The 49,156-nt window shown below is 68.8% G+C and carries 39 protein-coding genes and 3 pseudogenes; 22 read left to right on the top strand and 20 right to left on the bottom strand.

From position 1 onward, the window contains the following. The 3 genes and pseudogenes from sucA to lpdA form a co-directional block, all read left to right on the top strand. Positions 1-812 (top strand): annotated as a pseudogene (sucA, locus tag Q0309_RS00240) (2-oxoglutarate dehydrogenase E1 component); the annotation flags it as partial. A 200-nt stretch (positions 813-1,012) separates the two neighbouring features. Continuing rightward, entirely contained in the window at positions 1,013-2,323 is a 1,311-nt protein-coding gene (odhB, locus tag Q0309_RS00245) for a 2-oxoglutarate dehydrogenase complex dihydrolipoyllysine-residue succinyltransferase (protein WP_299435961.1), read from the top strand. Positions 2,324-2,470: 147 nt separating this feature from the next. Continuing rightward, positions 2,471-3,883, top strand: a complete 1,413-nt coding sequence (gene lpdA, locus Q0309_RS00250; protein ID WP_299435964.1) for a dihydrolipoyl dehydrogenase — start codon at positions 2,471-2,473, stop codon at positions 3,881-3,883. An 85-nt stretch (positions 3,884-3,968) separates the two neighbouring features. Here lpdA and Q0309_RS00255 read toward each other — a convergent pair whose 3' ends face one another. From Q0309_RS00255 to coxB, 4 genes are all read right to left on the bottom strand, one after another. Continuing rightward, positions 3,969-4,772 carry a cytochrome c oxidase subunit 3 gene (locus tag Q0309_RS00255; protein ID WP_299435967.1) on the bottom strand — a complete coding sequence of 268 codons (804 nt, stop codon included), beginning with the start codon at positions 4,770-4,772 and terminating at the stop codon, positions 3,969-3,971. 42 nt (positions 4,773-4,814) lie between these two features. Next, positions 4,815-5,384, bottom strand: a complete 570-nt coding sequence (locus Q0309_RS00260) for a cytochrome c oxidase assembly protein (RefSeq protein WP_299435970.1) — start codon at positions 5,382-5,384, stop codon at positions 4,815-4,817. Positions 5,385-5,403: 19 nt separating this feature from the next. Continuing rightward, complete coding sequence (gene ctaD / locus Q0309_RS00265; RefSeq protein WP_299436061.1) at positions 5,404-6,969, bottom strand: cytochrome c oxidase subunit I; 1,566 nt, start codon at positions 6,967-6,969, stop codon at positions 5,404-5,406. A gap of 105 nt (positions 6,970-7,074) precedes the next feature. Beyond that, a complete protein-coding gene (gene coxB, locus Q0309_RS00270) occupies positions 7,075-7,983 on the bottom strand; it encodes a cytochrome c oxidase subunit II (RefSeq protein WP_299435973.1) in 909 nt (302 codons plus the stop codon). A 522-nt stretch (positions 7,984-8,505) separates the two neighbouring features. Between coxB and Q0309_RS00275 the strand changes: the two genes are divergently transcribed. The 5 genes from Q0309_RS00275 to ald all read left to right on the top strand — a co-directional run bounded on the left by Q0309_RS00275 (position 8,506) and on the right by ald (position 13,580). Next, positions 8,506-8,937 (top strand): DUF420 domain-containing protein, encoded by a 432-nt coding sequence (locus Q0309_RS00275; protein WP_299435976.1) that lies wholly within the window; start codon positions 8,506-8,508, stop codon positions 8,935-8,937. A gap of 147 nt (positions 8,938-9,084) precedes the next feature. After that, the gene (gene cyoE, locus Q0309_RS00280; RefSeq protein ID WP_299435979.1) at positions 9,085-9,957 is read left to right on the top strand and encodes a heme o synthase; all 873 of its coding nucleotides are present in this window, start codon (positions 9,085-9,087) and stop codon (positions 9,955-9,957) included. A gap of 4 nt (positions 9,958-9,961) precedes the next feature. Then, positions 9,962-11,047 carry a COX15/CtaA family protein gene (locus tag Q0309_RS00285; protein ID WP_299435982.1) on the top strand — a complete coding sequence of 362 codons (1,086 nt, stop codon included), beginning with the start codon at positions 9,962-9,964 and terminating at the stop codon, positions 11,045-11,047. Between the two features lie 107 nt (positions 11,048-11,154). After that, complete coding sequence (locus tag Q0309_RS00290) at positions 11,155-12,345, top strand: MFS transporter (protein ID WP_299435985.1); 1,191 nt, start codon at positions 11,155-11,157, stop codon at positions 12,343-12,345. A 116-nt stretch (positions 12,346-12,461) separates the two neighbouring features. Continuing rightward, complete coding sequence (gene ald / locus Q0309_RS00295) at positions 12,462-13,580, top strand: alanine dehydrogenase (RefSeq protein WP_299435989.1); 1,119 nt, start codon at positions 12,462-12,464, stop codon at positions 13,578-13,580. 18 nt (positions 13,581-13,598) lie between these two features. On the opposite strand, the gene msrB is transcribed toward ald, so the two are convergent. The 7 genes from msrB to hpnC form a co-directional block, all read right to left on the bottom strand. Continuing rightward, on the bottom strand, positions 13,599-14,057 hold the full coding sequence (msrB, locus tag Q0309_RS00300; protein ID WP_366940535.1) for a peptide-methionine (R)-S-oxide reductase MsrB: 459 nt from the start codon (positions 14,055-14,057) through the stop codon (positions 13,599-13,601). 202 nt (positions 14,058-14,259) lie between these two features. After that, positions 14,260-14,958: a nucleoside phosphorylase gene (locus tag Q0309_RS00305; RefSeq protein ID WP_299435992.1), complete on the bottom strand. Its 699-nt coding sequence runs from the start codon at positions 14,956-14,958 to the stop codon at positions 14,260-14,262. A 7-nt stretch (positions 14,959-14,965) separates the two neighbouring features. Continuing rightward, positions 14,966-17,056, bottom strand: coding sequence for a squalene--hopene cyclase (gene shc, locus Q0309_RS00310; RefSeq protein ID WP_299435995.1), 2,091 nt, complete (start codon positions 17,054-17,056; stop codon positions 14,966-14,968). Between the two features lie 383 nt (positions 17,057-17,439). Continuing rightward, positions 17,440-18,714, bottom strand: coding sequence for a hydroxysqualene dehydroxylase HpnE (gene hpnE, locus Q0309_RS00315; protein WP_299435998.1), 1,275 nt, complete (start codon positions 18,712-18,714; stop codon positions 17,440-17,442). 1 nt (position 18,715) lies between these two features. Next, positions 18,716-19,594, bottom strand: coding sequence for a presqualene diphosphate synthase HpnD (hpnD, locus tag Q0309_RS00320; RefSeq protein WP_299436001.1), 879 nt, complete (start codon positions 19,592-19,594; stop codon positions 18,716-18,718). Then, positions 19,591-20,766: a glycosyltransferase gene (locus Q0309_RS00325; RefSeq protein ID WP_299436004.1), complete on the bottom strand. Its 1,176-nt coding sequence runs from the start codon at positions 20,764-20,766 to the stop codon at positions 19,591-19,593. Before Q0309_RS00325 ends, hpnD begins: the two co-directional genes overlap by 4 nt. Before the next feature lie 58 nt (positions 20,767-20,824). Further along, complete coding sequence (hpnC, locus tag Q0309_RS00330) at positions 20,825-21,700, bottom strand: squalene synthase HpnC (RefSeq protein WP_299436007.1); 876 nt, start codon at positions 21,698-21,700, stop codon at positions 20,825-20,827. 317 nt (positions 21,701-22,017) lie between these two features. On the opposite strand from hpnC, the gene Q0309_RS00335 reads away from it, so the two are divergent. The 4 genes and pseudogenes from Q0309_RS00335 to Q0309_RS00345 all read left to right on the top strand — a co-directional run. After that, the gene (locus Q0309_RS00335) at positions 22,018-22,569 is read left to right on the top strand and encodes a hypothetical protein (RefSeq protein ID WP_299436010.1); all 552 of its coding nucleotides are present in this window, start codon (positions 22,018-22,020) and stop codon (positions 22,567-22,569) included. 8 nt (positions 22,570-22,577) lie between these two features. Beyond that, entirely contained in the window at positions 22,578-23,009 is a 432-nt protein-coding gene (locus tag Q0309_RS18545) for a DUF2195 family protein (RefSeq protein WP_366940536.1), read from the top strand. A gap of 261 nt (positions 23,010-23,270) precedes the next feature. Continuing rightward, positions 23,271-23,429: pseudogene (locus Q0309_RS00340) on the top strand (peptide-methionine (R)-S-oxide reductase); the annotation flags it as partial. Further along, positions 23,423-23,524: pseudogene (locus Q0309_RS00345) on the top strand (IS5/IS1182 family transposase); the annotation flags it as partial. The pseudogenes Q0309_RS00340 and Q0309_RS00345, both read left to right, overlap by 7 nt. 34 nt (positions 23,525-23,558) lie before the next feature. Here the strand turns inward: Q0309_RS00345 and Q0309_RS00350 are convergent. The 3 genes from Q0309_RS00350 to lpxD are packed head-to-tail and all read right to left on the bottom strand — an operon-like array spanning position 23,559 to position 26,190. Continuing rightward, positions 23,559-24,776 (bottom strand): beta-ketoacyl synthase, encoded by a 1,218-nt coding sequence (locus tag Q0309_RS00350; RefSeq protein ID WP_299436013.1) that lies wholly within the window; start codon positions 24,774-24,776, stop codon positions 23,559-23,561. 41 nt (positions 24,777-24,817) lie between these two features. Beyond that, positions 24,818-25,069: an acyl carrier protein gene (locus Q0309_RS00355; RefSeq protein WP_299436016.1), complete on the bottom strand. Its 252-nt coding sequence runs from the start codon at positions 25,067-25,069 to the stop codon at positions 24,818-24,820. Continuing rightward, entirely contained in the window at positions 25,066-26,190 is a 1,125-nt protein-coding gene (gene lpxD, locus Q0309_RS00360; RefSeq protein ID WP_299436019.1) for a UDP-3-O-(3-hydroxymyristoyl)glucosamine N-acyltransferase, read from the bottom strand. The genes Q0309_RS00355 and lpxD overlap by 4 nt, the downstream gene beginning before the upstream one ends. A gap of 495 nt (positions 26,191-26,685) precedes the next feature. On the opposite strand from lpxD, the gene Q0309_RS00365 reads away from it, so the two are divergent. Beyond that, positions 26,686-32,001 (top strand): alpha-2-macroglobulin, encoded by a 5,316-nt coding sequence (locus tag Q0309_RS00365; RefSeq protein WP_299436022.1) that lies wholly within the window; start codon positions 26,686-26,688, stop codon positions 31,999-32,001. A gap of 7 nt (positions 32,002-32,008) precedes the next feature. Here the strand turns inward: Q0309_RS00365 and Q0309_RS00370 are convergent, their stop codons facing one another. From Q0309_RS00370 to Q0309_RS00385, 4 genes are all read right to left on the bottom strand, one after another. Further along, positions 32,009-32,686 (bottom strand): heme-binding protein, encoded by a 678-nt coding sequence (locus Q0309_RS00370; RefSeq protein ID WP_299436025.1) that lies wholly within the window; start codon positions 32,684-32,686, stop codon positions 32,009-32,011. A gap of 32 nt (positions 32,687-32,718) precedes the next feature. Next, a complete protein-coding gene (locus tag Q0309_RS00375; RefSeq protein WP_299436028.1) occupies positions 32,719-33,066 on the bottom strand; it encodes a cysteine-rich small domain-containing protein in 348 nt (115 codons plus the stop codon). 142 nt (positions 33,067-33,208) lie between these two features. After that, the gene (locus tag Q0309_RS00380; protein ID WP_299436031.1) at positions 33,209-34,783 is read right to left on the bottom strand and encodes a BCCT family transporter; all 1,575 of its coding nucleotides are present in this window, start codon (positions 34,781-34,783) and stop codon (positions 33,209-33,211) included. A 499-nt stretch (positions 34,784-35,282) separates the two neighbouring features. Then, positions 35,283-36,872 (bottom strand): response regulator, encoded by a 1,590-nt coding sequence (locus Q0309_RS00385; RefSeq protein WP_299436033.1) that lies wholly within the window; start codon positions 36,870-36,872, stop codon positions 35,283-35,285. A gap of 163 nt (positions 36,873-37,035) precedes the next feature. Between Q0309_RS00385 and Q0309_RS00390 the strand changes: the two genes are divergently transcribed. The 3 genes from Q0309_RS00390 to murA all read left to right on the top strand — a co-directional run bounded on the left by Q0309_RS00390 (position 37,036) and on the right by murA (position 39,177). Next, on the top strand, positions 37,036-37,269 hold the full coding sequence (locus tag Q0309_RS00390) for a hypothetical protein (RefSeq protein WP_299436035.1): 234 nt from the start codon (positions 37,036-37,038) through the stop codon (positions 37,267-37,269). Next, the gene (gene dcd / locus Q0309_RS00395) at positions 37,260-37,817 is read left to right on the top strand and encodes a dCTP deaminase (RefSeq protein ID WP_299436038.1); all 558 of its coding nucleotides are present in this window, start codon (positions 37,260-37,262) and stop codon (positions 37,815-37,817) included. Before Q0309_RS00390 ends, dcd begins: the two co-directional genes overlap by 10 nt. A gap of 76 nt (positions 37,818-37,893) precedes the next feature. Further along, positions 37,894-39,177 (top strand): UDP-N-acetylglucosamine 1-carboxyvinyltransferase, encoded by a 1,284-nt coding sequence (gene murA, locus Q0309_RS00400; protein WP_299436067.1) that lies wholly within the window; start codon positions 37,894-37,896, stop codon positions 39,175-39,177. A gap of 36 nt (positions 39,178-39,213) precedes the next feature. On the opposite strand, the gene Q0309_RS00405 is transcribed toward murA, so the two are convergent. Further along, positions 39,214-40,338, bottom strand: coding sequence for a hypothetical protein (locus Q0309_RS00405; RefSeq protein WP_299436041.1), 1,125 nt, complete (start codon positions 40,336-40,338; stop codon positions 39,214-39,216). A 161-nt stretch (positions 40,339-40,499) separates the two neighbouring features. On the opposite strand from Q0309_RS00405, the gene Q0309_RS00410 reads away from it, so the two are divergent. The 4 genes from Q0309_RS00410 to Q0309_RS00425 all read left to right on the top strand — a co-directional run bounded on the left by Q0309_RS00410 (position 40,500) and on the right by Q0309_RS00425 (position 44,823). Next, positions 40,500-40,784: a hypothetical protein gene (locus Q0309_RS00410; protein WP_299436044.1), complete on the top strand. Its 285-nt coding sequence runs from the start codon at positions 40,500-40,502 to the stop codon at positions 40,782-40,784. 431 nt (positions 40,785-41,215) lie between these two features. Then, complete coding sequence (locus Q0309_RS00415) at positions 41,216-42,217, top strand: M23 family metallopeptidase (protein ID WP_299436047.1); 1,002 nt, start codon at positions 41,216-41,218, stop codon at positions 42,215-42,217. 129 nt (positions 42,218-42,346) lie between these two features. Then, entirely contained in the window at positions 42,347-43,264 is a 918-nt protein-coding gene (meaB, locus tag Q0309_RS00420) for a methylmalonyl Co-A mutase-associated GTPase MeaB (protein WP_299436070.1), read from the top strand. A gap of 65 nt (positions 43,265-43,329) precedes the next feature. After that, positions 43,330-44,823 (top strand): glycosyltransferase family 39 protein, encoded by a 1,494-nt coding sequence (locus tag Q0309_RS00425; RefSeq protein ID WP_299436050.1) that lies wholly within the window; start codon positions 43,330-43,332, stop codon positions 44,821-44,823. A gap of 18 nt (positions 44,824-44,841) precedes the next feature. Here the strand turns inward: Q0309_RS00425 and Q0309_RS00430 are convergent, their stop codons facing one another. Next, positions 44,842-45,519: a DUF4396 domain-containing protein gene (locus tag Q0309_RS00430; protein ID WP_299436053.1), complete on the bottom strand. Its 678-nt coding sequence runs from the start codon at positions 45,517-45,519 to the stop codon at positions 44,842-44,844. Between the two features lie 180 nt (positions 45,520-45,699). Between Q0309_RS00430 and Q0309_RS00435 the strand changes: the two genes are divergently transcribed. After that, on the top strand, positions 45,700-46,851 hold the full coding sequence (locus Q0309_RS00435) for an ATP phosphoribosyltransferase regulatory subunit (RefSeq protein WP_299436056.1): 1,152 nt from the start codon (positions 45,700-45,702) through the stop codon (positions 46,849-46,851). Positions 46,852-47,041: 190 nt separating this feature from the next. Continuing rightward, positions 47,042-48,931: a PAS domain S-box protein gene (locus tag Q0309_RS00440; protein WP_299436058.1), complete on the top strand. Its 1,890-nt coding sequence runs from the start codon at positions 47,042-47,044 to the stop codon at positions 48,929-48,931. Positions 48,932-49,156 lie beyond the last annotated feature (225 nt).

Genomic DNA, 49,156 nt, shown 5'->3' on the forward strand with positions numbered 1-49,156 from the left:
GCGACTTCGCCAACGGCGCCCAGGTCATCATCGACCAGTTCATCTGCGCGGCCGAGTACAAGTGGCTGCGCATGTCGGGGCTGGTGATGCTGCTGCCGCACGGCTACGAGGGGCAGGGGCCGGAGCATTCCTCGGCCCGGCTGGAGCGGTACCTTCAGCTTTGCGCCGAGGACAACCTGCAGGTCTGCAACCTGACGACGCCGGCGAACTATTTCCACGCCCTGCGACGCCAGATCCGGCGCAACTTCCGTAAGCCGCTGATCCTCATGTCGCCCAAGTCGCTGCTGCGCCACAAGCTGTGCGTCAGCTCCCTGTGGGAGTTGGGCGACCAGGGCCGGTTCTACCGCGTCCTGCCGGAAGCCGACGAGCTGGTACCCGACGCGGACGTGCGCCGCGTCGTGCTGTGCAGCGGCAAGGTGTACTACGATCTGCTGCAGACGCGGCGTGACGAGGGCATCCGCGACGTGGCGCTGGTGCGGGTCGAGCAGCTGTACCCCTGGCCCAAGGACAGTGTGCAGGCGCAACTCACCCGCTATCCGAACGCCGACGTGATCTGGTGCCAGGAGGAACCGGCCAACATGGGGGCCTGGATGTTCGTCGATCGGCGCCTGCAATACGCGCTGGAGGAAGCCCACCACAAGGCGCGCCAAGCCTATTTCGTCGGCCGCAAGGCGTCCGCCTCCACGGCCGCCGGCGTGGCCAGCGTCCACAAGCACGAACAGGAAACCCTGGTCGAACAGGCCCTGACCTGGCCACGGGATGCCCTGCCGCGCCCGTTCCAGCGGGCAACCGGCCTGGCCGGGGTGAAATGAGGGTGGCGATCGCCGTGCAGTTCGTTTCGCGCCGGCCCCGAGCCCAGGAACCGGCCTCCCCCGACACCGGTTTCTCTCCCGAGGCGGTCCGGCTTCGGGCAAGACGATCCTTTGGTTTTGGCGCCGCGCCGACTACGCTGGCCTGATCGCGCCGGGACTGCCCTGGATCCAGATCATATGAAAGGATGAAAGGACCACCGATGGCCACCGACATCACCGTGCCCGCCCTGGGTGAATCCGTCAGCGAGGCCACCGTCGCCCGCTGGCTGAAGAAGGCGGGCGACGCGGTCGCCGCCGACGAACCGCTGGTCGAACTGGAAACCGACAAGGTGACGGTCGAGGTCAACGCACCCGCCGCCGGCGCGCTGTCGGAGATCGTCGCCGACGAGGGCGCGGAGGTGGCCGTCGGCGCGCTGCTGGGCCGCATTAAGGAAGGCGCGTCGGGAGCCGAAGCGAAACCGGCCAAGGCCGAAGCGCAAAAGGAGTCGGAGGCGGAACCCAAACCGGAACCCGAACCCAAAAAGGACGAACAGCCCGAGGCCAAGCCCGAACCCAAGCCCGAACCCGAATCCGCGCCCGCGCCGACCGAGGGCCGCACGGCCAATCTCGACCATCCGCTGTCGCCCGCCGTGCGCAAGCTGGTCGAGGAGCGCAGCCTCGACCCGAGCAAGATTCCCGCCTCCGGCAAGGACGGCCGCCTGACCAAGGAGGATGTCCTCGCCTTCCTGGAACAGGCCAAGCCCACGGCCAAGGGGCCGGCCGCACCCGCCACCCCAGCAGCGTCCCGGGAACCCTCCCGGTCCGACGACCCGCGCGAGGAACGCGTGCCCATGAGCCGCCTGCGCCGGCGTATCGCCGAGCGCCTGAAGGAGGCCCAGAACACCGCCGCCATGCTGACCACTTTCAACGAGGTGGACATGACCGGCATTCTCGACGTGCGCGCCCGGCACAAGGATGCGTTCGAGAAGAAGCACGGCGTGCGCCTGGGCTTCATGTCGTTCTTCATCAAGGCCGCCGTCGTGGCCCTGCGCGAGTTCCCGGCCGTCAATGCCGAGATCGACGGCACCGATGTCGTCTACAAGAACTACTACGACATCGGCGTCGCGGTCGGCGGTCCTCAGGGGCTGGTCGTGCCCGTGGTGCGGGAGTGCGATACGAAGAGCTTTGCCCAGATCGAGGCCGACATCGCCGCCTATGGCAAGAAGGCGCGCGACGGCGCCCTGAAGATGGAGGAGATGACGGGGGGGACCTTCACCATCTCCAACGGCGGGGTGTACGGTTCGCTGATGTCGACGCCGATCCTCAACCCGCCGCAGTCGGCCATCCTCGGGATGCACAAGACCCAGCAGCGGCCGATGGTCATGCCTGACGGCTCCATCCAGGCGCGGCCGATGATGTATCTGGCGCTCAGCTACGACCACCGCATCATCGACGGCAAGGAAGCGGTGAGCAGTCTGGTGCGGATGAAGGAATGCCTGGAGGATCCGCAGCGGATCCTGCTGGATATGTGACCTGGTCCCGGTGCGGGGCGTCCGAGCGTCGGACGCCCCGTTTCCATTCGGGGACCGGGATCGTGACTGAGAGTATGCGAGACGGTTCCGCGAAATAGACCGGAGCCGCCGGGGGACAAGAAGACCGAAAGGGAAGGACCGAATCCGATGAGCGAGAATCCGTATGATCTGGTGGTGATCGGCGGCGGCCCGGGGGGGTACGTCTGCGCCATCCGCGCCGCCCAGCTTGGCATGAAGGTGGCCTGCGTCGACATGCGCAAGTCCCTGGGCGGCACCTGCCTGAACGTGGGCTGCATCCCGTCAAAGGCACTGCTGCACAGTTCGCATCTGTTCGCCCAGGCCAAGCACGAAGCGGCCGAGCACGGCATCAAGATCAGCGGCACCGTGCGTCCCGACCTGCCGACCATGATGGCCCGCAAGGACGCGGTGGTGAAGGCCAACACGGACGGCATCGCCTATCTGTTCAAGAAGCACCGCATCGACTGGATCAGCGGCATGGGCCGCGTCGACCATCCGGGCGAGGTCGGCGTCGCGCTGCATGATGGCGGCGACATGACGCTGATCACCGACACGATCGTGCTGGCCACGGGCGCGGAGGTGGCGCCGTTGCCGGGGGTTTCCATCGACGGACGCATGATCGTGGACTCCACGGGCGCGCTGGCGCTGCCCAAGGTGCCGAAGCGCCTGACGGTGATCGGGGCCGGCGTCATCGGCCTGGAACTGGGCTCGGTGTGGAGCCGGCTGGGCTCGCAGGTCACGGTGATCGAGTACCTGGATCACGTGCTGCCGTACATGGACGGCGAGGTGCGCAAGCAGGCGCAGCGCATCCTCAAGAAACAGGGCCTGGAGTTCCGCCTGTGCACCAAGGTCACGGCGGCCAAGAAGACCACCAAGGGGGTCACCCTGACGGTCGAGCCGGCGACCGGTGGCGATTCCGACTCCGTGGTGTCGGACGTGGTGCTGGTGGCCATCGGCCGCGTGCCGCACAGCCTGGGCCTGGGGCTCGACAAGAACGGCATCGAACGCACCGAGCGCGGCTTCATCAAGGTCAATGAGCGCTACGAGACCACCGCGAAAGGCGTCTACGCCATCGGCGACGTCATCGGCGGCCAGATGCTGGCCCACAAGGCGGAGGAAGAGGGCGTCGCGGTGGCCGAGATCCTGGCCGGTCAGGCAGGCCACGTGAACTACGACGCCATTCCGTCGGTGGTCTACACGTGGCCGGAGATCGCCGCCGTCGGCAAGACCGAGGAACAACTGAAGACCGCCGGCACCGACTACAAGGTCGGGACCTTCCCGTTCACTGCCAACGGCCGCGCCCGCGCCCAGGGCGACACCGACGGGTTCGTGAAGATCCTGGCCGACGGCCGCACCGACAAGGTGCTGGGCTGCCACATCGTCGGCCCGTCCGCCGGCGACCTGATCCAGGAGGTCGTGGTCGGCATGGAGTTCGGCGCGTCGGCCGAGGATATCTTCCGCTCCAGCCACGCCCACCCGCAGATGGGCGAGGCGATCAAGGAAGCGGCCCTCGCCGTGCACGGCCGGCCGCTGCATATGTAGGGGGCTTCGTCGGGCGGGTTCGCGCCACCGGCGCAACTCGCCACGCGCGGCGGCGGCGTGGAGGCGCCTATCCCAAGCGGTTCCGTCACAGGGCGATGTAGACGTAGAACCAGCCGAACAGGAACAGCCAGACCACGTCCACGAAGTGCCAGTACCACTCGGCGGTTTGCAGGCCCAGGTGCTTTTCTTCCGTGAAGTGGCCGGCCCGCGCGCGCAGCAGGCACACCGTCAGGAACACCACGCCGACGAAGACGTGGAACCCGTGGAAGCCGGTGGCCATGAAGAACACCGAAGGATAGATGCCGTCAGTGAACGCGAACGCGGCGTGGCCGTACTCGATCACCTGCAGCACCAGGAAGATGGCGCCCAACCCCGCCGCGCCGCCGATGCCGAGCATCAGCCGCCGGCGGTCGCCCGTCTCCAGGCCGCCCCGGCCCCACATCAGCACGAACCCAGACGCGACCAGGATGATCGTGTTGATCAGCGGCAGGCCCCAGGGGCTGAAGGTCTTGATGTCGCCGGGCGGCCAGCTTTCGACGATCGGGCTGAACAGAAAGGCGTTGTGGAAATAGGCCCAGAAGAAGGCGGCGAAGAACATCACCTCCGAGGCGATGAACAGGCCCATGCCGACGCGCAGGCCGATCTGGACGCGCCGCGTGTGGTGCGTGCCGGCGCGTGATTCCCGCACTACGTCGCGCCACCAAAGCGCCATGGTCAGCAGCACCACGCCAAGCCCGCTCAGCAGGATCCAGGGCGCACCGCCGTGCATGTACTCGACCCCACCGTAAGCCAGGACCAAAGCACCGACGGCGCCCAACGCCGGCCAGGGGCTGGGATCGACGAGGTGGAACGGATGGGCGCGGGCCTCTCCGGTGTCCATCGAACTCATGCGAAGGTCCTCCCTAGCCCGAGGCCAGTCCTCGCGGCCGCCTCAGCTTTCCATGTCGAAGAACGTATAGGACAGCGTCATGGTGCGGATGTCGCCAGCGTGCTCGTCGTCCAGGATGGCCGGATCGATATAGAACAGAACCGGCATGTCCACCGCCTGCCCCGGCTCCAGGCGTTGTTCGGTGAAACAGAAGCAGTCGACCTTGGTGAAGTAGCGGGCGGCCTTGGTCGGGGTGACGTTGAAACTGGCGGTGCCGACGACGGGCCGGTCGGAGGTGTTGACGGCCCGAAAGCTGGACAGCGCCTCGGCGCCGATGGGCACCGTGACCGCGCGGTCATTGGGCCGAAAGCGCCACGGCAGGGCGGGATCCACGTTGGCGTCGAAGCGCACGGTCATGTCCACGCCCACGCCCCCCGGGAACACTTGTGTCCCGGCCGAGGCGACGCCCGGCGTGCCGCCGTAGCCGGTCACCTGGCAGAACACGCGGTAGAGCGGCACGGCGGCGAAGGCCAAGCCGACCATGCCCACGGCGACGGCGCCGAACATCAGGGCGATGCGGCCGTTGGCGCGGCGCCGGTCCGGGGCGGTGGGGGCGGTCTCGTGCGGAGCCATGGCGGCACCTCCGTTGCGGTCACTCGGCGGCGGTCGCGGCCGGGTTCCTGATCACCGGCGGGCGTTCGAAACTATGCAGCGGTGGCGGCGAACTGACCGTCCATTCCAGCGTCGTCGCGCCCTCGCCCCACGGATTGGCGCCGACCTTGCGCCCGGCGACAAAGGCGTGGATGACGACCACGAAGAAGAACGCCATCGCCACCATGCCGATGTAGGCGCCGATCGAGGACACGTAGTTCCAGCCGGCGAAGGCATCTGGATAGTCGGGCACGCGGCGCGGCATCCCGGCGACGCCCGAGAAGTGCATGGGGAAGAACGTCAGGTTGACCCCGATGAAGGTGAGCCAGAAATGGATCTGGCCCAGGCGCTCGCTGTACTGCCGCCCCGTCATCTTGCCGAACCAGTAGTAGAACCCGGCGAACAGGCCGAACAGCGCCCCCAGCGACAGCACATAGTGGAAGTGCGCCACCACGTAGTAGGTGTCGTGCAAGGCGATATCGACGCCGGCATTGGCCAGCACCACGCCCGTCACCCCGCCGATGGTGAACAGGAACAGGAACCCGATCGCGAACAGCATCGGCACCGTGAACCGGATCGATCCGTCCCACATGGTGGCGATCCAGCTGAACACCTTGATGCCCGTGGGCACGGCGATCAGCATGGTGGCCAGGATGAAATAGGCCCGCGTGTCGACGTCCAGGCCGACCGTGTACATGTGGTGCGCCCACACCACCAGGCCGATGACCCCGATCAGCACCATGGCGTAGGCCATGCCCAGGTAGCCGAAGATCGGCTTGTTGGAGAACGTCGAGATGACGTGGCTGATGATCCCGAACGCCGGCAGGATCATCACGTACACCTCGGGGTGGCCGAAGAACCAGAACAGGTGCTGATAGAGCACCGGGTCGCCGCCGCCGGCCGGATCAAAGAACGTGGTGCCGAAATTGCGGTCGGTCAGCAGCATGGTCAGCGCGCCCGCCAGCACCGGCAGCGTCAGCAGCAGCAGGAACGCGGTCACCAGGATCGACCACGCGAACAACGGCATCTGGTGCAGACCCATGCCCGGCGCGCGCATGTTGAAGATGGTCACCAGGAAGTTGATGGCCCCGAGAATCGACGACACGCCGGCGATGTGCAGGCTAAGGATGGTGAAATCCACCGCCGCGTCGGCATGACCGCCCGAGGTCGACAGCGGCGGATACAACGTCCAGCCCGTGCCCGGCCCCAGCCCGGTGTACTGCCCGAGGATCAGCAGCGCGAACGCCGGCGGCAGCAACCAGAAGCTGATGTTGTTCATGCGTGGAAAGGCCATGTCCGGCGCGCCGATCATCAGCGGCACGAACCAATTGCCGAACCCACCGATCAGCGCCGGCATCACCATGAAAAAGATCATGATGAGGCCGTGCGAGGTGACGAACACGTTGTAGCTCTGGTGGTCATTCTCGAAGACCTGCACGCCCGGCTCGGCCAGCTCCATGCGGATCCACAGCGACATCACACCACCCACCACGCCGCCGATCACGGCGAACACCAGGTACATCGTGCCGATGTCCTTGTGGTTGGTGGAGAACAGCCAGCGCGTCAGGCCGCGCGGCGCGGGGTGATCGGGGTGTGCGCCGTCCCCCTGATGATCGGCGGCGGCGGACGATTCGGGGCTCACGGTCCGGTCCTCCCTGACGTGTGTTCTTGATTATCGCAGCGGATTGGAGGCATCGGGCCGTGTTTCGGCCACGGTGACGGACGGAGCGGCCGGGTCGTCGGGCAGGGTCGGCGCGAACGCCGCGCGCGTCTCCTCGACCCAGCGCTCGAAGTCCTCGGGCGACACCGCCCGCACCTCGATGGGCATGAAGCCATGATTGACGCCGCACAACTCGTAACACTGTCCGTAGTAGACGCCGGGTTCCTTCGTGCGGAACCAGGTCTCGCTGATGCGCCCGGGGACCGTGTCGGTCTTGATGCCCAGGGACGGCACGCCCCAACTGTGGATGACGTCGGTGGAGGTCAGCAGCAGCCGCACCGTGGCCCCCGCCGGCACGACCATGGGCTGGTCGACGGCCAGCAGGCGCGGCTCGTTGGGCGCCAACTCGCCCTCCCACTTCATGAACGAATCGAAGCCGAAGCCGCCATGGTCCGGATACTCATAGGACCAGTACCACTGGTGGCCGATCACCTTGACCGTCATGTCGGCCTCGGTGGTTTGGTCCATGAAATACAGCAGGCGCAGGGACGGCCCGACCACCGTCAGCAGGATGGCGATGGGCACCAGCGTCCAGCCGATCTCAAGCACCGTGTTGTGCCCGCGCTTGGAGGCCTCGGGATGGCGTCGGTGGTGAAAGCGCCACATCACAAACACGATCAGGGCCGTCACCAGAATGACGATCACCACCATCAGCACGTTGAGGTACAGCGTCAGCGCGTCGATGCGCTCCATGGTCGGCGTCGCCGCCGCCTGACTCCAGATCTGCCACGGCGTGGGCTGGGCGGCGAGCGCCTCGGACGGAGCAAGGGCGGCCCACGCGGCAAACAGGGCAACGGCGATGACTGTGCCACCCGGCCCCGCGAGGGCGCACACTGACCGGACAAGGTATCGGGACGTCATGGCGCTCCCCAACGGCCGAAGAACCTCGAGAGGGTGGCCCGATCGACCGGCCGGCCGGACCATTTCGAGGCCATGATGACCAATTCCATAAAATCCGACAACCCCCATCGGCAATTTTTGGTCCGGGGGCGCGGCATTTAAAACGCGTTCACCAAAGTCTTTAACCACTTTTCACCGCGTTTTTCGCGTTTGAAGCGTCGCCTCGGACGTCGCGTGCCATGTGCGGCTGGCGAAATCGTTCTTATATAACAAAGCATTAAAATACCCCTCCCCGTTCGGGTAGGCAGACAATGCTTTTTCCACCTCTTTCGCACAGGGCTTGTCTCGCGTCTCACGTCGAGTATCCTGCTCGGAAACCCGGTGCGTGGCGGCTCGTGTGTCCTTCGGCGCGCCAGACGAAGAGGGAGACACCATGAAACCGCTCACCAACCGGACCCTGGCCTGGCTGCTGGCCGCCGTCGGCCTGCTGCTCTACCTGTCGATGGTGGGCAAGATCATCGTGGCGGGGTTCTGAGCCCCGCCATGGACACCGCCGCCGTCCTGCCGCACGTCAACGCGTCGCTGAACGCCCTGTCCACGATCCTGCTGGTGGTCGGGTACGGGTTCATCCGCGCCGGCCGCTGGAAAGCGCACCGCGCCGTCATGATCGGCGCCCTGGCGGTTTCGGCCGCGTTCCTGGTCAGTTACCTGATCTACCACGCCACGGCGCCGATGCTGACCTTTCCCGGGCAGGGTCTGATCCGGCCCGTCTATTACACGATCCTGTTCGTGCATGTCGTGCTGGCGGCCGGGATCCTGCCGCTGGTGCTGCTCACCGTGTGGCGGGCCTTGCGCGGCCGCTTCGACCGCCACAAAGCCGTCGCCCGCTGGACCCTGCCCCTGTGGCTGTGCGTGACCGTGAGCGGGGTGGTGGTCTACCTGATGCTGTATCAGCTCTACGGGTCGGCTGCCTGACCAGCCGAAACGCGTCCCGACTCGGTTTCTCGGCAACACACCCAATCCCGCCAGAATTTCAGGGTTAAATAGCCTACTCTTTTGGGTGAGTATAGGGAGCCGGCCGCCGGCCGATCCTGGCCGTGCCACGCCCGAGGAGGCCCGACCATGACCCTGGCCCACTACATGGAGCTGTGCAAGTTCCGCATCGGCACCATCATCGCGCTGACCGCCATCATCGGCTATATGGCCGTCGCCGAGACCGTGGACCCGGTGACCGTCGTTCTGCTGGCGTTGGCCATGGTGCTGGGCTCGGCCAGTTCGTCGGTGTTCAACCATCTGTACGACCGCGATATCGACCGCCTGATGAAGCGCACGGCCCGCCGGCCGCTGGTCTCGGCCGGAGCGGCTGACCAGCGCCGGGCGCTGTTGTTCGCGGTGGCGCTGATGGTGGCCGGGGTCGGGCTGGCGGCGCTGGCGCTCAACTGGGTGGTGGCCGCGCACCTTTTCCTGGGCGGGTTCACTTACGCCGTCGTCTACACCGTCTGGCTGAAGCGCCGCACCTGGTGGAACATCGTGGTTGGCGGCGCGGCCGGCTCGTTCGCCGTGTTGGCGGGTGCCGCGGCGGTGGACCCCACCCTGTGGCTGCTGCCGCTGCTGATGGCCGTCACCCTGTTCCTGTGGACGCCGTCCCACTTCTGGGCGCTGGCCCTGCTGCTCCGCGACGACTACCGCGCCGCGGGCGTGCCCATGCTGCCGGCGGTGGCCGGGCCGCGCCGCAGCGCCGAGGCCATCGTCATCAACACGGTGCTGCTGGTCGCCTCGGCCGCCCTGCCCTGGCTGCTGGGCCAATTGGGCCTGCTGTACGGCTTGGTCAGCCTGGGCGCCGGCGCATTGTTCCTGTCCGAGACCGTGCGCCTGATGCGCGCCCCGGAAGACCGGACCCAGGCGCGACGGGTCTTTTTCGGCTCCATGGTGTATCTGATGGGGGTCTTCCTGGCCGTGCTGCTGGACCGCCACCTGCCGATGCTGTGGACCTGAGGCGATGACCGCCGCCACCACGCTGGCCCAATCCGACTCGGCCCGTGCACAAAACAAGGCCCGGCCGCGCGCGGTGGCGGCGTGGCTGCTGGCCTGTGCTGGGCTGGTGGCCGGGACGGTGCTGCTGGGCGGCCTGACGCGCCTGACCGGCTCCGGCCTGTCGATCGTCGAGTGGAAGCCGGTCACGGGCGTCCTGCCGCCGCTGTCCCAGGCCGACTGGCAGGCCCTGTTCCTGAAATACCAGCAGACCCCGGAATTCCGTCTCGTCAACAGCGCCATGACGCTCGACGGCTTCAAGGGCATTTTCTGGCTGGAGTACCTGCACCGCCTGCTGGGGCGCCTGATCGGTGTGGCCTTCCTGCTGCCGCTGGTGTGGTTCGCGGTGCGCGGCGCGATCCCCCAGGGGTACGGATGGCGTCTGGCCGCCCTGTTCGTGCTGGGCGGGCTGCAGGGCCTGCTCGGTTGGCTCATGGTGCAGAGCGGCCTCGTGGACCGCCCGCAGGTCAGTCACCTGCGGCTGGCCGCGCACCTGGGCCTGGCCGTGGTCATCCTGGCCGCGCTGGTGTGGGTGGCGCTCGATCTTCTGCGCGGTCCCGGAACGCCGGCCCTGGCCGGGCACCCGCGCGTCGCGGTGACGCGCCGGCTCGGCTGGGGCGCGCTGGCGCTGACCGGCCTGACGATCCTGGCCGGCGCGCTGGTGGCCGGGCTTGATGCCGGCCTGAGTTTCAACACCTTCCCGCGCATGGCGGGCCAGTGGGTGCCCGATGGGCTGCTGCACCTGGACCCGTGGTGGCGCAACCTGCTGGATAACGTGATCACGGTGCAGTGGCAGCACCGGCTGCTGGGCGGCGCAACCCTGGCGGCGGTGCTGGTGGTGTCGTGGCATGGCCTGCGCACACCCCTGGACGGCGCCGACCGCTGGCCCTTCCGCCTGCTGCCGGTGGCGGTCCTCGCCCAGGTCGGCCTGGGCGTCGCCACCTTGCTTCTCGCCGTGCCGATGCCGCTGGCGGTCGCGCACCAGGCCGGAGCGGTGGCGGTCGTCGGACTGCTGGTGTGGGCCGTCCACGTGACGAGCGCCCCGGCGCGGTGACGGTTCTTGCAACAGCGGTCGCGGGCACAACCGACACTTGCGGTTGCACAGCCCGGCGGCGATCACATATCGAGGGACCGTGCAAACGTTGGGGCCGGAGGTTTTTGGTGAAGGATTTGGAGGGCGATGGCTCCGCTGCCCAGGCGCGGCGTCTGGGAGCAGCCGGGTTCATCGCGACGGGGGTCGCCTTCGGCCCGGCGCGCATGGGGTTCGGACTGTTCCTTCCCATCTTTCGCCATGACTTCGACCTGTCCACGGCCCAGGCCGGCCTGATCGCCAGCGGCGGGTTCCTGGCCTTTCTCGCGGCGCTACCGCTAACGGCCTGGCTCGCGGTTCGGGTCGGCCAGCGCGTACCGGTGACTGCCGGCGCGTTGACCGCCGCCGTGGGCTTCGCGATCGTCGCGATGACCTCTCACGCGGCCCTTCTCGCGGTGGGAGTGGCACTGGCGGGCACCAGCGCCGGCTTCTGCTGGGCGCCCTTCAACGATGCCGCCGAACGATTAGTGCCGCCAGCCCTGCAAGCGAGAACCCTGTCGGCCGTGGCCACGGGCACGACCCTCGGGGTGGGGGCGGCCGGCGGTCTCGCCCTGGCGGTGACCACCGGCCTTCTGCCGTGGCGCCTGGCGTGGGGAGTGTTCCTCCTGGCCGCCCTGGTGGCGGCGTCCGCCGCGCTCATCGGCCTTCCAAGAGGTCGGCGCGGGACCGCCCATCCCGTGGGACACGCATCGGCGCTCGTGCATCCGGCAAGGATCCGGCTTTACGCGACGTCGCTGATTTTCGGCGCGACAAACGCAGTGTTCCTGTCGTTCGCCGCCGATCGAGTCGTGGCTGCCGACGGCCTGCCCGGCCTCGCAGCCGGCGCCGCGTCGCCAGTGATCTTCGTCTGCTATGGCATTTTCGGGCTCCTGGGGCTTACCACGGCCTGGGCCGAGGCGCGCGTCGGCCTGTCGCCGCTCATCGCCCTGATCTTCACCGCCTTCGCGACCTCGCTGGCGCTGATCGCCCTGGTGCCCGGATCATTGCCCGGCGTCGTCGCCGCAGCCGGGTTGCATGGGGCGGCGGTCATGACGATCAGTTCCGTCCTCTCGTTCTGGACGTTGCGGCTTTTTCCGGGCCGGGGGTCCATCGGGTTCACGGCCGCGCTCATCGCGGTGGCGGCCGGCAGCGTTGTCGGCCCGGCCCTGTCGGGATGGCTCATCACGGCCATCGGGCCACGGGGCGCATTCCTGATCTGCGCGGCGCCCGCCTTCATGGTCGCCCTGTTCTTCCTCGTGCGGCCGGTGCGCGCCAGGGCCTGAGACGGCCGAACCATCGCCGGATATTCGGCGTTTCCAGGAATGCCCCTTGCGAACGCGGGGGTCTATGGCGACGTTGGACGGAGTTCTTTGTTCTTTGTTGATCGGGAGGTTCAGGAATGCGCATCGGTGTGCCCAGGGAGATCAAGCCGCAGGAATTCCGCGTCGGCCTCATGCCCGACGGGGTGCGCGAACTGGTCGCGCACGGCCATGAGGTTGTCGTGGAAAGCGGCGCCGGTCTCGGGATCGACGCCGCCGACGCGGACTATCAGGAGGCGGGTGCCACCATCCTCGACGGGGCCGACGCGGTGTTCGCACAGGCGGACATGATCATCAAGGTCAAGGAACCTCAGGCTGCCGAGCGTGCTCGCCTGCGTCCCGATCATGTCCTGTTCACCTATCTACATTTGGCGCCGGACGTACCGCAGACCAACGAGCTGATCGCTTCGGGCGCCGTCTGCATCGCCTACGAGACCATCACCGATGCCCAGGGCGGGCTGCCGCTGCTCAAACCCATGTCGCAGGTGGCCGGCCGGCTGTCGGTACAGGCCGGCACGCGCGCGCTGGAACGCGCCCAGGGCGGGCGCGGCCTGCTGCTGGGCGGGGTGCCGGGCGTGGCGCCGGCCCGCGTGGTGGTGATCGGCGGCGGCGTGGTGGGCGAGAACGCCGTCGAGATGGCCCTGGGCCTGGGGGCCGACGTCGCCGTGCTGGACCGCAACCCTGTCGTGCTGGAACGCCTGGCGCACCGCTTCGGGTCGGCGCTGACCACGCTATACGCCTCGCGCGCCACCCTGGAACGCGCCGTCGTCGACGCGGACATGGTGGTCGGCGCCGTGCTGGTGGCCGGCGCGGGCGCGCCCAAGCTGGTCACGCGTGACATGGTCGCGCGAATGCGCAAGGGAACGGTCCTGGTGGATGTGGCCATCGATCAAGGCGGCTGTTTCGAGACCAGTCACCCCACGACGCACCACGACCCGACCTACGTCGTTGATGGCGTGGTGCACTACTGCGTCGCCAACATGCCGGGCGCGGTGCCCCTCACCTCGACGCAGGCGCTGACCAACGCCACCCTCCCCTATGTGCTGCGCTTGGCTGACCAGGGCTGGCGCGAGGCCTTGAAGGCCGATCCCCACCTGCGGCGTGGCCTGAATGTGGCCGGCGGCGCGGTGACCTGCGAGCCGGTGGCGGAGGCCCAGGGCCTGTCCTACACCCCGGCCGAGCGCGTGCTTGCGGCGTGATCGGCGCCCGGCCCCACCCTAAGTGTCGACCGCCGGCTCGAACGTCAGCGCCGTGCCGTTCATGCAATAGCGCTGGCCGGTGGGTTGCGGGCCGTCGTCGAACACGTGCCCCAGGTGGCCGCCGCACTGGGCGCAGTGTACTTCGGTGCGGGGCATGACCAGCTTGTAGTCCGTGCTGGTGCCGACGGCTCCTTCCAGCGGCCGGAAGAAGCTGGGCCAGCCGGAGCCGCTGTCGTACTTGGTGCCGGAGTCGAACAGCGCCGCGCCGCACCCCGCGCAATGGAACGTGCCGGCGCGCTTTTCGTCGTTCAGGGGATGCGAGAAGGGGCGCTCCGTGCCGTGCTGGCGCAGGATGTGGAACTGCTCCGGCGCCAGCTCGGCCTTCCACGCGGCCTCGCTCTTGCCGGCGGGGAAGTCCGCCGCCTCGCCGCCGTGTCCGCCGCCCTTCAGGGCGCGGGAGAGAATGCCACCGACCATGATCGCCTCCGTTCGTGATCCCCACGTGTGTGCAAGCATGTTGGCGGGGGACCGGGGGCGGTCAAGGGTGGCCGGAACGGAGTGACCTCGCCAGAGCCTTCCTATGGAACACAAGAATCGGCATACTTAGGATTGGATGCGCGGCGAGGACGGAGCAGTCCATGAAACCTTTGGGCTGGATCAGGACCGCTCGGAAGAACCTTTAGGGCCGCGTCGCCCGCGCCAGGGCGGCGCCCGCCTCGCTAAGCGCTTGTTCCGCTGCCGCGTTGCGTTTGGCCAGCCGGATGAGCGTGGGCAGACGCCACGGCCCGAGCAGGATCCGCCGCGCCGCCGCGCCGGCGTTGGGTGTGCCGTCGCGGTTCAACACACCGGCCAGCCAGCGCGGCAGAGCGTCGGCGGCCGTATCGGCCACCGTGCGCACCACGAGAAAGGGTACGTTCGCCTCGGCGGCGACGCGGGCGACGGCGTGGCTTTCCATGTCTACCGCGACCGCGCCGGTGCGGGCGGCGAGGTGATGCTTGCCGCCGACCGACACCACGGGCGTGTCCGAGCCCAGCAGGGCGCCGGTGTTGAACGTCGCGTCCGGGGGCGCGGCGGCCATCACGGCGGCGTGCCAAACGGCGTCCACCAGCCAGGACTCACCCTCGTTGTGCCGGTTGACAACGCGGGCCGGCAGAACCACGGCGCCGGGCCGCAGCGCCGGGTCCAGCGCCCCGCACACACCGGCGCTGACCAGGGCGCGTGCGCCCTCGTCCAGCAGGGCGCGTGCGGCCGCTTCGGCCTTGTCCGGCCCCGGCCCCTCGCAGCGCACGGTCAGTCCGGGCAGGGCCTCCAGCGCCCGCCGTTCGCCGGTCAGGCCGGTGACCACGCCGATCGCCGACCCGGGGGAGGGGAGAGGCATGGCTGGCCTACAGCCCCCACTGCACGCGCTTCGAATTGCCGCGTGTCAGGTTGCGGTAGCGCGACAGCGCCCACAGCGGGAAGAACGCCGGGTAGCCATGGTATTTCAGGTAGAAGATGCGCGGGAAGCCGACGGCGTTGTAAAGCTCCTCGTTCCAGCGCCCGCCGTCGCGCGGCGCCGTCATCAGGTACTGGATGCCCTTCTTGACCGCGTCGCTCTCGACCTCGCCGGCGGCCATCAGGCCGAGCACCGCCCAGGCCGTCTGTGACGGCGTGGACGCCTTGACGAAATCGCGCTTCTCCGGCCAGTAGCTCTCGCAGCCCTCGCCCCAGCCGCCGTCCGCCTGCTGGCGGCGGTGCAGCCACGCCACGCCGGCGCGGATGTGCGGCGCCTGCGGGTCCTCGCCCACGGCGTTGAAGGCGGCCAGCGCCGACCACGTGCCGTAGATGTAGTTCGTGCCCCAGCGGCCGAACCATGACCCGTCCGGCTCCTGTTCGGACCGCAAGAACTCCAGCGCGCGGGCGATCACCGGGTGGTCGCGGCCGTAGCCCACTTGCGCCAGGAACCCGACGCACCGCGCGGTCACGTCCACCGTGGGCGGGTCCAGCAGCGCGCCGTGGTCGGCGAAGGGGATGTGGTTGAGGACGTAGTACTCGTTGTCGGCGTCGAACGCGCCCCAGCCGCCGTTCTTCGATTGCAGGCCGATGATCCATTCGGCGGCGCGGCTGATGGCCTCCTTGTTGGCGGGATCGCGGGCACGGTCCAACAGGACGCCGACGACGGCGGTGTCGTCCACGTCCGGATAGTGCGCGTTGTTGAACTGGAACGCCCAGCCGCCGGGCCGCACGTCCGGCTTCCACACCTCATAGTCGCCCACCGTGTCCAGAATCTGGCGATCCCGCAGCCAGGCGCAGGCGTTGGACACGGCGGACTCGCGCGCGGCCGTCGTGTCGCGGTCGGCGCCGAGGCCGAGGGCGCTGGTTTCCTGCATGGCCAGCGAGGCGAGGCCCGTGTCCCACACCGGCGACAGGCAGGGCTGGACATAGGCATGGTCGCCCTTGTCGACCACCAGCCCGTCCACGGCCTTGCGCGCCAGGGTCACGTGGGGGTGGTCCTTGGGATAGCCGAGGATGTGATAGACCATCAGGCAGTTGGCGATGGCCGGGTAGATGCCGCCCAGGCCATCGACGCCGTTCAGGCGTTCCTCGACGAAGCGCAGGGCCTTCTCGGTCGCCTTGCGCTCAACCAGGGCCGGGAACAGGGGCTCGAACAGGCGGGCCAGGGCGTCGACCTTCAGCAGTACTTCGCCCATCCAGTGGCCGGTGGGATTGCTGTGGTACTTGCGCTCCTTGTCTGGCGCCGTGACGAACAGCTCCGGCACGCCGATGCCGCGCGGGTTCACCGCCCGCGCCCGGCGCGAATACAGCACGAACAGCGGCACCATGACCGTGCGTGACCAGTACGAGACCTTGTTCATGTGGAACGGGAACCAGCGCGGCAGCAGCACCGCCTCGACCCGCGCCACCGGGCAGGCTCGCCATGGTACCTGGCCGAACATGGCCAGGGTATAGCGCGTGAACACGTTGGCCCGGGCCGCGCCGCCGCGCTTCAGGATGGCGGCGCGGGCGCGCGCCATGTGCGGCGCGTCGGGATCGTCGCCGACCAGCTTGAGTGCATAATAGGCCTTGACCGACGCGCTCATGTCGAAGTCGCCGTCGTGGAACAGCGGCCAGCCGCCGTGCGGCCCCTGCAGCCTGCGCAGGTAGACGGCGATCTTCTGCTCCAGCGCGTCGTCGATCTGATCAAGGAAGTGATTGAGCAGGATGTACTCGGCCGGGATGGTGGCGTCGGCCTCCAGCTCAAAAATCCAATGCCCGTCGTCGTCCTGTCGCTGCTGAAGCCAGCCGGCCGCCTGGTCGATCACGTCGTCCAGCGCCGCGCTGTCGGGATCGTCCTGCGCCGGCGGCTGTGCAGCGGTCGCGGACTCCTCATCCGCGTCGAAGCCGGCGACCGTGGGGCCGTCGGGTCGGGAGAGGTTCTCAAAGGGGGGGGCATTGTCCATGTCGATGATCGGAGTCTTATGCGACGTTTGGTTCATGGGTGACGGCGTTCCCTTGACTGACCCTCGACGTGTTCCTCGGGGAACAGGGACGGTGTCCGGCTCCGGGACGGGGCGCAGGCGGGCCATGGCCGCGAGGCGGGCCACGGTGCGTGAGGGTGGCTTGGCAACCGGCGCCGGCGGGGCGCAATGAGAAGACGCAATCGGCGCCGGACGGTGCGTGTTTCCGGGCCTTCGGAAGGCCGGGCAAGACCTGGGATTGTCCTGTGTGGGTTGCTCCCACCCATTCTTTTTACCCCCAAAGCGACCGGGGCCTTTTCGGGCCGATGGCCGCCCTGCTGACCGTTGCTTCATCCGAAGAGCATTTTCAGCCTTTTTTTACCAGTGTTGTCAGGGGGTTTTGAACTGCCGGGCCGTCCGCGTCAAGAACCGCGTTGCAGCGCAATGACGGATTCCGCCACCGTGTGACCGGAACGCACCGCGCCCTCTATGGTAGCCGGCAGTCCGGTGTCCGTCCAGTCGCCGGCGAGAAACAGGTTCCGCAACGGCCCCCGGGGACCTGGGCGGCGGGCCACCTGATCCGGAGTCTGGGCGAAGGTCGCCCGCTTTTCCTTGATCACCCGCACCGGGGGCACGGGGGTATCGGGCGGCAGACCAAGCACCCGCGCGATGTCGGTCCAGACCGGCGCGGCGATGGCCTCGGGCGGTAGGTCCACCAGGGGCGTGGCGGCGCTGATGGTCACCGACGCCACGTCGCCGCGCACGAACAGCCATTCCGCCGTCCCGCCCAATAGGCCGAGCGGTTGCTCGACCCGGCTCGGCGGGGCCGGCAAGCGGAAGTGCAGGTTGACGATGGGGCGGTGCTGGTGCGGCGTCTTCAGCCCGGGCAACAGCAGGCTGGCGGCCCACGGGGGCACGGCCAGCACCACGGCGTCGCCGGGGCCGACCTCCTCGGCGCCCTCCGGGAACACCAGACGCGTGATCCGGCCGTCCGTGGTTTCCAGGTCCTTGAGGCGGCGGCCGACGTTCACGATCGCCCCGCGGGCGGAGAGGGTCCCCAGGGCCGGCATCACGAACGTCTCGGTGAGGCCGTCGCGCGCCCACAGAGGCCGGCAGGCGCGGCCGCCCCGGCCGAACGTCTCCTTCAGCACGGGCCACAGCAACCGGGCCTGCCCCAGTTCGGCCTCGGTGTTCAGCACCGCGACCGCCAGGGGTTGCCAGAACCGGTCGTACAAGGGGCCGATCGATCCCAGCACCTCGGCGACGGTGGCGTCCGGCCGCGCGCGGGCCAGCCGCAGACCCGCCAGATAGTCGCGCGCCCGTGTGTCGGGAACCCGCCGCGCCGGGTCGAGCACCCAGCCCGGCCACAGCCCCGGCCTGATGCGCACCGTCCAGCGGCGACCGGTGCGCAGGTCCAGGAAGGGGTAGCGGGCGTCGGGCGGGCCGACCAGCCGGTCCCGGGCGCCGATATGGTCGAGGAACCGCATGATCGATCGGTTGCCGGACAGCATCAGGTGGTTGCCGTTGTCGATGACCCGGCCCAGTCCATCATCGAAAAACGAACGGGCGCGTCCGCCGGCCTGGGCCGCCGCCTCGTACAGGCGCACCGGCCGCCCCTTGCGGGCCAGGGCGACGGCGCAGGCCAGGCCGGCCAGCCCCGCCCCGACCACATGCACACACGGCGGGTTGGTGGTCATCTCACAGGAACCCGTGACGCACCGCCAGCCACAGCTTGACGGCCTTGGGTACCGCCGGCGGGTCGCGCACCTCGGCCCAGCCCCGGGCGGTCAGGCGGCGGAACAGGGCGTGGTAGACCTCTTTCATGATCCGCGCCGGGCGTGCGGGGTGGGGCGGCAGGCGGGCGAACAGGGCATCGGCCTCGGCGAAGCGGGCCTCGGCCAGGGTCGCCACCTCGGCGCGCACGGCCGGCACCGCCGGGTGGTCGAGGATGGCCGTGGCGTCCTCGGGCAGCGGATGCAGACCGTGCGCGGCCAGGCGGTCGGCCGGCAGATAGATGCGGTCGCGGGCCGCGTCCTCGGCCACGTCGCGCAGAATGTTGGTCAGCTGCAGGGCGCTGCCGACGGCGGCCGCCAGCGCCGGGCTCTGGGCCGGGGGAATGCCGAACACTGGGTTCGACAGGCGGCCGACGGCGCAGGCCACCCGGTCGCAGTAGAGCCACAGCGTCTCCAGGTCGGGAATGCGCACACGGGCGGCGGCGTCCATGCCCATGCCGTCCAGGACGGCGTGGAAGTCCTGTTCGGCGCAGCCGAACCGGGCCACCGCCCAGGCCAACGCGCGGTCCAGGGGCTCGTGCGGGCGCGGTTTGCCCTCACAGACGGCGGCGATGCGGTGCCGCCAGTCGTCCAGGCGGGCGCGCTTGTCGGCTTCGTCGGCGGGGTCGTCGGCGATGTCGTCCACCACCCGGCAGAAGGCGTAGACCGCGAACATGCCGTAACGGCGCTCGGCCGGCAGGATGCGCATGGCGCCGCCGAACGACGTGCCGGCGGCGGACATGATGCGGACCACCGTGGCGCGGGCCTCGTCGTCCAGGTCATCCAGCTGCGGCGTCGGGCTCATTTGTAGACCCGTCCCTTCCAGGCGCGGCCCTGGCCCATCCAGTGGCGGCGGGCCGAATCCATGGTCATGGCACTGTACATCAGGGCGGCGAGCGGCAGCGTCAGGCTGCGCCAGCGCGGCATGTGATAGACCTTCAGTGTCGGCCAGTAGGCCACGGCCATCAGCAACCATCCCAGCAGACCGAGTGCGACGGCGATCCAGTCGGTCGTGAGCACGCCCCAGACGACCGCCACCGGCGGCCACAGGTAGGCCAGGGCCATGAACAGCATCAGCAAAAGCAGATAGAACGCGGAATTGCCCAGCTGAGTGAAAGCCGTGCGGGTCACGATGCGCCAGATCTCTCCCTGGTCCTCATAGCGCCGCAGGGACCGGGTTCGTGTCGCCAGCCCGAGCCAGATCGAGCCGTGCTGTTTCAGGTTGCGGGCCAGGGCGCAGTCGTCGATCAGTTCAGAGCGGATCGCCTCGATCCCGCCGGCGGCGTCCAGCGCGTCCAGACGCACCAACATACAGCCTCCAGCGGCGCCGGCGACCTTCGATGTCGGGTCGTTGACGCGCCGGAACGGATAGAGCTTCTGAAAGAAGAAGACGAAGGCGGGGATCAACAACCTCTCCCAAAGAGAGACACAGCGCAGCCGCACCATCAACGAGACCAGAACCCGGTCCTCGCGCACCGCCCGCGCCATCAGGCGGCTGAGGTTGCCGGGGTTGTGCTCGATCTCGGCGTCCGTCATCAGCACGTAGCGGGCGTGGGGCTCCACCGAGCGGGCGTGTTTCAACCCCTGATGGACCGCCCACAGCTTGCCCGACCAGCCCTCCGGCAGCGGCTGGCCCGGGATGACGTGCAGGCACTCCTTCTCGTCGTCGCGCTCGGCGGCGGCGCGGGCGGCGGCGGCCGTGCCGTCGCCGCTGTTGTCGTCAACCACGACCACGGTCAGCCGCCCCGGGTAGTCCTGGCGCAACAGGGAATGCACCGCGCGGCCGATGGTGTAGACCTCGTCCCGCGCCGGGATGACGGCGATCACCGGATCGGCCTCGTCATGGGTGGCGCCGTGGGTATCGAGCTTCTGGTCGGCGCGCCAGAAGCCGCCGCGCCCGAAAACCAGGCCAAGCCACACCAACACGGCCGCCAGGGAAACCCACGCGGCCGGTGACAGTGCCTCGACAATGGCCATCACCACGGAGTCCTCCCATTGCTTGTTTTTAGACCGGGGTGAATCGCCCCGCCCAGTTCTAGCGTCCGAACAGGCCGCGCGCCACCCCGCGTGCGGCGCACAGGGCGGCCTGGGGCTTGGTCAGCTTGACGGGGGCGGCGAGGGGATCCTCGCGGGCCAGCTTGCGCACCAGGGTTTCGGCGACGTCGACGATCACGGCGCTCTCCAGGCCCAGGCGCCGGTCGATCACGCCGCCGGGCAGGGCGCGGGCCTCGGCCAGCAGGGCGCGGCAGCCGTCCAGGCAGCGGTCAACAACCCGGCGCAGGCCGGGCGTGAGGGCGGGGCCGTCCAGCGCCTCGACCGTCGCGCCCTCGGTCGCCATCCAGTTCTGCGGCAGGTAGACGCGGTCCAGCGTGCGGTAGTCGTCCTGGCAGTCCTGAAGATGATTGATCACCTGCAGGGCGATGCACAGGGCGTCGGACGGGCCGTAGCCGTTGCGCGAGCCGCCGTGCAGGTCGACGAGATAGCGGCCCACCGGCGCCGCGGACAGGATGCAGTAGGCCACCAGGTCGTCCCAGTCGGCGTAGCGGCCCTTGATGGCGTCCTGCTTGAAGGCGGCGATCAGGTCCACGCAATGGCGGACGGGAACGTCGGTGGCGCGCAGGCTCTCGCGCATGGCGTGGCCCTTGGCAAAGGCCGGATCGCCGGTGTCGCGGCCGGTGACGGCGGCCTCGAACCCGTTCAGGCGGGCCAGCTTCTCGTCGGCCGACAGGTGGGGCGCGTCGCCGATGTCGTCGATGGCCCGGGCGAAGGCGTAGAACGTCGCCACGTGCGGCCGCACGCGTTTGGACAGCAGGATGGAGCCGACCGGGAAGTTCTCCGTGCCGGCGTGCTTGCCGGACGGGGCCTCGGCGGTCGTGGACTCGGACTCGGGCGGGGCGGCGGCGGTCGTCATGGGCGGCGGCGTCCAGGGCGCGGGCGGGCGGTTCCGGACGCCGATGTAGCAGAGGGGAGGGGGGTTGGCGAGGGCCGTGCGCGTGCAGTGGTATCGGTGCGGTTGAGATGGGGTCCGGTGGGGCTGCGCCGGAAAAAGGCATTCTCCCCTGCGGAAACGCGGCGGTTTCCCTGTCGAAGACCGCAGCATCGGCCGGTGGGGGCTGCACGCTTTGTCGTCGGCTCAGTGCGGGATGTGTCTTATGGTTTTAGAGTCGGCCGCCGAACGTTAGACTGCGCTCGTCGAATCAATAGGGCTCGATGCCGGGAGGTGCCGCCATGGCAGACATCAATGGGGAGCATCTGTTGTATGATGGGCAGAACCTGCACTGGAAAAGTCCAAAGGACGGGAAACCGGAGGCGAAATACCCGGCGACCTCGGGGATGCCCGGTGCCCAGAACAAGAGGCACACGTGTGCTCCCGACAAGGGCCCCGTTCCGGAAGGGCTGTATGTCATGCGCACATGGATTGATGACAAACCGGCGCAAGCCGACGGGTCAGGCACCTGCACCCTGAAACCCTCGTGGCGGATCCAAACGATCCCCCGCGGCGCCGCCGCGGGGGCTTGCGAACGGTATTGGGCCAACTGGGGGGATCACCGGGTTCGGATCGAGCCCGCGAACACGGCGACCCGAACTGCGTGCACCCCGCATCGCGGTGGATTCCATCTTCACGACTCGACAAAAGGGTATTCCCACGGCTGCATTGAAGTTGATACGAAGTTTTTTGACAGACTCCTCGATTGCAATAAGCATACATCCGGCTCCACGATCCATGTCAAAGTTGAGTACGCGTTCGCTAAAACGAACGGAGGGACAAAAAAGCCATGACGCCAGTCATGAATGCAGCCCTGTGCCTTGCCTTGTCTTGTGTCACCCTGGCGTGTGCCCAGCCAGGTCTCGCTCAAGAGGGCTCGGACCCTCCGCCGGCGGTTTCCGTGCCATTGGCAATCGACAATGCGGTCTCGGCGTGCACCCGGTTTGCGTTGCGCGAGCAAAGGGTCGCGCACAATCTGGTTTATGGGGTGTTCGCAGTCTCGGTTGTTCGTGCCGTCGCCGACTGTGGCTGCAAGAGCGCCATGCTGACGTATACCGTGGCCGTGCCTCGCGCCGATGGGCCGGGTCCGGAGAGTGTCCCACGGCTGACGGGCCGGATAGCGGCGCCGTTGACGCCGGGGCAGGCCGCCGTTGCTCTTCCGCTTTGGACCGAGCCAAGGGTTACGCGATTCGGCTCGCTCCATCTTGGCATCGGGTGTGCGCCCCCGGATTGAAGCAGCCGACCGCTCGGCCGGTCGGACGCCGGACCGTCGGAAATCGACGTCGGTCGCCGGCGTGGCCTTGACCGCCTCCCACCCACAAACAACACGGCGTTGGCAGTGCAACGATGGTTGTTGTGCGCGTCAGGACCGGAGGCGATCATGGTCGGTGGCATTCTCTCCCGCGCCCTGAAGGGCGGCGGACAGGGTGGTGCATCGGGCGGCGGGGCGGCGGATTTTCCCGCCGGCAAGAGCGAGGCCGCGTGGAAGGCCGAGCTGGCACCGGAGCAGTTCCACGTTCTGCGCCAGCACGGCACGGAGCGGCCGTTCTCTCATCCGCTCAAAAATGAGAAGCGCGCCGGCACCTTCCATTGCGCGGGGTGCGGGGCCGCGCTGTTCGACTCCGGCACCAAGTACGACAGCGGGTCCGGCTGGCGAAGGATTGGGAGTGCCGTAACGCCAAGGACCTCGCCTTCCTCCGGCTTGCATCAATCCGGCTCATGATGCGACGCCTTTGTAAAATATCATAAAGTCTCCGGACAGACTCTGAGCCCCAGGGGGATATCACCCCGCCTTGCGCACCGCCAGCACGGCGTTCAGGCCGCCGAAGGCGAAGCTGTTGGACAGCGCGACGGTGACGGCCGTCCGGCGCGGCGCGTTGGTCACCACGTCCAGCGGGCAGTCGGGATCCACCTCGGACACATGCAGGGTCGCCGGCACGACGCCCGCCTGCAACGCGACGATGCAGGCCACCAGTTCCAGCCCGCCAGCCGCGCCCAGCCCGTGCCCGTGCGCCGACTTGGTCGAGGTGACGGCGATGCGGTCCGTGTGATCGCCGAACACGGCCCGGATCACCTGGGCCTCGGTGGCGTCGTTGGCGGCGGTCGCCGTGCCGTGGGCGTTGATGTGGTCGACGTCCGTCGGTGCCAGCCCGGCGTCGTCCAGACAGGCCCGCACCGCCCGCGAGGCGCCCTCGACCGAGGGGAACGTGATGTCGCCCGCGTCGGCGCTCATGCCGAAGCCGATCATCTCGGCCAGGATCGGGACGCCGCGAGCCACGGCGTCGTCCCAGCGTTCCATGACGAACACGCCGGCGCCCTCGCCCACCACCATGCCCGTGCGGTCCTTGCTGAACGGCCGGCAGGTGTCGCGGGCGACCACCCGCAGCGCCTCCCAGGCCTTCAGGTTGCCGAAGTTCACCAGGGCGTCGGTGCCGCCCACCACGGCGCGGTCGACCATGCCGCCGCGCACCATATGGAAGCCAAGGCCGATGGCGTGATTGGCGCTGGCGCAGGCGCTGGTGACGGCGAACGACGGCCCGGTGATGCCGTGCGCCATGGTCACGTGGCTGCACGCCGCATTTCCCATTGCGCGCGGCACGGTGAACGGATTGACACGGCTCTTGCCTTCCTTGAACAGGCGGGTGAACCCGTCCTGCAAGGTCGAGATGCCGGCCCCGCCGGTGCCGATGATGCAGGCCGTGCGCTGGCCGGCCTCGGGGTCGGCGCGCAGATCGAGCCCGGCCATGGCGATGGCCTCGTCGGCGGCGGCGAGCCCGAACTGCGCGAATGGATCGAGCAGCGGCAGGCGGTCCTTGCCCAGACGGGCCTCGGCGTCGAAGCCGCGCACCTGGCCAACGACGGAGATCCCCTTGGGCACGTCCTCCAGCCCCTCGGGTGGTTGCAAACCGTCCCGGCCTTCAAGCAGGGCACGGCGAAAGGTCTCGACGTCGTTGCCAAGGGCCGAGACGACGCCCATGCCGGTGATGGCGACACGATTCATGCGGAAGATGTCCTGATGTCGGAAGAGGGCCGCGCGACGGATCAGCCCTGTTTGGCGACCTCGGCCGCGACGGCGTCGATCACGTCGCCCAGGGTCTCGAAGTCGGCATCCATGGTGTTGGCGTTGTAGGGGACCTCGATATCGAACTCTTCCTCGACAGCGAAAACGATTTCGACGAAGTCGAGCGAGGAGATCTCCAGGTCCTTGATGCTGGCCTCACGGCTCAGGCGCTCGCGCGGAATCTCGGTCTTGTCCACGACGATGTCGTAGATCTTTTGTTCCAGATCGCTCATTGTTTCCGGCCGTTCCCTTCGTCTTTTTCGTACCCGACGGAGATGCCAGCTCCGCTCACCGCCGCCTTGAGGGCCTTGACGTCCCTGAACAGGGATTTCAACCGGCTGGTCAGCATCAGGGTCTCGAAGGCCCGCTCGCGTTCCACCGCCGGGAACCCCGCGTAAACGGCGCGCCCCTTGAGGTTGTTGCCGACGCCGCTGCCGGCGGCGACCACGGCATCGTCGCCGATGGTGACATGATCGGCCACCCCAACGCCGCCCGCCAGCACAACGCGATCGCCAATCACCGAACTACCGGCAATGCCGACCCGGCCGCACACCATGCAATGCGCGCCGACCTTCACGTTATGCCCGATCATCACCAGGTCGTCGATCTTGGTGTGATCGCCGATGCGGGTGTCGCTCAGCGTGCCCCGGTCGATACAGGTGTTTGCGCCGATCTCGACATCGTCGCCCAGGGTGACGGCGGCCAGCGAGTGGATGCGCACCAGGCCGGTGTTGGTGGTCTCGATCCGCCCGCTTTCCTTGGCGCTCTCGACGCTGCCCTTCTCGGGAGTGACGAAACTGAAGCCGTCGGCGGCGAGGCTGGCGTTGTGGTGGATGATGACGCGGGCGCCAATCGTGCAACCCGACCCGATCCGCGCCCCGGCATGGATCAGTCCGTCCGCCCCGATCCGCGCGCCGGTGCCCACGCTGACGTGCGAGCACAGCACGGTCCGATCACCGATCTCCGCGCCGGCCGCGACATACACGAAGGGGCCGATGGCCACGCCCTGGCCCAGAACCGCGCCGTCCTCGATCACCGCGCTGGGGTGCACCCCGGGCGCCACCGGCGGCGGCGACGCGAACGCGCGGGTCAGTCCGGCCATGGCCAGACGCGGCCGGCCCACGGCGATGACCGCCCCCACGGCGCCCTCCGGAACGCGGTCCACGGCGTCAGCCTTGACCACCGCCACGCGCGCGGCCGTCCCCTCCAGCATCGGCAGAAGGCCCGGGTCCATGGCCACCGCGACATCCTCCGCCGACCGGACCTCGCCCGGATGACAGGGACGACGGACAGGCAGCGCCCCGTCGCCATGAAGCTCGGCTTGCAGCAGGGCGGCCAGTTCGGCAGCGGTCATGAAACAGAATCCAGGTCAGGCGGGCATCAACAGCGTGCGACAGACCATAGGGGCTCGGCCCGCCCAAGGCAACGGGCACAAGCCGGCCAAGTAGGGCAATCGGGTGAACGACGCCTGTGGGAGCGAAAACCCGTATGAGTGGTTTTTCGACCGTCAAAAACACGCACTCCGTCATTGCGAGGAACGAAGTGACGAAGCAATCCAGATCCTTGTGGGGCGGGGGTTGGCCCCCGCCCCACAAGGGGGCAATCCAGGGCGAATACATCATGAACACGCCCTGGATTGCTTCGCCGGCGTCTAAAGACGCCGGCTCGCAATGACGGGTTTTGTGAGGGCCTCTCGGCCGGAGGCCCATCTCGGCGAAGAGGCACCCCTTCACCCGATTGCCCTGGCCGGCCGAGAACCCACCTTTGCCACATTCCGCCGATAGCCTTTGCGCACCACGAACCCCGGCCGCTCGCGGTCCGGCACCAAAACCGTGTGGGGAGAGACGACATGATCCAGTTTACAGGGCGGCGTACGCCCCTGCACATTCTGGCCCCCCTTATGGGAGTCGTGCTGGTCCTCGGGCTGGTCATGGCCATGGCGTCCGCGCCGGCCCGGGCGAATGACCTGCCCCCGGCAGCCTCGCCCTTGGTGACCCAGTTGCAGGACATCGAGCGCCTGCGCACCCTGTCCGCCGATGCCCGCGTTCACGCCCGCGATCTCCGCACCCGGACCGACGATGACGAGTCGTGGGAGCAGCGCTCGGACGCCCTCGACCGGTACCGCGAGGCCGCCGGCGCCGACCGGCGGGGCCAGGCCATCGCCGCGCTGGAGGACTACATCGACGCCGGCGGCGGCGATGACTCGGACCGCTGGCTCGACCTAGCCCGCCTGCGGCTACAGGACGATCCGCGCTCCCGCGACGGCGTGCTGGCGGCGTGGTCGGCCTATGCCACCGCCGACCGCGACGACGACAAGGCCAAGGCGTTGCGGCTGTTGGGCGAGGTCGCCCAGACGGCGGATGAGCGCGCGCTTGCCGTCGCCTTCTTTCAGGCGGCCCTGGCCTACCGCACCGACGACGAAACCCGCGAGCGATTGCGCGCCGCCGCCGGCGAGCAGTCGGTTCTGGCGACGATCACAGGGCGCATCGAACGCGATGTCCCCGAGCTCTGCCTGACCTTCACCGCCGATGTCGTCGGTGACGGGTCCGTGCGCTACGAGGATTACGTGGCCGTCGACCCGGCCGACGACATGGTCGCCCGCACCGACGCCGATGCCCTGTGCCTGTCCGGGTTCCCGCATGGCGCCGACGTCGCCCTGACGCTACGCCAGGGCCTGCCGTTGGCCGGCGGGACCGCGCTGACCGAGACCCGCACCTGGCCGGTGGACATCCCCAACCGCGCCGCCCGCGTCGCCTTCGTCGGCGACTCGCACGTGCTGCCGGCGCGCGGCGGCCAGGGCCTGCCGCTGGAGACCGTCAACGTCGAACGGGTGGCGCTGGAGATCTACCGCCTGCCGGCCCGTGGTCTGGCGCCGGCGTTGCGGCACGGCGACGTGTTCCGCGACCTGGCCGGCTGGTCGGTCTCCGATCTGACGTTCGACACCGGCGAAAAGGTGTGGTCCGGCGAGATGGACACACCCTACGAACCGAACCGCCAGCGCCGCAGCGCGGTGCCCTTCGCCGAGGCGGTGCCGGACCCCGAACCCGGCCTGTACGCGGTGACGGCGACGATCGCCGCCCAGGACCTTCCGCACTGGCAGGACCGCCCGACCCAGTGGGTCCTGGTCACGGACATCGGCTTGCAGGCGTTCCACGGTGATCGCGACCTGATGGTCGCCGCCCGGTCGCTGGAAACGGCCGAACCGCTGTCGGGCGTCGAGATCGCCCTGATCGCCCGCAACAACGACGTGCTGGGCACGGCGACCACCGACGCCGACGGCCTCGCCCGGCTGCCGGCCGGTCTGCTGAAGGGCGACGGCGGCGCCAGTCCGTCCCATCTGGCGGCAACCACCGCGGACGGGCAGGACAGCGCGTTCCTCGACCTGGGCCGTCCGGCCCTGGATCTGTCCGACCGGGGCGTCGGCGGGCGTGAGGCCCCGGGACCACTGGATGCCTTCCTGTACCTGGAACGCGGCATCTATCGCCCCGGCGAGACGGTCGAGCTGATGGCCCTGTTGCGCGACGACCGGAGCGTGGCCGTCACCGGCCTGCCCCTGACCCTGAAGGTCATGCGGCCGGACGGGGTCGAGGTCCGGCGGGAGGTGGTCTCGCTGGACTCCGGGGGCGGCGCCCACGTCCAAATCCCCACCACCGACGCCGACCGCGTCGGCGCCTGGACCGTCACGGCCCACGCCGAGCCAGACGGCCCGGCCCTGGGCCGCGTCTCGTTCCAGTTGGAGGACTTCGCGCCAGCCCGCATGGAAGTGCTTCTCGACGCGGCGGACGACGCGGTGTTGCGCCCCGACGGCTCCGTACCGGTGGGCGTCGAGGCCCGATATCTCTACGGCGCCCCGGCCGGCGGGCTGGCCGCCGAAGCGGAGATGATCCTGCGCGCCGCCCCCCGGCCGTTCGACGGGACGTTCGAGGACTACACCTTCGGCATGGCCACTGAGAGCTTCGAGCCGACCCGGTCCGACCTGACCATCGCCGACACGGACGAGCAAGGCCGCACCATGGTCGAGGCCATGCTGGACCATGTGCCGGACACCACCCTGCCGCTGTCCGCCCTGGTGCGCGTCACCGTGCTGGAACCGGGCGGACGGCCAACCAATCGGGCCGTGACGCTGCCGGTGCGCCTGAACGACACCCTGGTGGGACTGGATCCGCTGTTCGAGGGCGGCGTGACCGACGAGGGCGGCCGCGCCGATTTCCGCGTGCTGGCCGTGGATGCCAATGGTGAACCGCTGGCCAACCGCACCCTGCGCCTGATCCACTACGCCGAGGATTGGGACTACCAGTGGTACCAGGAAGGCGACGGCTGGCGCTATCGCGCCGTGGTGCGCGACCGGCGACTCGACGCCCGCGACGTCACGACCGGAGTGGATGGGATCGTGAAGGTCTCGTTGCCGGTGGACTGGGGCCGCTACCGCGTCGAGGTGGCCGACCTGGACAGCGGCGCCGTCTCCAGCCTCCGCTTCCGCGCCGGGTGGCGGGTGGCCGGGCCGGGCGCCCAGGACACCCCCGACACCCTGCGCATGACGGTCGAACATGACACGTACGACGCCGGAGACACGGCCCGCGTGGCACTCGACCCGCCGTTCGCGGGCGAGGCCCTGATCACCGTGCTGGGCCAGGACGTGCTGGACACCCGCGCCGTCTCGGTCCCCGCCGAGGGCCTGGTGGTCGAGGTGCCGGTCACCGAGGCCTGGGGGGCCGGCGCCTATGTCGCCGCCACCCTGTTCCGCCCCGGCACCAACACCGAACGGGGTCCCGGCCGCGCCGTCGGCGTGCAGTGGGTGGGCGTGGACATGGCCGACCGCACGCTCGACGTCACGCTGGACACGCCGGAGACGATGCGGCCGCGCGGGCCGCTGACCATCCCCGTGTCGGTGGCCAACGCCGGCCCCGACACGCGTGTCACCGTCGCCGTCGTCGACGAGGGAATCCTGCAACTGACCGGGTTCCAGACGCCACAGCCCGATACCTACTATCACGGCAAGCGCCGCCTGGGGGTGGACATGCGCGACGCCTATGGTGCCCTGATCGACGGCCGAGACGCCACCTTTGGCCGCCTGCGCACCGGCGGCGACGCGGCGGGACGCCACGCCCCCGGCCTGCCCGACAAGACGGTCAAGCCGCTGGCCTTCTTCTCCGGCCCGGTCGAACTGGACGACGACGGCCGCGCCACCGTCAGCGTCGACATTCCCGCCTTCAACGGCCGCGTGCGCGTCATGGCGGCGGCCTACGACGCGCGCGGCGTCGGCCACGGCGAGGCCGACGTGATCATCCGCGACCGCATGGTCTCGCTGGTCACCCTGCCCCGCTTCCTGGCGCCCGAGGACCGGGCCGCCATGCACATCACGCTGGACAATGTCGAGGGACCGGCCGGCGACTGGACGGTCGCGGTCGCGGCCGAGGGCGGCGTCGCCGTCGCCTCCACCGGCACCGGCACGCTGACCATCCCCGCCGGCGGCCGCGCCGAACACGTCGTCACCCTCAAGGGCGGACGCATCGGCGGCGGCCGCGTGGCCCTGTCCATCACCGCCCCCGACGGCCGTGTGACGGAACAGTCCTGGGGCCTGTCCACCCGCCCGGCGGCGACCCACGAGACCCGCACCCTGGTGCAACGCCTGGCGCCGGGCCAGAGCCGACCGGTCGACCCCGCCGTGCTGGATGATCTGGCGCCGGAAACCGCCAGCGTGTCCGTCACCGTCTCCACCCTGCCGACGCTGGGGCTGGCCGGGTTGCTGCGCGACCTGGACCGCTATCCCTACGGCTGCGTCGAACAGACCGTCAGCCGGGCGTTGCCGCTGCTGGTGGTCGCCGACGTGGCGGCGGCGGCCGGCGTCATCGACGCCGACGATCCGGCGGTCTTGGCGCGCCGCGTCGACGAGGCCATCACCCGAGTCCTGGCCCGACAGGACGGTGTCGGCGGGTTCAGTCTGTGGGGCGGCGGCGAACGGCAGGTGTGGCTGTCGGCCTACGCCACCGAGTTCCTGCTGCGGGCCCATGAGGCCGGACACCGCGTGCCGCCGTTCGCGCTGGACCGCGCGCTGGGCTTCCTGGAGGACGCCGTGGTCGGGCTCGACTACCCGGACGACGCCCTGCCGTCGCGAGCGTATGCGCTGTACGTGCTGGCGCGGGCGGGAGTCGCCGATCCGGGCGCGCTCCGCTACGTCCACGATGTCTACCTGAACCGGATGCCCGCCCCCTTGCCGCGCGCGCACCTGGGCGCCGCGCTGGCCATGATCGGCGACACAGACCGCGCCCAGTCGGCGTTCGACGCGGCCGTGCGCCCGTCGGTGCACCTGACGACGCTGGGCGAGGACGCCGACCGGCCCGGCGATCCCTATGGCAGTCCGCTGCGGGACATGGCCGCCACGGTGGCGCTGATGGTCGAGGCCGGCATCGGCGACCCGCTCGCCCGCGCCGAGGATCTGGCGCGCGCCCGGCACGGCCGGTCGTACCTCAGCACCCAGGAACAGGCCCGCCTGCTGATGGCTGCCGCCGCTCTGCGAGAGATGCAGGGGCCGCTGTCGGTCACGGTCGACGGTGCCGACGCCACCCCCATCGGCACCGGAGTCGCGCTGATCGCCCCCACCCTCGATCAGGTGGCGGGCGGCATCACCGTCACCAATACAGGGGCCGGCGCGGTCACCATGCTGGTCAGCGGCGACGGCATCCCCACCCGCGCCCAGCCGCCGATCGAGAACGGGCTGTCGATCAGCCGGACGTTCTACTCGCTGGACGGGCAGCCGATCGACCCGCAGATGGTGGACCAGAGCGACCTGTTGGTGGCCGTGGTCTCGGGTGAGGCGACCGATCCGACGGCGCTCGGCACCGATCGCACCCACCACGCGCTGGTGGTCGACCTGCTGCCGGCCGGACTAGTGCTGGAAAACGCCGCCGTCGGCGAGGGTCGCGGCACGCAGGGCATGGACTGGCTACCGGACCTCGATCCGCCCGAGCATGTGGAGATCCGCGACGACCGCTTCATCGCCTCGGTGCCGCTGACCCGCGAGGACCCGGCGTTTTCGGTCGCCTATCTGGCGCGCGCGGTGACGCCGGGCGTGTTCACCATGCCCGGCGTCTTTGTCGAATCCATGTACCGGCCGGACCTGCGGGCGCGCAGCGAGGCAGGCCAGATGATCATCGCGCCACGGTGAGGGCGCCTCAATCGCCGCCGGTGTCGTTGGCCGACGTTTTCGGCTCCACCGGGATGGCGATTTCGTTGCGGCGCAGGAAGGGCAGCGTCCAGATCGGGTCATAGACCCAGGTCACGGGCGGACCGCTGGCCCGCCAGTCGCTGCGCGCCAGTCGGTCCGTCAGGACGCGGGTGTTTCGCCGTTCCAACGGCGGCGAGCGCCAGCCGCTGAAGCGCCGCACGGCCACGTCCTGCGCCGGCAGGGCGACCAGCCGAACGCGCGGGTTGGTGGGCTTCGGCGCCGTGTCGATGGTGTATTCGGCCGGCAGCATGAAGCGGATGAAGCGCCCCTGCCCCGCCCGGCGCGTCATCTCGACCGGCGCCGTCATGGCGATGGTCTCGGCGCCCTGCGGTTCCATGGCCACGGGGATCGTCATGGCGATCTTGCGTGTGCCCTGATTGGCGCCGGTGATGTAGTCGTACAACCGCATGAACGGGCGCCCGCCGCTGTCGCTCATGTCGGTTTCAACGGCCACGCGGTCGCCGTAGCGGCGCACCTCCATGGCGTCGCCCAGGGTTGCCTGGACGGTGTAGGCGGGCTCCTCCGTGCCAGAGCGGTCGCCAAGTATCTGTGATCCGGCCATCAGCCATCCTCCGATCACCAGGGTGAGAACGAGCGCGAGACTGATAATGAGTGTACGTTTCATGTGCATTCATACGGCGCCGCCAGGGGCGCGGATCACGGATCAGAAGCCTCGCCCTTTGGCGGCTTCGTCTTCTGTTTGTAGTACCGCGTTTGCGGCTGGCCATCCCACACCACCGGCTTTTCCAGCCATTTCTGAATGAAATTCCAGGCGCCGCGATAGCCGTTGTGCGGCAGGGTGCAGGCCGAGCAGTCCTTGCGCGTGACCCCGTTCTTGTCCGTGAACACCTCGTACGGGCCGGGGCATTCATAAGCGATCAGCGGGCAATAGCAGAACAGACAGTTGAACTCGCCGCGCACGCCTTCATGGCAGGGCAGGAAGGGGCAGCTGTGGTTCGTGAAGCCCTTGAAGCCCTCGCTATGCGTCGTGTCCTTGGGCTGCATCGATCGCCTCCCGTGTCCGGATCGTCCCCCGCCGCATATGGGGCCGCGACGGGCGCCAGAAAAGGCACGGGGCCGCGTCCCGTTGATCGGAACACGGCCCCGGCTTCGACAGGATGGGCAGGCGCGCGTCGCCGACGCGCCCCTATCGCCGCATCACGTACTTCTTTTCATGCCGCAGACCCATGTACAGCGTCACGCACATGGCGAGCAGCACCAGGGTGAACGGCAGCCCGACGGTGATGGACGCCGCCTGCAGGGCCCCCAGGGCACTGGCCCCACCGACAAACAGCAGCACGGCGGCGATCAGGCCTTCCATGACGGCCCAGAAGATGCGCTGCGGCACCGGGGCGTCCAGCTTGCCGCCGGCGGTGATGCTGTCGATCACCAGCGACCCGGAATCGGACGAGGTGATAAAGAACACCAGCACCAGACAGATGGCGATAAACGACGTCACCGACGCCAAGGGCAGGTTGTCCAGCATCTGGAACATCGCCAGCGTATAGTCGCCAATGCCGTCCGCCAGCGCGCCGACCCCTTCCTTGGCCTGCTCCAGGCCGGTGCCACCGAACACGGTCATCCAGAAAATGGTCACGACGGTCGGCACCAGCAGGACGGCGATCAGGAACGTCCGCACGGTCCGGCCATAGGACACACGGGCGATGAACATGCCGACGAACGGCGACCATGCAATCCACCAGGCCCAGTAGAACACGGTCCAGTCGTGCATGAACGAGCCGTCCTCGCGGCCCCACCACATGCTCATCGGCACCATCACCTCGGCGTAGGACATCGAGGTGAGCATCAACCCCTTGAGGATCGACATGGTCGAGGCGGTCAGGAACACGAACAGCAGCAGCAACGCCGCCAGCGTCATGTTGATGTTGCTGAGCACCTTCACGCCGCCATCCAGGCCGCGCACCACGGAGATCACGGCGATCGCCGTCACACCGGTGATCACGGCGATCTGGGTGTTGATGCCTGACGGAATGCCAAACAGGTATTCAAGGCCGCCGGCCGCCTGCTGGGCACCGAAGCCGAGCGACGTGGCCAGGCCGAAGATGGTCGCCAGCACGGCAATGACATCGATGATGTTGCCGAACCAGCCCCACGACTTGTCCTGCACCAGCGGATAGAAGGCCGAGCGGATGGTCAGCGGCAGGCCCTTGTTATAGGCGAAAAAGGCCAGCGACAGACCAACCACGGCATAGATCGCCCACGGATGCAGGCCCCAGTGGTACATGGTCGCGCCCATGGCGTTGATCTCGGCCTCGGGCGTGTTCGGCTCGACGCCCAGCGGCGTGCCGAACCAGTTGGTGTAGTAGCCGACCGGCTCCGCCACAGACCAGAACATCAGGCCGATCCCCATGCCGGCGGCGAACAGCATGGCGAACCAGGAAATCATGGAAAATTCCGGCCTGGCATCCTGCCCGCCCAGCCGGACATTGCCGACCGGCAGGAAGATCATGATCACGCAATAGATCACGAAAATGTTGCCGGCGGCCAGAAACAGCCAGTCGAAATTGTTAATCGACCATGCCTTGGCCCCGTCAAAAACGACCTTGGCTTCCTCGGGAACCAACAGCGTTCCGATGACAAATGCCAGGATCAGAAGGGCGGACACCCAGAACACGGGATTGTGAATATCCATTCCCATGGCCTGGATGTTGTCCTGACCGACCTCGTAGTCGGTCTCGTACAATTGTTCGGGTGGTGTCATTGATTGGCTCTCCCATTGCGCGGCCGCAGGTCCGGCGACCGCCTGGTGGTGACAGAGCGGAAAAGAGCGTCCCTTCCCTTTCACGCGGACGCGGCTTGCGAAGACCGCCGGAAACGCCCCCCAAAACACACGGCGGAAGGCTCCGAGCGACCTGTCCCGCAAGACCGCGCTTGCTTGATCTTGAGTCGCGAAGACGAATGACCGACGGGACAATCCCGTCGGCCGCGCCGGTCAACGCCGGCACCGGACGACACGAGAACGCCACCCTGGCCCGTGGCCCAAGATGCGCCCGCCGTCCCATCACAGGCACGGGTCCACTCACATCACGTTGCGTGGCCCCGCTGCCTTGACCAGACCCGCAGAGTGGCGGGTCAGTCCGTCTTGGGGGCACCATAGTCCCGCCATTACGGAAATTTGACCGTACCCAATCAGACACGCGCGCGCAACCGCCCGCCCGGGGGCGCCAAACAACGGCCGTCTTACACCCTCGCGGGCGACGTCAGCCGGCCAGAACCCGGGTGATGGTATCGCGCAGCTCGCTCAGCCCGAGGGGCTTGCGCAGGATGGCGTCGGCCATCTCGGCGACGTCGGCCAGGGTCTCGTCGCCTTCAACGGCAAAGCCGCTGGCCAGGACAACAGCCATGTCCGGATGCGCGGCCAGCGCGGCACGCAGAAGGGTGCGCGCCCCGCCGCCTGGCATCGAAAGATCGGTGATCAGGACGTCGTGCGCGGCGGTATCCAGTGCCCGCACGGCCGAGGCGACGTCGCCGGCCACCGTCACCCCGTATCCTTGATCGCTCAGGAACTCGGCGATCTCGGCGGCGGCCTCGGCCTCGTCCTCCGCCACCAGCACCCGCACACGCCGGTCGGCCGGGTCCGCCCCATCCCCGTCCTGGCGCGCCGCACTGTCATCGGGGTCATCCGGCCGGCGTCCGCCCGCGCGAGCAAGATCGAGACGCACACCGCGCAGGGCGCCCTGGTCATCCACGAGCATCATGAGATGCCCGCCCAGGCCCGCCAACGCCAGGGCGGCCAGCACGACCCGGCGCGACAGGGTCAGGTCGGGGGCCACGGCGATCAGCGGGATGTCCCAACGCACGCTTTCATCGCCTGTCATGTCGACGCACAAACGCCCGGTGCCCGCCTCCGACGCGGCCTCGGGATTGACGCGCACGACCAGGGCAGCCGGCGCCGGAAACCGCCGCGTCGCGGTCGTCTGGGGCGCGTCCCCGCCCAGGGTTTCCGCGAGCACCGTCATCACGGCGAACACGATCTGCATCAACAGCACGGGCTCGCCCCAGGCCGGCGGCATGTCGGGCGGCGTGATGACCTCGGCCTTCAACCCTGCGGCCCGCAAGGGAGACCGCGCCAGCTGGGCCGCCCGATTCAGAACGCTCCCCAGGTCCACAGGCTCAAGGTCACTGGCGCCATACACCGCCGGCGCGCCCTGAACCAGCGAGACCGTCTCGAACAGCGCCTCCGCCTGATCCGCCAGGCGGGCGAAGCGCTCGGCGGCCGCGCCGTCGCCGCCGGTGTTGGCGGCGCCCACCGCTTCCGCCTCCAGAGAGGCGCGTTCCGCCGTCAGGCGGATGATGTTGAGCGGCTGGCTCATCTGATGGGCCAGCGCCCCGCCCATCTCGCCCAACAGGGCGTGGCGGGCCAGCACCGCCATCATCTCGTCGAACCCCGCCTCATCGGCGCCGCTCGCGTGGGCCTGCTCCTCGCTGACACGGCACGGCCACAACGCGTGAAGCACCGTCCCCCCTGCCCCACCGTCACCGGGAAGCGGACGGGACCAGAACCAGAACGGCGCCGTTGTTCCGTCGCCCAGCGGCAGGGTGTCCCAGTCCCCGCCCCGGCCTCCGGCCACGCCCGGCATCCGGCCCGGCCAAGCGCGGACCGCCGCCTCGTCGGGCAGACGCAAAAGAGTCCGGGCACGCCGATTCACCAGCACAGGGCGCCCTTGGGGGTCGGAAACGACCAACGCCTGGGGCACGGCCTCCAGCGCCGCCACCGCCAACGCATCGGTCCGCGCTTCGTTTCTGGTTAGCACCAACCCGGCCTCGTCCATCAATGATTGGTCGGACACGGTTTCCTCTCCGCCATTCTCGCCGGCCCCTGACCATGGCCCGAACATGCCGCACCGTCCAGTCCCGACCGCGCTCGCCCGTGCCTCTTGGCCTCGGCAGGTCGGATCGCGCCCGTGCCGCAACGGCGTTGACGCCCCGGACGGGTCCGGTCACAGTGCGCGCATGAAGACGCCTCCCTCCGAGACCGGGCCCTCCGGGGCGCGCTCGTCCACGACATCATCGGCCCCGGCCGATCGGCACGACCGCAGCGCGGCCGCGTTGCGGGCCAATCTGGCGCGCCGCAAGGTCCAGTCGCGCGCCCGTTCCGGGCACACGGACAGCACCGCCGAGTCCCGCGACGGCGGCCAGGATACCATCCCGCCGGAAGAGCGCGGAGACAATGCCCGATGGCCGTGATGCATGACGAGTGGATCCGCGAGCGCGCGGTTCGTGACGGCATGATTGACCCCTTCGTCGACCGCCTGGAACGATCCGGGGTGATTTCCTACGGGCTGTCGTCGTATGGATACGACGCCCGCGTCTCGGGCGAGTTCAAGGTGTTCACCAACGTCGATTCCGCCGTCGTCGATCCCAAGCAGTTCTCCGACAAGAGCTTCGTTGATCGGCGCGTGGACGACCACGTGATCATCCCGCCCAACAGCTTCGCTCTCGCCCGCACGGTCGAGTACTTCCGTATTCCGCGCGACGTTCTGGTCATCTGCCTGGGCAAGTCGACCTATGCCCGGTGCGGCATCATCGTCAACGTCACACCCCTGGAGCCCGAGTGGGAAGGACACGTGACGCTGGAGTTCTCCAACACCACCCCGCTGCCGGCCAAGGTCTACGCCAACGAGGGCGCCTGCCAGTTCATCTTCCTGCAGGGGGCCGAGACCTGCGCCGTCTCCTACCGCGACCGCAAAGGCAAGTACCAAGGACAGCAAGGTGTCACACTCCCCCGTCTCTGAAGACCTCCTGATCGACCTGACTCCGGACGCCGCGTCGTCCCGCGCCGGCCCGGATCACAAGGAAAGACGCGGCGTCATGGACTGCATCCGCATCGAGGGGGGGCGCCGCCTCGACGGCACCATCGCCATCAGCGGCGCCAAGAACGCGGCTCTGGCCCTGATGCCGGCGTGCCTGCTGACCGACCAGCCCCTGACGCTGACCAATGTGCCGCGACTGGCGGACATCGCGTCCATGATCACGCTGCTGGGCCAACACGGCGCATCCGTCGACGCCGCGTTCGACGGCGCGGGGGGCGACACCCGCCGCCTGACGCTTCAGGCGCGGAGCATCACCAGCGCCACCGCCCCCTATGACATCGTGCGCAAGATGCGGGCGTCGGTGCTGGTTCTGGGTCCCCTGGTCGCCCGGCACGGGTTCGCCCGCGTCTCGCTGCCGGGGGGGTGCGCCATCGGCACCCGGCCGGTCGACCTGCACCTGAAGGCCCTGGAAGCGCTTGGCGCCGACATCACGTTGGCGGGCGGATACATCGAGGCCCGCGCTCCCTCCGGCGGCCTGCGCGGCGACACCATCGTCTTTCCCAGCGTCACCGTCGGCGGCACCGAGAACGCCCTGATGGCCGCCACCCTCGCCCACGGCGAAACGGTGATCGAAAACGCCGCGCGCGAGCCCGAGATCACGGACCTGGCCACCTGCCTCACCGCCATGGGCGCGCGGATCGAGGGCGTCGGGACGAATACCCTGCGCGTCGAAGGCGTCTCCAGCCTGACCGCGGCGACCCACGCCATCCTGCCCGACCGGATCGAGACCGGCACCTATGCCCTGGCCGCCGCCATCACCCGGGGCCGCGTGCACCTGAGCGGCACGCGGGCGGACCTGCTGCACGCCGTCATCGAACATCTGGAGGAAACGGGGGTGTCGATCACTCCTACCGAGGATGGCTTCGTGGTGGATGCCCGCGATCGGGTCCTCCGGGGGGTGGACGTGATGACCAAGCCGTTCCCCGGCTTCCCCACAGACATGCAGGCGCAGTGGATGGCCCTGATGGCCACCGCTGACGGCGCGGCCATGATCACCGAAAGCATCTTTGAGAACCGGTTCATGCACGTCCCGGAACTGGCGCGCATGGGGGCGGACGTCAACATCCACGGCGGCTCCGCCATTGTGCGCGGGCGCAGGCGGCTGTCGGGCGCGCAGGTCATGGCCACCGATCTGCGCGCCTCGGTCTGCCTGGTCCTGGCCGGGCTGGCCGCCGAGGGCGAAACCATCGTCAACCGCGTCTACCACCTCGATCGCGGTTACGAGACCGTCGAGGCCAAACTGGCCGGCTGCGGCGCGGCCATCGAGCGGGTGCGCGGCTGACCGTCGCAAGCACCTCTCAGCCTTTGGTGTTGCTGCTCAGGGCGCGCCGTCCTTGATGTGCGCGTCCGAAAAACCGATCACGGCCAAGACCTTGCGGTCCCTATGTCCGAAGATCGGGAAGCTCACCCGGCGATAGGCCGGCTGCCCAGGCAGGTAAACGCGGTGAACAACCGGCGCCCGCTCGTACGCCGCCAGGGCGAAGTGCGCGGCGACCATGGCGCCAAAGCCCTGCGAGGCCTGGATTTCCAGCACATCCTGCCCTGTGATCCTTTCCCGTGTCATGCCAGCCGGCAGGCGCAAATACGGCCCGACAAATCCAACCCGGAAATGGGACTCCTGCGTTCCGTACAGCCCAGCGAGGTCGAACAGGGACGCACTGGTGACGTTCTGCAACATGGCGTCGTCGACGACTCCGCCAGCCTGTTCCCAGATACTGTAGAAATGGGCGCCCGCCGCTGGCGCTTCCGTGAGGTTGCGCCGTTCTGCGTGCGGCCTGTGCCCAGCCCCGGTTCCGTCGCGACCGCCCCGCGCGAGGTCCAGACTGAAATCCCGCATGTCGCGGATGCGGGACAGTTCCGCCCCCACCTGGTACAGGTTGGCGCAGGGAAGACTCACCCAGTCGGTGATAAAGACCCGCACCACGGCGCCCAGGACCGGGACATTCTGCTCAAGCCAGGCGATCACGCCGCGGCAGGCTTGGTCGCTGACCATGATGCCATGGCAATGGATCACCAAAGGCTGCTCCGCGGCCTCCTCGATCATGATCCACCCCATGTCCCGCAAAATGTGGTCGGCTGTCGGGTGAACAGGGACCACCATGCCCAGCATCCGTCGGGCGCCCTCTTCCGGCGAGGCTAGCGGCTGGGTGATGGCGCCCGTGTCGGTCACGAATCGATAGTGCCGCCGAGGACCGGCGAGCGCCCGCAGCACCTGAAGGGGATCACCCTCCAAACCGGCTCCTGAGACGGTCAGAGCCAGTTCGGCATCGCCCAGACGGCGGCGCTGCAACGCCACGGCCAGTTCGCGCGCCCACGGCTCATCACCGCAGACCTCGACGATGAAGGCACTCGGGTCGCGCGCGGCCCGGGCCACCAGACACAGGTTGGCGATGGTCGGGCGCCCCCCCTTTGTGATCCAGGCTTTGACGGTCGCAGGGTTCACGCCCGCCCCGGCCAGCCGGTGGGCGGCCACATTCCCCGACCCGAATTCACGCTTGATCGCCGCGCGCCATCGGTCGGTGAAAACTTTATCCCAATCGGGGATATCTTTCTCTGCGTTCGGCATTTTAGGGTTTGAAGGTGAAAGCATGAGATGGAGAGCGCGTGTTCGAGTTTGGGGACTCAGGCGGGCGCGACCGTACCAGTTCGGGGGATGCCATGTTCGAGGACAGTGAAGAAATCCGCAATCTGAGCAGAAAACTCAGTGACCTTCTGTCGGAAGCCCTGCACCTCCAGGTTTCGGCACGCCAGCGCGGCGACACCGTCGTCGTCGAAAGAATCTCGGCCTTCATCGCCGGTGTCTCGGCGACGGAGCAGGCCTGTTTGCATACGGACGGGGGCAACGGCGCGTTCATGCTGTCTCGTCTCGACGAACAAAGGGTGCACTGATCTCTGTTTCGTCTGCCCTCTGGCGCGGTCCGTTCGGGGCTTACCGTTCGCGAAAAGCGGCGGTTACGAATACGCGCAGGCACGGGCAGAGCTCGCGTTTTTGCAACGGTACGCGCGACAAGTGTATCATATTTTTGGCCACGGCCCCTCCAAAAGACGGGCCGAAACAAGGGCAATCGGGTGAACGACGCCTGTATGAGCCTTGAGACACATATGCGGTTTCTTCGCGAGCAATCGAATAGGGGAAATCCTCGCGGTTTCCCCCTCTGCCGGGAAACGACCGGTCCGGGGCCAGCGGTGCGATCCTGATCACAAGGCCGCTGGCAACGGTTCTAGATGGACGTGGACGCCAAGCTTCTCGGCTTGTGGCGGGCGTGACGGGCAACGGGCGACGTCTGGTCCGGCGAGCGCGGCCGCTGTAGAGTGGCGCCATGAGATCCGCTGTCGTGAGCCCGCGCGCCCTTTTGCTGATTGCTGCCCTGACGGCCGTCGCCCTGACCGGGTGTGGCCGGGGCTGGCGCGATGAACCGTACCCCGCGCCCGCGCCGCGCTACCAGGGCGATCCGACGCAGGCGCGCAACGTCACGGTGGCACCGGGCGATACGGTCTACAGCCTCTCGCGTCGCCTGGGCGTGCCCATCCGCGCCATCATCGAAAGCAACGATCTCGCCCCGCCGTTCCAGCCCCGGCCCGGACAGGTGCTGACGCTGCCGCCGCAACGCGTGCATGTGGTGGTCCCCGGCGAGACCCTGTATGCGCTGTCGCGCCGCTACGGGCCGTCCGTGGCCGCCATCGCCAACGCCAACGGCCTGGCCCCGCCCTATGTCATCCGGGCCGGCGAGTCCCTGGTGATTCCCGCCCCGTCCTCAGCCCGTCCGGGTCCAACCCCTGCGCCGGGACCCGCGGCCCCGGCGAAGCCCACCGCCGAACCCGGCACCGTCGCCTGGCCCGCCCCGACCGCGACGCCGGCGTCCCCGCCCCTGCCGTCGGTGGCCGAGGCGCGCCGGGCGGTGCCGGTTCCCGAGCCACCCCCGCGCACCCACGACCAATTCTTGTGGCCGGTGCAGGGCGAGGTCGCGGTCGGCTTCGGCCCCAGCGCCGACGGGCTGCACAACGACGGCCTGACCCTGGCCGTGCCGGCGGGCACCGCGATCCGCGCCGCCGAAAGTGGCGTCGTGACCTACACGGGCGACGATCTCCCGGGCTTCGGCACGCTCATTCTCGTCCGCCATGCCGACGGCTGGATGACGGCCTACGCCCATGCCGACACTCCGCAGGTGCAACGCGGCCAGGTCGTGCAACGCGGCCAGGTGCTGGCCCGCGCAGGGCCGGCCGCCGGGTCGCGGCACGGGGCCCGGGTCCACTTCCAGGTCCGCAAGGACGGCCGCCCCGTCGATCCGCGCATCCATCTCGAATCCCGCCCCGGCGCTTGACGGCGGCCCGCGTTGACGCCCCCCTGCGCCGTACCCTAAACACGGTTCGGCGTTCGATCCGTTGGAGTCTCTTCCGCCATGGCCCATCCCGACACGACGGCCGCCGCCCCCGGCACCCCCTTGGATGCCCTGACGCTGGAAACCATCGCCGCCGGCGGCAAAGCGGCGCTGGCCCGTGCCCTGGCGGTGCTGGAAAGCAATCCCGATGCCGGACCGACCGCCGACCTGCTCAGCGCCGCCCATCAGGCGCCGCGCGGCCACGTGGTGGGCATCACCGGGCCGCCCGGCGTCGGCAAGTCGACCCTGCTCAACACCCTGATCGCCGCATGGCGCGGCGAGGGCAAGACCGTCGGCATTATCGCCGTGGATCCCTCGTCGCGGCGCTCCGGCGGGGCCTTGCTGGGCGACCGGACCCGCCTGAAGAACGACCCGGAGGACCAGGGCGTGTTCGTGCGCTCGATGGCCGCCCGCGACCACCTGGGCGGCCTTGCTGGATTGACCACGGCGGCCATGGTCCTCATGCGCGCCCTCTACGACGTCGTCATCGTCGAATCGGTGGGCGTCGGCCAGTCGGAAACCGAGATCGCCGGCGTCGCCGACACCGTGGTGTTCTGCGTCCAACCGGGCTCCGGCGACAGCCTGCAATACATGAAGGCGGGCATCGCCGAGATCCCCCACATCGTCGCCGTCACCAAGGCCGACATGGCAGTGGCGGCCGAGCGCGCCCGCGCCGATGTGGCCGGCGCGCTCACCCTGAGCGAACACTGGAGCGATTGGGACGTGCCGGTGCTGAAGCTGTCCGCCTCGCGCGGCCAGGGCGTTGACGCGTTGATAGCCGCGATCGCGAACCACGCGACGCATCTGAACACGGACGGACGTCTCTCGCGCGCGCGCCATACCCAGGCTGAAACATGGCTGGAAGCCTTCGTCCGCGAGCGCTTCGGCCGCGAGGGGCTGCGCCGGGCCGGACGCCTGTCCCTGAACGACGGAGAAAGCCCGTTCGCGCGGCTGGCCGAGATCGCGAAGACCCTGGGGGCGGACGCGTGACAACACCCGCCGCCGGACCCGTCGGCGGTCCGATGGGCCATGCGTCGGCGCGATGGGGCCTGGGTTTGAGCCTGTTCGCGCTGCACGTTGGCCTCACGGTGGCATGGTCCACCGGCCTGGCTCGCGATGACCTGGAAAGTATGCTGTTCGCGCAGGGCTGGGCCTGGGGCTACGACCCGGAACAGCCGCCGCTGTACAACTGGCTGGAGATGGCCCTGTTCGAGCTCACCGGGCCGTCGCTGGCCGGGGCCATCCTGCTGCGCTGGGGCATCATCGGCGTCGGCCTGCTGGCCTTGTACGACGCTGTCCGGCGCATCGCGGGCGGCGACGCCGCGTTGGCCGCCGGCGCCGTGGCGGGCATGGCCGGCACCGCCCTGTTCGGGTTCGAGGGCGCGCGCCATTTCACCCACACCACCCTTCTGTTGACCACGACGGCGCTGGTGCTGTGGACCGCCGTGCGGGTGGTCGAACGGCCCTCGGCGGCCGGCTATCTTGCGGTGGGCGGGGCGTTGGCGCTGGCCCTGCTGTCCAAATACACCATGGCCGTGTTCGCCCTGGGCCTGCTGGCCGGTGCTCTGGCGGACCCGGCAACGCGCGCGCGGCTTTGGGACCGGCGCGTTCTGATGGCCGGCGTGGTGCCGCTGCTGGCCCTGCCGGGGCATCTGCTGTGGCGCCTGGGACAGGACGTCAGCCTGTCGGACCGCGTGGCGACGATTACCGACACCGGCGCCGATCCGGGGGCCGGAGCCGCGTTCCTGGGCCTGCTGAGCGATGTGGTCGCCGATCCCCTGGCGGCGATGGCGCCGCCCCTGGTGCTGATGGCCGTGCTGGTGCCGTGGTGGCGGCCGCGCGGCGCGCCCACGGATGGGCCGCGCTGGGACCGCGTGCTGACGGTTTACGTCCTTATAGCGATGGCCCTCACCCTGGCCATCGTTCTGGCCAGCGGCGGCGACCGCCTGCGCTACCACTACCTGATGCCGGCGGCCATGGTCCTGCCGGCAATCCCGCTGCTCTGGACGCGGGCGCGTGGTTTGGCCGTGGCGCCCTGGCGTCGGCGGTCGTTGGGCTGGGCCTTGGCGGCACTGGCGGTGCTGGTCTCGCTGGCCACCGTCATCGACCGGGTGTGGATCGAGCCGCGTCACTGCGACCGCTGCCTCGCCCTGCTGCCGGCCGAACGGGCGGCCGACGTGGTCGAACAGGCCGGATTCACCGACGGAACCATCGTCGCCGCCACGCTCGACTGGGGCGCCAACCTGCGCCCGGCCTTCCCCGAGGTCCGCATGATCGCACGGCACTACCCGGACTGGCGCCCGCCGCGCCCGCCCGGGGATGGGGCCTGCCTGATCCTGCTGTCGCGGGCCGAGACCGAGGCCCTGCGGGCGGGGGCGCTCGACACCGCGCCCATCCGTGCGACCTTGGCCCGGATGCTGGACGCAACGCCGCCGGCGGATTGGCTGGACCGCGCCGAGACGCGGGATCTCCCGCTCACGCGCGCCCCGGACCGCACCGTGCCGTTCGGGTTCGTCCTGCTGCCGGACGGGCTGGGCTCGTGCCGGTGACATAAGCCCGCGATGACCTCAATGGCAGTGCGCGTGCCCTTCGGCCGGGTGGCCCATGCCTTCCTTGATGCCGAACCGGATCAGCAGGATGTTGACGGGATAGGCGGCCAGAAGACCGGCCGACAGCGAGGTTAGCAAGGCGGTCCAGAACAGGGGCTGAAACATGGTGGCCCCCTGCCCCAGCCACAGGTCGACGCTGATGGCTGTCACCTCCATCGCCGTGATGGAGATCGTCTCGCTGACCACCGTGTCCCGCAACGCCACACCAAAGCCCATCCCCATCGCCATGAGGGGACCGATGGTAAAGGCGAAGCCAGCCACGTAGGCCAGCGTGAAGGTCGTCACGCTGACCGCCAGTGCCCCCAGCGACAGGATGCCGGCGGCAATGATAACACCCGCGATCTCCCCCACCCCGCATCCCGCGTAGCAATGCGAGACCGAACGGAACGCCCGGCGCCAGAGACTGTCGCGGCGGATCTGGGCGCGCCCGGAGTAGACATACACCAGAAGGCCAAGCGGACCCGAATAGGCAACAGTCAGGATCCAGACCCATCGCATCAACCCCTGTGTTTGCGGATTGGCGGTGCGCAGGTCATACAGTAACCACACCACACATAGCCCGTTGATGGTCAGCCAGACCAGCAGAAGCACCGGGTCTTGGAGAACCGAAACAATTCTTTGGTGCACAACCTCCATGTCACTCTCCCGTTCGCGGGCCGCTTTCGACGAAATATCGCATTCGATCAACGTGGCAACGTCCCGGCCTTCCAACACGTTCCGACACCGCCGAGGCGACATCCGCCGGGTTTTGATTTGCCCGCCACCGCCCAAAAGGACTAAACAGCGGGTCGCACCTCCCCAAAGACCGGGCCGACCATGACCGAGACTCCCCACGCCGCCCTGTTGCCCAACGGACTGAGCGACGTCCTGCCGCCCCGGGCCGAACACGAGGCGCGCGTCGTCGAGCGGCTCATGGGCTTCATCGCCGGCCACGGCTACCGCCGCGTCAAACCGCCGCTGATCGAGTTCGAGGACGGCCTGTTGTCCGGCGCCGGCACCGCCCTGGCCCGCGACACCTTCCGCGTCATGGACCCGGTGTCGCAGCGCATGATGGGCGTGCGTCCGGACTTCACGGTGCAGATCGGACGGATCGCCACCAGCCGCCTGCGGCGCGAGCCCCGTCCGCTGCGCCTGTGCTACGCCGGGCAGGTGCTGCGCGTGCGCGGGACGCAACTGCGGCCGGAGCGCCAGTTCACGCAGGCGGGGGCCGAGTTGATTGGCGCGCCGGGCGCGGCGGCCGAAGCCGAGGTCATCGTCCTGGTGGCCGAGGCCCTGGGCGCCGTGGGCGCCGCCGACCTGACCATCGACCTGAATCTGCCGACGCTGCTGAGCGTGCTGATGGACGTTCATGGCGTACCGAACGACGATCGCGCGTCGTTGCGGGCCGCCGTCGACCACAAGGACGTCGCGGCCGTCCGCGCCGCGACGGACGAGGCGCTGGGCGCGCTGCTGGTGGCCCTCATCCAGGCCACGGGGCCAGCGCACGAGACCCTGGCCGAAATCGCCGGGCTCGGCCTGCCGGCCGCGGCGGCGGACCGCGTGGCGGCGCTGGGCCATCTGGTGGAGCGGATCGAACAGGCCCACCCGGGCCTGCCCCTGACCGTCGACGCGCTGGAAAGCCGAGGGTTCGAGTACTACACGGGCGTCGGCTTTTCCGTGTTCGCGCGTCGCGCCCGGGGGGAGTTGGCGCGCGGCGGCCGCTACGAGGCCGGTCCCAACGGCGCCAGCGAGCCCTCCGCCGGGTTCACGCTGATGATGGATGCGGTCCTGGACGCCGTGCCCGATGACCGGCCGCCGGCCCGGGTATTGGCGCCGGCCGGTCACGACCGCGCGCGCGCCGCCCGCTTGCGAAACGAGGGGTGGATCGTGGTGGCCGCGCTTGAGGACGTGCCCGACCCTATCGCCGAGGCGCGGCGATTGGGCTGCCCTTACCTGCTGGGCGACGCCGGACCGGACGCGATCGTTTAGAACTCGTCACCGCGAAAATCGACTCCGCCGTCGGGCGCCGCGCGCGATGGCCCACGGCAACCATTTCCGCCCATTGCCCGCACGCCAATTATAGCATACCGTGTGCGTTACGGTTCTGCTTCGCCGCTCCGGACGCGACACTCCTCCCCCGGACGGCGCGTCTTTCAAGGGTAGGGTATTGGTCGCCCCCATGGACATCCCGACATTGTCGATCGGCATCGACGAACTGCGACGGCTCGTCGAGGCCGTGCCGGTCGCCTGTTATGTCAATGCAATGCCGGAGGGCCGGTTCGTGACGATGAACGCCCATATGCGGGCGCTCATGCGGATCGACCCGGACGCGAATGTCGAGTCCATGACCACGATCAGCCTTTACGCCGACCCCAGCCGTCGTCCCGGTTTCATCAAGCAGATCAGGCAGCAAGGCCTTGTGCGCGACGTCGACTTCGACGGCGTGCGCTCAGACGGGACCCCCTTGCCTTGCCTGGCATCGTTCCAGGCCATGATGTGGCAGGGACGAGAGGTCGTGTTGGGCTGCATGATCGATATCACCGACCGCAAGGCGACTGAAACGGCACTCCGGGCCAGCGAGGAGAAGTTCCGCGAGATCGCCGAGAACACCAGCGACGTCATCTGGCACCTCGATCCGGACCTTTTGATCACCTATTACGGCGGCGGCAGTCGACTGATCGATTGGCTTGGGTACGACGAAGTCATCGGCCGCAGCGCCCTTACGTTCTTTGACCCGGAGAGCACTGAGCGACTCCGCGCCGGCTGGATGCAGCGAACCGCACACGAGGAAAGCGGCGTGCCCACCGAGCGCGCCCACTATGACGTCCGAATGATGAACGCCAAGGGCGAGCGCCTGTGGGTCGAACTGATGGTCTATCCGCATCGAAACGCGGACGGCACCCTGGACGGCTATTTCGGGGTCATGCGCGACATTTCGGCCCGCAAACAGGCCGAAACCGCGCTGCGCCAAAGCGAGACGCTGTTCCGGCAGATGTTCGACGCCGACCCCGTGGCCAAGGTGCTGGTGGACCCCGAAACCGGCTTGATCACCAACGCCAACAGCAGTGCCGCGCGGTTGCACGGCCAGGACCTTGCCGCGTTCCAGGGCTGGTCCCTGGCGCATCTGATCGAGGACCCCGACGGCGGCGACCATGACCCCCTCGCCCTCTTGCGCGACGCCGCCACCACCGGCACCCCGTTGGAATTCACGTATCGGCTGAAGGACGACTCGCATCGGCGCGTCGCGGCACACGTCGGTACGGTGGATGTGCCGGTTCCGGACGGCGCCGCCCGGCGCCACCTGAACGTCAGCCTGTTTGATGTCACCGACCGCCAGCGGTATGCCCTGGCCTTGGAGCACCGCAACGCGGATCTCAAGGATTTCACCGCCGGCGTCTCCCACGACCTGCAGGAGCCGTTGCGCCTGATCACCAGCTACCTCGGCCTGCTCGAACGCCGCCTGGGCGACCGGCTGGCACCCGACGAGAAGGAGTTCATCGGCTTCGCGGTCGACGGCGCCGTGCGAATGCGCACAATGATCCACAGCCTGCTCGACTACGCGCGATTGGACAGCCACGCGCTGATGGCCGACCCGGTGCCTCTCGACGACGTTCTGGCGACGGTCACGGCGACGCTGCGGGCCAATCTGACCGAGGCCGGTGCCACGGTCGAGGCGCTGCGGCCTCTGCCGACGGTGATGGCCGACCGGCGGCAGATGACGAGCCTGTTCCAGAATCTGATCGCCAACGCCGTCCGGTATCGGCGGCCTGACGTTCCGAGCCGCATCACGGTGACCTGGGACCGCCAGGGCGATCGGGCGGTGCTCGGCGTCCAGGACACCGGGATTGGCATCGACCCGAAGCACCACGACCGCATTTTCGGAGTCTTCCAGCGCCTGCGGCGAACCGGGAACGACGAGGACTCGGGCACCGGCATGGGGCTGGCCATCTGCCGGCGCATCGTCGAACGGCACGAGGGCCGCATCTGGGTCGAGTCCCCGCCCGAGGGGGGCACGACATTTCGCTTCACCCTGCCGCTGGCGGAGTCCGGGACGGCGACCGACCCCTGACGGCCGCAGGCCGTCGACCGAACCCTGACGACATATAAGATTTACACGTATTTACTCTTTCTCGTCATTGCGAGGAGCGAAGCCCAAAAACCAAAACTGGGGCAATCCAGGGCGGATATTTGTGTTTTACGCTCTGGATTGCTTCATTCTCGTCTTGCGACGAGGGTGAAGCAATGACGAGTCATGGTCCTGTTCGCAGCCGTCGTAGGGTGCGTCTGGAGGCGG

Origin of the sequence: uncultured Rhodospira sp. (assembly GCF_937138205.1) — a bacterium.
Classification (GTDB): domain Bacteria; phylum Pseudomonadota; class Alphaproteobacteria; order Rhodospirillales; family Rhodospirillaceae; genus Rhodospira.

Excerpts from the sequence above, each read along its gene's own strand:
- Q0309_RS00325 (WP_299436004.1), bottom strand. The coding sequence starts at position 20,766 with ATGGCCATTGTCGAGGCACTGTCACCGGCCGCGTGGGTTTCCCTGGCG.
- hpnD (WP_299436001.1), bottom strand. The coding sequence starts at position 19,594 with ATGAGCCCGACGCCGCAGCTGGATGACCTGGACGACGAGGCCCGCGCC.
- murA (WP_299436067.1), top strand. The coding sequence starts at position 37,894 with ATGGACTGCATCCGCATCGAGGGGGGGCGCCGCCTCGACGGCACCATC.
- dcd (WP_299436038.1), top strand. The coding sequence starts at position 37,260 with ATGGCCGTGATGCATGACGAGTGGATCCGCGAGCGCGCGGTTCGTGAC.
- Q0309_RS00430 (WP_299436053.1), bottom strand. The coding sequence starts at position 45,519 with ATGGAGGTTGTGCACCAAAGAATTGTTTCGGTTCTCCAAGACCCGGTG.
- hpnE (WP_299435998.1), bottom strand. The coding sequence starts at position 18,714 with ATGACCACCAACCCGCCGTGTGTGCATGTGGTCGGGGCGGGGCTGGCC.
- odhB (WP_299435961.1), top strand. The coding sequence starts at position 1,013 with ATGGCCACCGACATCACCGTGCCCGCCCTGGGTGAATCCGTCAGCGAG.
- cyoE (WP_299435979.1), top strand. The coding sequence starts at position 9,085 with ATGACCCTGGCCCACTACATGGAGCTGTGCAAGTTCCGCATCGGCACC.
- Q0309_RS00305 (WP_299435992.1), bottom strand. The coding sequence starts at position 14,958 with ATGCCTCTCCCCTCCCCCGGGTCGGCGATCGGCGTGGTCACCGGCCTG.
- Q0309_RS00415 (WP_299436047.1), top strand. The coding sequence starts at position 41,216 with ATGAGATCCGCTGTCGTGAGCCCGCGCGCCCTTTTGCTGATTGCTGCC.
- coxB (WP_299435973.1), bottom strand. The coding sequence starts at position 7,983 with ATGACGTCCCGATACCTTGTCCGGTCAGTGTGCGCCCTCGCGGGGCCG.
- Q0309_RS00285 (WP_299435982.1), top strand. The coding sequence starts at position 9,962 with ATGACCGCCGCCACCACGCTGGCCCAATCCGACTCGGCCCGTGCACAA.
- Q0309_RS00365 (WP_299436022.1), top strand. The coding sequence starts at position 26,686 with ATGATCCAGTTTACAGGGCGGCGTACGCCCCTGCACATTCTGGCCCCC.
- ald (WP_299435989.1), top strand. The coding sequence starts at position 12,462 with ATGCGCATCGGTGTGCCCAGGGAGATCAAGCCGCAGGAATTCCGCGTC.
- shc (WP_299435995.1), bottom strand. The coding sequence starts at position 17,056 with ATGAACCAAACGTCGCATAAGACTCCGATCATCGACATGGACAATGCC.
- msrB (WP_366940535.1), bottom strand. The coding sequence starts at position 14,057 with ATGGTCGGTGGCATTCTCTCCCGCGCCCTGAAGGGCGGCGGACACGGC.
- Q0309_RS00260 (WP_299435970.1), bottom strand. The coding sequence starts at position 5,384 with ATGGCTCCGCACGAGACCGCCCCCACCGCCCCGGACCGGCGCCGCGCC.
- Q0309_RS00255 (WP_299435967.1), bottom strand. The coding sequence starts at position 4,772 with ATGAGTTCGATGGACACCGGAGAGGCCCGCGCCCATCCGTTCCACCTC.
- Q0309_RS00390 (WP_299436035.1), top strand. The coding sequence starts at position 37,036 with ATGAAGACGCCTCCCTCCGAGACCGGGCCCTCCGGGGCGCGCTCGTCC.
- Q0309_RS00375 (WP_299436028.1), bottom strand. The coding sequence starts at position 33,066 with ATGCAGCCCAAGGACACGACGCATAGCGAGGGCTTCAAGGGCTTCACG.
- Q0309_RS00275 (WP_299435976.1), top strand. The coding sequence starts at position 8,506 with ATGGACACCGCCGCCGTCCTGCCGCACGTCAACGCGTCGCTGAACGCC.
- Q0309_RS00355 (WP_299436016.1), bottom strand. The coding sequence starts at position 25,069 with ATGAGCGATCTGGAACAAAAGATCTACGACATCGTCGTGGACAAGACC.
- Q0309_RS00435 (WP_299436056.1), top strand. The coding sequence starts at position 45,700 with ATGACCGAGACTCCCCACGCCGCCCTGTTGCCCAACGGACTGAGCGAC.
- hpnC (WP_299436007.1), bottom strand. The coding sequence starts at position 21,700 with ATGACGACCGCCGCCGCCCCGCCCGAGTCCGAGTCCACGACCGCCGAG.
- lpdA (WP_299435964.1), top strand. The coding sequence starts at position 2,471 with ATGAGCGAGAATCCGTATGATCTGGTGGTGATCGGCGGCGGCCCGGGG.
- Q0309_RS00335 (WP_299436010.1), top strand. The coding sequence starts at position 22,018 with ATGGCAGACATCAATGGGGAGCATCTGTTGTATGATGGGCAGAACCTG.
- lpxD (WP_299436019.1), bottom strand. The coding sequence starts at position 26,190 with ATGACCGCTGCCGAACTGGCCGCCCTGCTGCAAGCCGAGCTTCATGGC.
- Q0309_RS00370 (WP_299436025.1), bottom strand. The coding sequence starts at position 32,686 with ATGAAACGTACACTCATTATCAGTCTCGCGCTCGTTCTCACCCTGGTG.
- Q0309_RS00350 (WP_299436013.1), bottom strand. The coding sequence starts at position 24,776 with ATGAATCGTGTCGCCATCACCGGCATGGGCGTCGTCTCGGCCCTTGGC.
- Q0309_RS00440 (WP_299436058.1), top strand. The coding sequence starts at position 47,042 with ATGGACATCCCGACATTGTCGATCGGCATCGACGAACTGCGACGGCTC.
- Q0309_RS00380 (WP_299436031.1), bottom strand. The coding sequence starts at position 34,783 with ATGACACCACCCGAACAATTGTACGAGACCGACTACGAGGTCGGTCAG.
- Q0309_RS18545 (WP_366940536.1), top strand. The coding sequence starts at position 22,578 with ATGAATGCAGCCCTGTGCCTTGCCTTGTCTTGTGTCACCCTGGCGTGT.